The organism is Phycisphaerae bacterium, assembly GCA_012729815.1.
Taxonomy (GTDB): domain Bacteria; phylum Planctomycetota; class Phycisphaerae; order JAAYCJ01; family JAAYCJ01; genus JAAYCJ01.
On sequence record JAAYCJ010000242.1, the window covers coordinates 1 to 49698 of the forward strand.

Below are 49698 nucleotides of genomic sequence, written 5' to 3' on the forward strand. Positions count from 1 at the left end.
ACGATCACCGACCGCGACATCACGATTCGGGTGACCGCTGAGGGGTTGGACCCGACGACCACCAGCGTCAGCGAGGCGATGACCGAAGGCGTGGTTCACTGCCGCGAGGACGAGTCGATCGAGCGGGCGGCTGAGTTGATGGAAGAGCGGCAGATCCGGCGGCTCGTGGTGGTCGATGAGGACAACCGGCCGGTGGGCATCGTCTCGCTGGGCGACCTGGCGGTGCGGGTTCACGATGACCGGTTGACCGGCGAGGTGACCGAGCGGGTCTCCGAGCCGGCCAAGATACGCCGGTAAGACGCGTTGGAATGGATCAACCGTTGACCCCGCCACGGGTCGGCGCACGCTCACGACGGTACGCCCGCGCCCGGAGGGGATGGCGCCCCATCGCGGGCGAGAGGAGATATGGTCTACCGCTGGCTGCCGTGGAAATGGCTGGTCCGCCGTATGGCTCGGACTCACGGGTTCGTGGATCCGCTGCGTCTGCTCTCGCGGCTTGACCGGTTCGCCCAGCCGTCGGAGGTTCGCACGCCGATCGAGTTGTTGCGGGCGGGCGTGGCGTTTCACGCCCGCGGCCTGATGAACACCAAGGCGATCCAGCACAACCTCGACTGGGTCTGGCCGTGGTGGGTTCAGAAGCAGTACGACCCGAACGACGAGTCGTTTCTGCCCCGGGCGTTTTCGATCACGCACGTGAACCTGACGCACCGGAACTGGACGGCGGTGGGGTTGCCCGGCTGCCGGGCCTTTCCCATCGTCGATCCTCGCGGCTTGGTGACGCCGTTCTTCGACGGCTGGTCGATCGACGCGTGGATTGTCGCCGACGACGGCGGCGAATTGATTCCCGCCCGCCAGGACACGGTATCGCAGCGTCTGCTCCTTGACGGCGAGGCGCTTGCGGTTCGGACCGAGAGCGCGGGCCAGGCGGGCCGATTGCGGACCGACGTGGACGCGGTCGACGGCGAGACGGTCGAGTGCCGCATCGCCTGCCGCGCCGCCTGTCCGGACGGCGGATGGCTGGTGGTTTCGCTGCGGCCGTTCAACCCGGAGGGTGTCAGTTTCGTCCATCGCATCCGGTTCGACGACGAGGATCGCCAGTGGCGGATCGGCCGGCGCGGGCGGGTGCGATTCGACCGCTGGCCCGACCGCCACACCACCTCCACCTACGGCGAAGGCGACGTTCGCATCGGGTTGACGCAGCGTCCGCCGAGCGGCCAGTGCGAGTGCGACGTGGGGTTGGCCACCGCGGCGGCGATGTATCGCCTCGAACCCGGCTGCGAGTCCGCGGTCGAGCTTCGCGTTCCGCTGGTCTACGACAAGCGCTCCAAACCCATCCTGCCGACCGGACGCACCGAACCGTGGCCGGCGGCTTTGGACGGCGCCGCTGCGATGTCCGTGCCCGACGAGCGCTTCGCGTTCCTCTACGACGCCGCCGTGCGCTACCTGGTTCTGCTGTCGCCCGACGACGTCTATCCCGGCCCGTACACCTACAAGCGATTCTGGTTTCGCGACGCCGCGTTCATCCTCAACGCGATGCTGGCCACGGGCATGAGTCAGCGCGCCGCCCCGGTGCTCGAGCGCTTTGGCCCGCGCCAGCGGATCGACGGGTTTTTCCTGTCGCAGGCCGGCGAATGGGACTCCAACGGCGAGGCCCTCTGGGTCCTGCGCCGGTATCACGAGTTGACCGGACTGCCGCCGCATGCTTCGCTGCATCCGATGGTGATCTCCGGCGGCCAGTGGATCATCCGCAAGCGATGTGCCAGGGATATCGAGGCCCTTCACGCCGGGCTGCTGCCGGCTGGTTTCAGCGCCGAGCATCTGGGCAACAACGACTTTTACTACTGGGACGATTTCTGGGGCGTTGCCGGTCTTCGCGCCGCGGCTTGGCTGTGCCGGCGGTGGGACGACCGGACGCACGCCCAGATGTTCGCCAACGGGGCTGACGACCTGGCCGCCGCGATCGAGCGGAGCCTGGAGCGGTCGCGGGATATTCGCCGCTGCGACGCGCTGCCGGCCTCGGCCTATCGGCGGATGGACGCCGGGGCGGTCGGCTCGGTCGTGGCGTCGTACCCGCTGCGCCTGCTCGAATGGGACGATCCGCGGATGCGCCAGACGGTTGACTTCCTGTTGGAGCGGTGCCGCGTCCGCGGCGCGTTCTTCCAGGACCTGATCCACTCCGGGCTCAACGCGTACCTGACGCTGCACCTGGCCCAGGCCCTGCTGCGGATGGGCGATCCGCGGTTTTTCGAATTGGTGCGGACGGTGGCCGATCTGGCGTCACCCACCGGCCAGTGGCCCGAGGCGATCCATCCGCGGACCGGCGGCGGCTGCATGGGCGACGGCCAGCACCTGTGGGCCTCCGCTGAGTGGGTCATGATGATGCGGAACCTGTTCGTACGCGAGGAGGATGATCGACTCATTTTGGGCAGCGGCATTCCTGACGAGTGGGTCCGGCAGGGGTCACGGATTTCCTTCGGCCCGACGGCGACGCCGTGGGGCGCGATCGACGTCGAGATCGAAGGGTTCGACGATCGGGTCGAGGTGCGGTGGCGCGGGCAATGGCGAGACCACGCGCCGCCGGTCGAGGCGCGGCTGGGCGACCGGACGCCGATCATGATCGAAGGCGCGATCGGCCGGGCGGAGTTTGGCCGATCCGCCGCGAAGGTTCACAGCGTGCGCGACGAAAGCGAGAGACGATGAGAATTGCGATGTTCACCAACAGCTATCTGCCTCAGGTCGGCGGCGTGGCCCGCTCGGTCGAGCGGTTCACGTGCGCCTACCGGCGGCTGGGGCATCGCGTGCTGGTGGTGGCGCCGGAATACCGCGAACCGTCCGACGACGACCCGGACGTGGTCCGCGTGCCGGCGATCCAGCACTTCAACGGCAGCGACTTTTCCGTGACCCTGCCGGTCAGCCTCGGGCTCTCGGAGGTCATTGACGACTTCCAACCCGAGATCATCCACGCCCACCACCCATTTCTGATCGGCAACACGGCCCTTCGCGTCGCGGCGGAACGCGGCTTGCCGCTGGTGTTCACTCACCACACGATGTACGAGCACTACACGCACTATGTCCCGCTCCACCTGGAGGCCCTCCGGCGGTACGTGCTGGAGCTCTCGACCGGGTTTGCCAACCTCAGCGACCGGGTGATCGCCCCGAGCCGCAGCGTGGCTGAGATCCTGGAGCAGCGCGGCGTGCGCCGCCCGATCGCGGTCGTGCCGACCGGCGTCGAACTGGAGCAGTTCGAGCGGGGCGACGGCGCCGCGTTTCGACGACGTCACGAGATCGATTCGGACGCGTTTGTGATCGGGCACGTCGGCCGCTTGGCGCCGGAGAAGAACCTGGCGTTTCTCGCCCGCGCCGTCGCCGACGTGTTGGCCCGCCGGCCGCGGAGCGGGTTCGTGGTCATCGGGGCCGGCGTCTCGCGGCAGGCGATGCGGGACATCTTCGCCGGGGCGAACGTGCTGGAGCGGGTGCGTTTCGCCGGAATCTGCACCGGAAGCGATCTGGTGGACGCGTACCACGCGATGGACTTGTTCGCGTTCGCCTCGAAGACCGAGACGCAAGGCATGGTGCTGGTCGAGGCCCTCGCCGCCGGATGTCCCGTGGCCGCCCTCGACGCGCCCGGCGCTCGCGAGGTGGTCCGCGACGGCGAGAACGGCCGGCTGATCGTGTGCGAAGACGAAGCGGCGTTCGCCGAAGCGATCGACTGGGCGGCGAACTTACCGGCCGGCCGGCGCGAGCGGCTTCGCCGGCGGGCTCGGCAAAGCGCCGAGCCGTTCTCGACCGACCGCTGCGTCCGGAGCACGTTGGACATCTACAGCCAGGTGCTTGGCCAGGCGGGCGATCGTCCCGCCGCGGAGATCACCCGTTGGGCCTCCTTGCAGCGATCGCTTCAGCGGGAGTGGGACATCTGGGCCAATCGCGCCCGCGCCCTGGCTGAGTCGATCGGCACAGAACCGAACGGCAAGAGTTAGCCGCCGCTTCACGGCGCCCGCAGTTCGCCGGCTGGATGCACGCGGGCAAAGGCGCGGGCGTTTCCGTCGTAGCCGACCCATACGTACCACGGACGAGGCAGGCCGCGCGGATCGATGAGCCGCGACGGATGGACCGGTCGAAGCGCCAGCTCGAAGGAGGCCTCCTGCCCCGGCGCCAGCTCAAAGGCGACCTGGTCCGAGAGCGGTTCGGCCACACCGTCGACCCGCAACTGGATCATTCCCGCCGCCGTTTCCGGCAGGTGATTGACCAGCCTCGCCCGCACGGGCCCGCCGGCGGCGGACTGCTCCGCCCAGGCCAGCAGCGGCCCGGATTCGCCGACCGCCAGCAGGATCGTCGTGCCCTCCAGCAGCGGGATGGTCGTCGCAAGCTCCCGACCGTCGAGCGAGAAGGGCAATTCCATCAGCCGCTCGCGCACCGTATCGAGGCCGTACAGCTTCGCGACGCGATCGAACGGCAGCGTCATTCGCGCGGGCACGTTGTGCCGGCGGCGCGGACCCCAGTTGGTCACGCCCAGCATCGCCGTTCCTTCGTCGCCGCAGTACGAGAGGATCTGGAAGTGCATGTCGTCCACCTCCGGGTCCGCGTCGCGCAGGTCCACGTCGGCCGGCGGCGTCACGCCGTTCTCGCTGAGGAAGGCGCCGATCAGCTTGCGGATGACCGGGTCGCCCTGGTTGAGCAGTTCGCTGTCGCGGCAGACCGGATTGGGCGCCCGCGAGAGGGTGTAGAAGTAGTTGCGGTACGCGTTGAAGACCGCCGCCGCCACGTAGAGCGTGCGACCCTCGCCAAAGGTTCCATCCACCGCTGCGGGCAGGCCGCTGGGCGGGCCGGCCGACTGGGTCGCGGTTTCCTGCGGAGCGAGGAATGTCGGGACCTGGTCCAGCACATGGTCGACAACGTTTTGGCGGACCAGCTCATCGGGGAAGGTGGCCAACACGCGGGTGGCTTCGCCCCGCCGAATAATTCCCGCTCGGGCCATCGGCGCGCACGCCTCGCCGCTGTTCTCGATCGGCGACGGCGAGGTCAGGACCGTCGGCAGCTCGAAGTGGATCAATGCCGACAACCTCTGGGTGGCCTCCCATGGGAGCGGCGCGCTGACCATCGAGGAAGGGGGCGAGGTCTCCAACGCCACCGGGTATCTGGGCTACGGGTCCGGTTCGCAGGGGATGATCACCGTCACCGGAGGGGGGTCGAAATGGACCAATGCCGAGGACCTCTATGTGGGCTATGAGGGGACCGGATCGCTCGCGGTGATCGACGGAGGGGCGGTGGATGTCGGAAGGACGCTCTGGGCGTCGATGGGGGACCTGTCCGGGGACGGGACAATCACTGTGGGCAAGGGTGCCGTGTTGGATGCCGATCTGGTCTTCGACGCAGCCCACGGAAACCAGCAGACCCTGGCGTTTGGGACCGGCGGCCAATTGCACCTGACCATCGATGGCACAGAGTCGCTGGGCGTCGGGTACAAAAACGCCGGGACGTTGACGGTCGCTGAGGGGGCGGCCATCGACTCATCCATCGGGTATCTGGGCTACCACGCCGGTTCGCAAGGGACAGCCACCATCACCGGCAGGGGGTCGAGGTGGACTGTTTCCTCCGGGCTCCGTGTGGGCTGTGGTGGTAGCGGCACGCTGACCATTGAGGACGGAGGGGAAGTCTCCAGTTCCTATGGAGGGATCCTGGGCTTGGGTCCCGGTTCACAGGGGACAGTCGTCATCACCGGCGGCGGGTCGAGGTGGACCAATGCCAGTGCGCTCTACGTGGGCTACGACGGCGGGAGCGGCACACTGACTATCGAGGGCGGGGGTGAGGTCTCCAACACCGCCGGTTACCTGGGCCGCCAGTCCGGTTCGCACGGAACGACCACCGTCATCGGCCCGGGGTCGAGGTGGACCAATGCTGGCGAACTCTGGGTGGGCTACCCTGGACGTGGCGGCATACCGTCGGGGACCGGATCGCTGACGGTGGCCGATGGGGGGCAGGTGACGGCGGACAGCCTGAGCATCTACTATCAGTCCACTGTCGACCTCTCGGTCAGCGGCGATGACATGCTGGTGCTGGGAACCGCCTCGACGACCGGAAGCGTTACCAACAACGGACAGATCAACCTCCATGCCGACGCGTTCCTGCCTGCCGGGACCTACCGACCGATCTCCGAGTATGCCGGACGGACGATGACCTGGAGCGGCAGCGGTTCATACAGCGGCGTCGGCGGGACGTGGGACCAGACGGCCAAGACCTTCACCGTCATGGCTCCGACGGCCCAGGACGCCGGCGCGGCTGGCCCGGTTGTCGACGGCGGACGACTGGTGATCACCGACGCGATCAGCGGTCGGCGGGTGGGGGTCGGCTTCGGAGATGTGCCCGAGGGCGCCACCTTCGCCGCCGAGCCGCTGGGACCTGCCGAGTTGGCTGGGCTGACCGGGCTGCTGACCGCTGGCGAAGAGGTGCTTGCGGTCTGGGACTTCCAGACCACCCTGACCGGCATCCCGGTGCTTTTGTCGTTCGAGGTCGACCCGCAGGCGAGCGGCCTGGCGGTCTGGCACTTTGCGGACGAAACCTGGAGCCCCTGCGTCCCGGACTTCCTGGTGCGCAGCCAAGCCGGGGTCTTGAGCTTCACCGTCACCGACTTCAGCGCCTACGCGGTCACCGGCGTGCCCGAGCCAGCCACGCTGATCCTCCTGGCGGTTGGAGGCTTGGCCGGTCTGGGCCGTCGACGGGCGTAATGGCTACGGCCCAACTGCCGACGCGGCTTGGGCGAAGCTGGTCAGCAGGGCTTGGCTGTCGGCTTTGGCGATCAGGAATCGGGGTTCGCCGTCGTAGGGCAGGGCGGTTCCTTGTTCGTCGGTCTTGAGTTCGACCGGGTTGTCCATCAGGTCGACCAGCCGGGCCGGACCGGCGGGCAGCCGGACGTTGAGCTTGCCCGATTGTTCCGGGGTCTTGCCGTACCAGTAGGCCACCACGGTCTGGTCCGCATCCGTAAACGCCATCGCGTAGAGGCCCTCGTCGGTGACTACCTTGCCCGCGAAGGGCCGGCGGTCGAGCATCCAGGTCATCGTGTTGTACGCGCAGATGATCGGCTTGATGCCCTCCGGCCGGATCATGTTGTAGTGCCAGCGGTCGTTGTACGACTGGAACGTGAAGTACATGAAGTGCTCGACCCCCTCCGACAGCCCGAGCAGGTGGGCCCGCACGCAGTAGATGGCCTGGAGGCGTTCGGGCACGACGATCCTCCGCATCGGTTCCGGGGCGTCATCGGGATAGTGCGGGTTGTCGTGGTCGTTCGCCGACCACGCGAACTCGGTCCACCAGACCGGCATGCCCGGCCGGTACTTGTCGATTTCCTCCCGCACGGTCCGCTGGAACCCGACCATGCCGCCGTCCTCCGGCGAGGCTTTGCCGTCGTTGACGTACGGGTGGACGGCGATGGCGTCGGACGCCTCGGCCCCGCCGGCCTTCAGATACGCCTTCAGATAGTCCACCGCCCAGATCGAGCTGACGCACGCCAGCACAACGGTGTTCGGATCGACCTTGTGGGCCTCTTCCATCGCGATCCGATGGACCAGCACGCAGTTGTCCACGGGCATCTCGCCAATGTAGACCTCGTTGGAGACTTCCAGGGCGTTGGTCTGGCCGGCATACCGCTCGGCCTTCAGGCGGCTGAACGTCCGCCACGCCTCGAGGTCCTTGACCGGCGGCCGCCACCCTTCGCCCATCGATCCCGGCCACGCGGCGAACTCGCCCCACAGCATGTTGCCCATCTTCAGCTCGGCGGTGTACTTGAGCGCCTTGTCGGTGAATCGCCAGTCGTACTGGCCCTTGGCCGGCTCGCGATAGCGCCAGCCGCACTCGTCGCGCGACCACTGGACGCCCATCTTCTTGGCCAGCGTCAGGGCGCTGCCGTTGTCGTACGCCGCGCTGATGCCGAACAGGCCGAACCGGTCCGACGGCTCGAACGGCCGATCCAGCGGATGGCTGCGGATCACGCCAAACGTCAGCAGGCCTTCATAGTTGTGGCCGTAGCGGGACTCGACGGCCTCGACCGTCACCGTGTGGAACCCCTTCTTGCGGACGGCTGGCTGCAGCGTCACCGTCTGCGGTTCGCCCGCCGGCAGCACCTTCTCCGTCGTCGTCTCGTCGATGCATTCGCCGTAGAAGTCCACCACCTTCACCCGAAGGCTGATCGGCAGCGGATCGGCCAGCATATTGGCAAGCTTCAGCGAGATCTCGACCTTTTCGCTCTCGTCGAAGACGTTGCGGAACCGCTCGGTCGACAGCGCCACCTCGACGGCCGGCGAGGGCGCAGCCAGCGAGAAATCCAATGCGCCGTCGTCGCCCGCCCACAGGCTCAACAGCAGACAGCCGTCAGGCCCGCGTTCGATCCGCACCGCCGACGCCTTGTTGATGAGCACCTTGAGATTGCGGCTCGGATCCTGCGCCAGCTCGATCCGTTTGGGATTGGACGCGACGAAGGGCTTCTCGGCGATCAGCGATTCGAGCGCCGCTGCGACCTCATCCACCACGAATCGCTCCTTGGCGAATGCCGCCGCGGTTAGTCGCAGGACAAATCCCGTTTCACAGCCGCCGGCGTTCGGACCGATCATCACGCGGACGCTTTGCTCTTCCGCCTGCCAGGTCTGCTGGATGGCCGCCGTCCCGCCCGGCAACGTCGCCTGCCCGGTCAGGCTGATGACCTGGCCGGTCCTGGTCACTTCGAGCTGATCCAGCGAGGCGCCCTGACCCGCGGCCAAATCCCTGCCGATCGCCAGCCCGCCGCCGTCGGCCAGCACGTGGCCGAACCCCGTGATCCGCGAGACCTTCTGCGGATACTCCGGGTCCAGCGCCACCTGCAGGCGATCGTTGTAGAACGTCTTCTCCCGGATCTCGTTCCAAGGCGTCTTCTCCTGGACGACGAGTTTGATCTGACCCAGGGCCGTCCCGGCCGATAGACATACCAATACCGCCATGGTGCAGATTCGGATCATTGGAGCGATCTCCGGATTACCACGTGCCGTTTCTAGAAAGACCACGCACTGTTTCGAAAGAGGGTATCCGCCCCCAGGGTGTACCAAGGGGGGTTGTTGTAGTGATCGCAATGGATCATCTCGACGTGGCCGTCCACAAACAGCGTCTGTCGCAGCAGTTCGCTGTGCAGCGCGGCCGGCTGCTCGCTGTAGCTCGGCGCTATGCGGCAGTACCAGTACTCGCACAGCAGCAACAGTTCCGACGCCCGGTGACTTGGCGCTTGTTGCGGCGGGCAGTTCACTGTGGTCTCTGTGTTGCCCAGCCAGGGGTTCATCGAGTAGTTGCCGCCGTTGCCGAACTGACCGCAGGCCGATCCCTCCGGATCGGACGGGCACCGCAGCAGGTTCGGCGCCGCGGCGGCGGGCGAGGTGGCGGGATCGATTGCCGCATAGGCTGCAATCTTCTGCGGCCACGTGGTGTTCGTGGCCCGCTCGTACGCCAACGGCAGCCAATCGGAATAGTCGTCGACGTAATGATGAAAAGCCGTACCCAACTGCCGGAGGTTCGACCCGCACGTCACCCGCCGGGCTCCTTCGCGGGCGCTGGCCAGCGCCGGCAGCAGCATCGACACCAGCACCGCAATGATCGCCACCACCACCAAAAGCTCAATCAACGTAAATGATTTCGAATTCCGAATTTCGGATTTCGAATGGACAGGCGGTCGTCGTATTGGCGGGCAATCCATAGAAGTCAACACCATCTCCTTGCCAAGCTCAGGCATCAACGGCTAGTCTACTGGAACCGGGCGGCCGAGTCAAGGTGTTTTTTGTGATGTCACGTGAAATCAGCCGATTCAGGCGATTCCGCCCTTGACCGCGGCGGGCCGGACGGGGTATACTGGAGGCCATGTCGGACCAGAAACCCCCAGCCGCGATGACCATGGCCCAGATCGCCCGCCTCGCCGGGGTCTCCCGGACCGCGGTCTCAGCCGTCCTGAACAAACGCCAGGGAACCACCCGTCTGAAGCCCGAGACGCGTCAGCGGATCGAAACCCTCCTGCGCCAGACCCGCTACCGGCCCAACAGTGTGGGCAAAGCCCTGGTCTTGCGGCGAAGCCTGCTGGTCGGCGTCATGGCCCAGGAGGTCGGCTGGTCCTTCATGCCCCAGGCCCTCCAGGGCATCGAAGACTTCGCCGAAGACCGCGGCTGCGGCGTCCTGGTCATGACCGGCCGGCACGAGCCGCAGCGGGAGGAGCGGGTTCTCGAGTTCCTCCTCGAACGCCGCACCGACGGGATCATCCTCGCTCCGCTCTCCGGCATGTCCAGCCGCATGCGAGAGCTCCTGATCGAAAAGAAGACGCCCATCGTCTACCTCTTTCACGAGCCCGCCGACCCGCTGCCCGGCGCGCGAGCCGTCCGCGTCGATGAGGTTCGCCTCGGCCAACTCGCGGTTCAACATCTTCTCGAAAAGGGCCATCGTCACATCGCCTGCATCGGCATGCCGCCGGAGATCCGGCAGGGCATCGACCTGGCCGCCCAAGCCGTCGCCGACGCGGCCGTCGAGCACTGGGAGTGGGAAACGCCGCGCCCCGAGGCCCCGCCCGGCTTCCATCGCTGGCGCCAGGCCGACCCGCAGCCGACCGCGGTGTTCGTCCGCGGCGACGAACACGCCTGCGCATTTATGAACCTGGCCCTCCGCTTCGGCTTCAAGGTTCCCGACGACCTGGCGATCATCGGAGTCGACGACCTGCCCCCCGCCCGAGACGCCGTGGTGCCCATGACCACGATCAGCCAGCCGAAGTACGAACAGGGATTCCAAGCCGCGAAACTGCTCTTCGACCTGATGGACGGCAAACCGCGAAATAACGTCATCCTCAAGCCCGAACTGGTCCCGCGCCAGTCCACCTGAACATCGAGCTTCCCGCAGCGGCGAACCCTCACAGCGTCATGCCGTACGTCCGCGCGTCGAACAGCCGCTCGAAGCCCGCCCGCTCGTACATCTTCCTGGCGGCGGCGTGGCCGTCGTTGAGGCCCGTCTGCACCTCCGCGATCGTCATCCCGCGGCGGCGAAGCTCTTCCAGAACGAACGCAAGCTGCCGCGAGCCGACGCCGGTCCCCTGGACGTCCGGATGGACGCCGTTTTGCCCGACCTGCCCGATGCCGGTTGAACTGTCCGAGTGGGCGCTGCAAAAGCCGACCACCCGCCCCTCCGCCTCGGTGACAAACCAGTCGTCGAGCCCGCTGAAGGCTTCGGCCTTCAGCGCCTCGACCTTCCGCTGGTCCCACGGTTTGCCGCCGACCTGAATGCCATACCGCTGCTCGCGCAGGTAGTCCAAGCCGATGTTCCAGATCCGCCGCACGATCGCCTCGACCGCCGGCCAGTCCTCCGGGCGCATCGGCCGAATGTCCGCCGACTCTGACATGACGGCCTCCTTCCTCGCCGCCATTCTACCGACTCGCCGCACGCGAGGCCCCCGTCAATCCTTGACTTCCCCTCACCGCGGCCATAGAAGATGGCGCAAGTCATTCTGACGGAGACGCAACGATGGCTCAATTCTGGTACGCTCACGCCTATCGGCGGAACGTGGTGGACATGCACATCACCGACGACGATCCGCAATTCATGACCCGGATCGACCCGAAGCGCTACGCAGCCATGCTGAAGAAGTCCGGCGTCCAATCAGCCGTCGTCTACGCCCACTCCCACGTCGGCCACACCTACTATCCGACCAAGGTCGGCCATACGCACGGCAACCTCCAGGGACGCGATCTGTTCGGCGAACTGGTCGCCGAGTGCCACCGCGAAAAAATCGCCGTCCAGGCCTATTACAGCCTGATCTTCAACACCTGGGCCTACCGCGCCTTTCCCGACTGGCGGATCATCGACGTGAACGGGCGCGGCCACGGCGATAGCAGTCGCTATGGCGTCTGCTGTCCCAACTCGCCCTATCGCGACCACGTCGCCGCCCAGGTCGAAGAGCTGTGCACCGCGTACCCCTTCGAAGGGATTCGTTTCGACATGACCTTCTGGCCCGCCGTCTGCTACTGCCCGCATTGTGCGAGACGTTTCGCCGAGGAAGTCGGCGGCGAACTGCCGCGGACCATCGACTGGACCGACCGGCGATGGACGGCGTTCCAGCGGGCCCGCGAACGGTGGCTGGTGGACTTCGCCGCATTGGCCACCGCCACCGTGCGGCGGTTCCGGCCGGAGGTCTCGGTCGAACACCAGGCCTCAGCCTACCCGCTGACCTGGCAGTTCGGCGTCTCGGTCGATCTGGTCGAGCACAACGACTTCCTCCAGGGCGACTTCTACGGCGGAGCCCTGCAGGGCTCGTTCGTCTGCAAGCTGCTGGCCGACCTGACGCCCAATCAGCCGTTCGCCTTCGAGACGTCGATCGCCCTGGGCCTGGGCGACCACACCTCGATCAAGCCCGAGCACCTGCTTGAAGCCAAGGCCTGCCGGGCCATCTCCAACGGCGGGGGGTTCGTGTTCATCGACGCGATCGACCCGGTCGGCACACTGGACCGTCGCCGGTACGAGCGGATGGGCCGCGTCTTCGCCCGGACGAGTCGTTTCGACCCATACCTCGGCGGACGGATGGTCCACGACGTGGGCATCTACATGTCTACCGAGTCCAAGCACGACCCGGACGACACCGGCCGCAAACCGACCGAAGGTTCGCACAAAACTCCCCACGTCAGCGCCTGCCTCGGTGCCGCTGAGGCGATGATCGAGGCCAACATTCCCTATGGCGTGGTCACGCGAAAGGGCCTCGACCGGCTTTCGCGGTTTTCAATCCTTGTGCTGCCCAACGTGCTGATGATGAGCGAGCAGGAGGCCGAGGCGATCCGCCAATACGTGCGGCAAGGCGGCTGCGTGTATGCCAGCCGGTTTACCTCGCTGACCACACCGGACGGCGCGAGGCAGCGAGACTTCCTGCTGGCCGATGTCTTTGGTGCGACCTTCGACGGCGAAACGAAGGAGGCCTACACCTACATCGCTCCGACCGGAGCGGGCAAGCGAGTCCTCGACCAGTACGACGATCAGTATCCGCTGGGCATGGCGAACCGCCAGGTGATGATCCAGCCGCACGAGAGCGCCAAGGTGCTCGGCCGACTCGCTCTGCCCTACACCGATCCCGCCGATCCGCAGCGGTTCGCCTCGATCCATAGCAATCCGCCGGGCCGGCCGACCGACCGTCCGGCGATCGTGCTCCACCGCTTCGGCAAGGGCCGGGCCATCTACGCCGCAGCGGACCTCGAGAGCCTCGAAGACCGTCGCTGGGTCTTCGCCAACCTGATCCGCTCACTGGCCCCGCGACGCGGATTTGCCTTCGAAAGCGATGCCCCCAAACCGGTCGAGCTGACGCTGTTCGATCAGCCGGAGCGGTCGCGAATGATCCTGCACGTGCTGAACTTCCAGGAGCCGATGCCGAATATCCCGGTGAACGACATCCACGTGCGGGTCCGCCTCGATGACCGCGCGCTCAAGGCGGTGACCGAAGTCCCCAGCCGCAAGAAGGTCCGGTTCAAGATCAGCAAAGGCTTCGTCGAATTCGCGATCGACCGCCTCGAGACCTTCCGCATGTTCGAACTGCGCTGCCGCTGATCCAGTGGCCCGGAGATTGCCGCCGATCATCAAGGACGCCAGAGCCTTCCATCCAGCCGTTGCCGCACGAATTCATCGGTCGCATTGGAATGGGTCGGTGCGTTATAATTGGTGTGACCTGTTTCCAGCCGGTGGGGGATGTGTCGCGTGTGGTGGATGCCGATAGCGCTGGTCCTGATCGGGGGGACGATCATGGCTCAGGACGAATCCAGGGATGGTCGCGCGGATGCTCTGCGGCGAACGATGGGGCAACTCGAACCGCTGCACAAACCGCTGGGCCCGCCGCGGCCGGGCGACTGGCTGGCCGTCCACCGCGAGCCGGGCCAGAGCTTCGACCAGTACATCCGCTCCCGTCCCACCGTGCCCACCTCGCGGCGGCGGGTGATCTACATTCAGCCGCTGGGCGATTTCACCGACGGCCAGCGGCGGGTGGTTGCCCTGACCGCCGAGCTGACCGAGGACTACTTCGACCTGCCGACGAGGATGCTGGAGAGCCTGCCGCTCAGCGTGATTCCGGCGCGGGCCCGCCGCGTCCATCCCGTCTGGAAGGTTGATCAGGTCCTGACCACCTACGTGCTGGACGAACTGCTTCGCCCGAAGCTGCCGGACGACGCCTTCGCCTGCATCGCGTTTACCGCCAGCGACCTGTGGCCCGGACGCGGCTGGAACTTCGTCTTCGGCCAGGCCTCGCTCCGCGAACGGGTCGGTGTCTGGTCGCTGTTCCGCAACGGCGATCCGGACGCGGGCGACGACGAGTTCCGTGCGTGCCTGCGGCGGACGGCCAAGACCGGCGTCCACGAACTGGGCCACATGTTCTCGATACTCCACTGCGTCGCCTTCGAGTGCGGTATGAACGGCAGCAACAGCGAAGCCGAGAAGGACCGCCGGCCGCTGTGGCTGGGGCCGCAGTGCCTGGCCAAGGTCTGCTGGGCGACCGGGGCCGATCCGGTGCGGCGGTATCGCAGGCTCCTGGCGTTCTGCGACGCGCACGGCCTGGAGGAGGAAGCGGACTTCTACCGCCGCTCGCTGGCCGCCCTGGGCCATCCGGCCACTTTGCCGGCGACCGCGCCGGCGATCGGCGATTGAGCGCCGCCGCGCCGGCCGCTACAATCGCCCGCATGGATCACAGCCTGCGACAGCACTGCGCCGAGTTGGATCGCTGCAACCAGCGCGGTGGACGGATGCTCTCGATCTTCGACCTGCTCGACGCCGGATCGCTCGATCTGGACCTGGCGACGTACCTGATGGCCCGGATCAGCCGCGGCGCGTCGCTCATGGTCGGGGCCTCGCCCGGCGGGGCGGGCAAGACCACGGTCATGGCGGCGCTGCTGAATCTGGGTCCGGCGGACCGGCCGCTGGTGGCGGCGACGCCCGAGGCGGTGCACGCAGCGGCGCGGTCGCCGTCGCGCCCTGGCTGCTACATCTGCCATGAGATTGGATCAGGCGACTATTTCGCGTATCTCTGGGGCGAAACGCTGCGCGGGTACTGCGGCCTGGGACGCCGCGGGCACATGCTGGCGACCAACCTGCACGCGGACGATCCGGCTGAGGCCCGCGATCAGGTCTGCGGCGATAATGCGGTGCCGATCGAGGATTTCAACCGGTTCGAGCTGATGGTCTTCCTGCGGGTCGATGGCGGCTGGCATCCGCGCCGGCGGATCGAGAGGGTCTATGCCGGCGATGGAAGTAACGGGCATCGGCTGATCTTCGACGCCGCAGCCGGATTGACTCCGGACCTCAATTCATCCGATTGTACCGGCGACGTGGCGTATGCCCAACGCTGCCGGCGGTTTCTCGAACACACGCTGGCAACGCCAACGCGGACGATCGAGCAGACCCGCCGGGCGGTGCTGGAGTTCTTTCAGTCCAGCCAGACCTGATCGCCGTGACGGACGACGATCTTCCCGCCCGCGATCTGGATGACATCACAACCCATCGTGACCGTCAGACCATCCAACGAATCGTCCGCCTGAATGCCGGTGACCTTCGGGCCGTCTGAGCGACGCAGCGGCTCGATGCACGCGATGAACCGAACGTGCTGTCCGCAGCGGGACAGCACCATCAGCGGCACGCGATCGGCCACCGAGGTGAACGGCCCATCACCCAGCGTTAACTCCGTGCCGACCTGCCCGGCCGCCGTCACAGCCGTTGTCAGATCATCGTCCTCAAATCGGACGACCAGCATCCCGTCGCTTCGACCGCAGCGGACGCTGTGGATGTACTCGCCGCCCGCGAGCCTGTCCTTGAGGGCGGTTGGATCAAGCGGCAGGTCCGTCTCGACACAGCGGGCCCGGTGATGGTAGAGCCAGTCGAATCGCCGCGGACGGTCGGCCCGCAAATCATCGACCACCAGCAGATAGTCCGGCGTCAGGCACAGCGTGCGGCGATGGCAAACCCCTTCGTAGGCTGTATCGCAGGCCAGCACGGCGGCGGCGCAGAACTCGCTGGAGCGAAAGCACTCGAGTCGTCCGCCCGTCGACTGCTGGGCCTCGCCATCGACCACCACCGTGTTGTGGCCGATCGTTGCCTTGTACCACCCGTTGTGGATCGGCAGGCGGTAGGCCTGGCTGACCGCGCATCCCGGATCGACGGCCAGTTCGCAGCCGTGGCCGTACAGCACGAAACTGAGTTTGTCCAGATGGGCGTGAAACCCGCGGTACGGGCTGAACGTCGCCGCTACGACCAGATCCGCCTGGCCCGACGTCCGCAGGATCACGTGGCCGGTATCGGGCAGGCTCATGCTCCCATAGGTCAGCCGGCCAGCCGGTGCGGCTTGGCGACCCAACAGCACGGTTGCCCAGATCGGCTTTTCCGGCAGGCACACGGCCAGTTCATCCGAAGGACAAGCGTGATAGGCGTGTTCGTAGAGATCGGCAAATTGCGGCGCGGTGACGCGGCTGACGTCGCCGAACCGCGGCAGCGCCCCGTCCGGCATCGTGCAGCGGATCGGAAGCACAAACGCGTTGATCAGCCGAGGATGCGACCACAGATCGATGCCCATCCGCCTCGCGCCCTCGACGGCGGCGACGACCCCGGTCAAGGCATAGAAGTGATACCCCCAACTGTCCTCCGTCCACATCCCTTCGGCGCTGATGCAGCGGTCCAACTGGAAGGCCACGCCGTGCTCCGGATCGTTGAGGGCCTGCTCGACCCGCTCGCGGTCGCCGATGACCGCTCCGCCCAAAAGCAGGGCGGCGTTGTGCCACGTCTGCCAGTTGCTCGTGCCCTTCCGGTTCTTCGCGATGTTGGCCAGCATCGGCTCGATCAGGCCTTCGCGGATCGCCTCCTGCTGCCGATCGGAGAGAAACCCGCGGACCAGGTCGAACGCCGGAGCGATGAAGCTCGCCATTGCGTTGGCCTCGTCGAGCGTCTGCTCGAACAGGTGCCCGCCCGCCCGCTCCGTCCACCCCTCAGTCTGGCGCGTCGCGCCGTGGTAGGGGTACGCCCGGTAGCGCTCGGCGTAACCGCTCAGCACCGCGGCGGCGTGCTCGCCAAAACGCGGCTCGTCGGTGATCGCGAATGCCCACGCCGCGTCGAGGGCCGAGGCGAGGTTGTCGCGGTGCCGGGCCTTGAACAGCACGTCGTCAAACGGCTCGCCGGAATACACGCTGCCGCAGCGAGGACAGCGGTGATGCGTCGCGTCAACCGTCTCCAAACCCATCTGGCACGGCTCGCACTGATACCACCAGTTGTGCTGTGAGCCGCGGGGCGGAAAGGCCAGCGGTTTGGTCAGCGCCGCTTCGGCGCGGCCGATCGCCTCGGCCACCGGCGCTCGCTGCGGACCGTCGGACCGCCAGGCGGTTCGCAGCCGCGAGAGTTCCTCAGCGGTGCAGGCGATCACGGGGTAGGATGGCTGATTCGAAATTTCAGACATTGACAGTTCAGTCCTCACATCGGCGAATAAGGTCCAGGGACTTGCGGCGGGTCAGGTTCGTCGCCTCGCGGGCCAGGCAACTGCACCAGTAGGCGTAGCCGCCCATGTCGTACTGCTCGCTGGTGGTCTGGTAAGCGCAATAGCCGTTGACCTGGTCGACCGTGACCAGGCGCCGGCCGAGGCTCTGGGCCCGCAGCCACTGCGACGTCTCGGCCATGCTCTCGCCCGGCAGACCGGCCAGCACGAGATCGCCCAACCGCACAGCCTGGAGCTCGACCCGCATCGCCCGTCGCCGCAGTTCGTCCTCCGACAACCCCGCCCAACGGTCGATGATCCGGTCCATGCACAGCCAGTGCTGGTGCAGGTCGGCCAACTGCTTGACCTGCCAGGCGGGAGCGTTGCTGCGGATCGCCGCTTCGAACTCCTGATGGACCTGCCGGGACCGCGGCTCGGCGGCGGCAATCTCATCGCGGCAAGTGGGAACCGTATCGCGAAGCGGCAGATCGAGGTCCGCATACACGACAGGGCCCAGGTCGAGCGGCCGCCACCGCGGCTTGCTATGCCAAGCCTCCAGCAAAGCGTCCGCAATGCCGCAGCCGATCTCGCGCGACCGGCGGTCGCCGGCGTCCGAACCGGCGGCGTGGCGGTTCCTGGTCGACAGATCGCCGCACGGGCCGCAGAGCGTTACGCCCACCCCGCCAAGCGTCTCTTCCAGTCGCCGACGCAGATAGCCCGGCCAGTCGAAGTGGTACCACAGGTCCTTCGGGTCGCCTCGGCCGAGGTCCCACGTGCAGTTGGCAAACACGTCCGCATGGGCGGCGAAACGGGCCAGGGTGCCGAGGACCTTTCCGCCGTCGCGCTGCCGCAACACCACGATCACCCCTTGCGGATCGGCTGGGCGGTCGAAGTAGATCGGCTTCTCGAACGCGGGCAGCTCCGGCTTGTAGCCGCACATCAGCATCAGCCCGGCGTCCTGCGTGAACGGCCGGCCGGCTTCGTCGAACTCCAAGCCGTGCCAGACCGTCACCATGCCCAGTCCGGGAACGTACTGCTCGCGGTTGAGGTTGAACCGATCGCCCAGATCGATCACCGCGAAAGAGACCTCAGCCTCGCACGCCCCGGCGATCGCCTCTTGGATGGCGGGCAGGCACGCTTCGACCAGCCGGTCGACTGGCTCGCCGTCGAGCTCCAGCGCGATCGGCGCCGAGTGATTCTGCAGCTCGTGCACCCAGATGCACTCGACCGGAATGCCCGTGGCCTCCGCGATCGCTTCGCGCCACGCCCGGCTGCTGCGGCGGAACATGTACGAAAAATCGAACGCCGCGATCAGCCACCGCCGCTCGCCCTCCGCCACGTAGACGAACCGCCCCTCGATATCCGTCTTGAACGGCCGCGTCGCCGCCCAAACGCCGTTGACCGCCGCTTTCGCCAACCCGCAAACCGCCATCGCGCGACTCCTGCTTCCCAAATCCTCCAAACCGCGAGATTCTACCCCTACTCCCCATCCTGTCCAGCCTTACCCGAAAATTAAACTTTCAAGACCTGACCCCATGGGGTCAGGTCTTGAAAGTTTAATTTTCGGGCGGACCGGCGATCAGTTGGCGGGCGATGCGGGTTGCGTGGCGGCGGTTGGGGTGGTTAGTTGTTTCCGCGGTGGGCGGGCTTGTTTGAAGAGGCGTTTTTTCTGCTCAGCGGTCAGCAGGGCTGTCTCGCGGTGGTTGTCCTTGAAGGTGTACCAGACCCATTTGGGGAAGCGCGGGTCGTCCGCGTCGGCTTGGGCCATGTCGGCCTTGTCGAACCGCAGGAGCTGGTAGACCCAGAAGTTGTGGTCGCGGCCGTCGCGGGTCTTTTCGTCGCCGCTGTGGATCAGGCCGCTGTGGATGAAGTAGCATGGGCCGCCCTTCTTGAGGCGGATGAGGTCTTCGGGACTGAAATCGAAGGTGTAGTAGCTATGAGGCTCATAGCGCGTTTCGCGGGAGACAAGGAACGTCACGACCGAGCCGCAGCCCGCCAGGCCGCCTCCTCCCGACATGATGTTCACGAGGAAGTCAGGTCGCTTGTCCCGATTGAGGTCGGCGCTGTAGACGGTGTAGAGGCAGGTGGTCATCTCGTTGACGGTGGGGAGCGACAAGGCTGCTCCGTGGCGGTCGAGGACGGTGATCTCCCAGCCGCCGAGGTCGGGCTCATCGACGACGCGCAGCCTCACGACGGGCGATCCGCCGGTCCTGGATTCGGCAAGGAAGACGATGCTTGGGTATCCCTTCTTGTCGCCGGACAGATACCGGTCCGCGATAACGGGGCACCTGCGAAGCGGAACCTTGCGAGGCATCTCGCCCTGGTCGAACGGACCGTACTCAGCCGGGTAGCCGCAAACGCGCGTCGCAAAGGCGATCAATAAAACCAACGCCAAAAAGCATCGGCGCGCCGAATGACGTGCGTCTGCGTTCCGATCGGTCATCGGGAATTCTCCTTTGCGTTATTCCACCGGCGGAATCGACGTCGGACGCCCGAACATGCGATTCTGCGTGTCCAAACCGGCGGCATAGGCTGCGCTGAGAAACGCGTCGGTGTCCTGGTGCCTGGAGTGCTGCATCATGACCTCCATGAGCACCGGTCCGCGGTATTCGGCTTGCCTCAGTGCGTTGCACATTTCCGGCCAGTCGATGAAGCCTTCGCCGGGGATCACGTGGTCCACGTGCGGCCGGATGCGATCGGAGAGGTGGACCATGAAGATGCGCCCGGCGAACTCGTCGATCAGGTCGAACGGCCGCGGACCGTCGATCTGGTCGTGCGACGAGTCGTAGCAGAGGCCGAAGCGCGCCGGATCGAGTCGATGCAGGGCGCGTCGGGCCAGTTCCGTGGCCGGACCCGGCAGGACGTTTTCGATCGCCAGCCGCACACCGCAGCCGTCGAGAACGGGAGCCAGCGCGTGGCACGCGGCGAGGACGGCGTCGAGCCGACGATCGACATCGTCCGAACCGCAGGCAAACGGCCCGGCGTGGGCCACCACGAATCGGGCGCCGAAGTCCGCCGCCGCCTCGATCGCCGTTCGCACGTCGCGCGCCGCATCGGCGCCGTCAAGCGGCGGAGCGTGCAGACTGGCGACGCCCAACGAGCACTCCGCCAGTTGGCTTTTGATCCGCCTCCTCGCCGCGCGGTCCGGATAGCCGGAATGGCCAACCCTGCCGCCGAGGGACACGGACGAAAACCCGGCCTGGGCGACGCACGGGATCTGCCGGTCCAGCGGCATCTGGTATTGGAACGACGTGGCAATCGAAATGTCCGTTTGTCTGGTCACTGCTCATCCACCAAGTCACTTGGGTCTGTCGTTACGAGCACCCGCCTATTGTCACTGCGGAACCTCCTACCGTCCAGTGCGGGCGGGCAAGGCTATGGAGTTGTCAAGCGTCGAGGCGGGCCGACGCGCGGGGGTGGAGGTTCCCGCCTGTTAAAGAGGCCACAGGTTTTCGGGAAATGCAAACGCGATTTTTGGGGCGGGGGCAGGAGGGCGGACAGGGATTTGCTCAGGGATTTGCGGGGCGTGCAGGAGTGTCCTGGGAAGGCGTTGACGGCTGGGGCGGATACTCTACGGCGCGGCTGTGCGTGGGGACGGGATCGGCGGTGGGCCATTGGAGGTCGAGGGTGAGGCGTTCGGCTGAGGTGTCGGTCTCGGCGAGGTCGAGGCGGCCGCTGCAGAGTTTTTCGATGAGCCGGCGGGCAAGGAAGAGGCCGAGGGTCGGCCCCTGGATCCTGGCGGGGTGGAAGAGGCGTTCGCGGAGTTCGGCGGGCTCGGGCAGAGGGTGGCGGGCGAGGAAGGAAACGCGGAAACAGAGGGTTGGCGCGGGGTCGTGGTTCTGGGAGAAGATCGCGATTTGCAGGGGCGATCGGCCGTGGATCATGGCGTAGTGCACCAACTGGTAGAGGGCGAAACGGACGCCCACGGGTTCGTGGGACGGGCGAACGGCGGGCAGCGTGGGGATGGGTTGGTTGTCGGGCCGTTCGCAGCGGAATTCGCCGATGCGCCTGGACCACTGGGGGTCGTGCCGGCCGGGACGGGAGAGGAGGTGCTGTCGGACGTCGGCGAGGGCCTCGTCAATCCATCGCGGAAGGTCGCTGCATTCGACTGCAATGGGAGCGGAACCCGGTCGGGCGGCCCGAAGGGCCTCGAAGAACCGCTGGATTTCCCGGAGACGTGGGCTCCGCTGGGCGTAGCGGTCGATTTTTTCGGCGATGCGGTCAAGGGCGGGGTCGGGCCGACCGTCGCGCCAGGCCGCGGCGAGGAGGTCGACGTCGTCGGCGATGGCGGTCAGCGGGTGGGTCCAGCGCATCAGGACCTGCCCGATGACGAAGAGGATCGCGGCGGTCAGGGCCAGAAGCAGGATCGGGAGCGACGGGACGGTTCGGGGCAATCCGCCGGCAAGAAGCCCGTGGACGAGGATGATGAGGGCGGCGGCGGACCAGGCGAGTGCGACGCGGCCGAGTTCCTTAGCGGTGATTCGGGAGCGCGAGACGCTGCGCAGCGGGTGGGCAAGCCACGACAGGAGGTTCGACGAGGGAAGGACCTGTGGGACGGCCAGCGACCAGTTCAGATGCTCGTTTCCGAAGCGGTCGGCGAGGATCCGTTCCTCGTCGCGCAGGGCCGGTGCGTAGGCCCAGAAGAACAGGAAGGGGTAGAGAAAGACCAGGACGATGTTGCCGCTGAGCAGGCAGAGGGCGGCGTCGACGAGGAAGTTGGCCAGATAGTAGGGGTGTCGGACCAGGCTGTAGACGCCGTCGGTGCAGAGCACCTCGTTACGGACGAGGGTTGCCTTGGTCAGGATTCGCAGCAGGCTGGCGGCGGCGAGGACGATGAGGGCCGTTGCGATGAGCCAGGCCGGCGCGGGGAAGAACGGGGCCGAGCCCGCGGCCAGCAGGATGACCACGTCTCGCAGGTTGCCACGGTGCAGCGAGTTTTGTTTCACAGGCACAATCCATACGACAGCAAGCCGGTTGTTCGGAAGTCCGCAGATATCCAAGCCCCGCCTATCCGTTTTACGGCAATGCAGTTATTGTATCATGTTGCCGACCGATTGCACGTGATTTTTTCGCGGAGTCGCGGATGGAAGGGGGTGGCGCTGTGGTGGCGGAAAGGGCCCCACGCCCCGGCGGTCGCGGCTCTCTGAAGGCGATGGGCGGCAATGGGTTGTGGTTCAGCGGCGGTTTTTGTCGGCGACGTGTCGGATGATGTCGGCTGCGAGTTGGCAGTGGTCGGGGGTGTATTTTTCGCAGAAGGTGGCCCATCGGATGAAGGTGTCGAGGAATTTGGCGGCGGTCGGGCAGGTGTCGGGGCCGTAGTGGTAGCGTCGGGAGGCGGGCGGCATGGAGTAGGGATAGGTTTTCTCGGCTGCGGCTTTCTGAAGGAAGGTGAGGGCGGCGCGCATCAGGTAGTAGCGTCCGGTGCCGATGGCGGGGATGTCGGCGGCGCACTGTTCGGCGAACTGGTCGGTGGTGCAGGTGAAGGCGTGGGGGTCGATGGAGAAGCCGGCCATCCAGCAGGAGTAGACGTCGAGGTAGTCGGGGATCGGCAGGGGGGTGATGCCCGGGATCTCGGCGAGGAGGTTGGTGAGGAGGCGGATCATCTGGTCGCGCTGGGCGACGTTTTCGGGGGCGATTTCGAGCTGGGCCAGGCAGATGGCGGCGGTGCAGGCGGGCATGCGGTAGGCGTATCCGGCGGCGATGTGCTTTCGTCCGAAGCCCGGTTCGGCGGCGGCGCCGCGACTCTGGCCGATGAAGCGGATTCGTTCGGCGAGTTCGTCGTCGTTGGTGATCAGGCATCCTCCGACGTCGGAGCCCATGGTTTTTTCCGAGTCGAAGGAGAATCCGGCGGCGTGGGACATGGTTCCGGCGAGTCGGCCCTTGTAGCGGCCGAAGACGGATTGGCAGGCGTCTTCGTAGACGATCAGGCTGTGTTTGGCGGCCAGTTCGTTGATCGGGTCCATGTCGCAGATGATGCCGGTCTTGTGGACGACGAGGATGGCGCGGGTGCGGTTGGTGATGCAGGGTGCGATGGTTTCGGCGCTGAAGTTGACGGTGTTGGGCGCGGTGTCGGGGAAGACGGGGATCAGGTGCTCCTTGACCAGGCCCATGATGGTGCCGTAGTCGGTGACGGGCGAGACGATGACCTCGTCGCCGGGATCGAAGCCGAGGGCGGCGGCCAGGACGTGGAGGGCGGGTGTGCAGCCGGGGGTGGCGATGCAGTGTTTGACGCCCATCGCCTGGGCGAAGGCCTTTTCAAAGCGGCCCATCATATCGACGATCAGGCCGCTTTCGACGACTTCCTGGACGTATCTGGCGGCGTTTGGGCCCATGATGCGGGGGAAGGGGTTGGGCAGCGAGCCCTTGAGGCTGGTATAGGCGGCGGCGCCGTAGGCGGCACGGTCGAGCTTCTTGGCTGAGGTCATCGGGAGTTCCTTTCGTTGAGGATGTAACGGACGACTTCGTTGGGTTCGGCGAGCCAGACGTCATCGCCGCCGACCCGGCGGACGGTTTCGAATCGCTGATCGAGTTGTTCGGTGGTGCAGTCCTTGGCGGGATGGATGGGCTGGCCGGGGGTTGGGCAGTGGCAGTAGTCGATGATCCAGCCGCCGGCGTCGGCGGCTTGGTGGAGTCGCTTGTAGGGATCGAAGGCCGAGTGGAAGGGCGGGGGATACTGGGTGTGGAGGGGGCAACGGGCGAGGCGGAGCAGGTCGGTCTGAGCGGTGTTGATGTCGTCGTAGATGGTGAGGTTGGCGAGGTAGCCGGCGTCGGCGGCGTGTTGGTGGACGATGGGCTGGTGGCTGTTGTCGCCGGGCAGGCAGAAGGTGGTCACGGGCATGCCGAGTTGTTTCTCCAACAGCGTGCGGCTCTCGTAGAGTTCGAATTGGACGTTGTCTTGGGTGATCAGGGCGTGGGTCATGCCGTGGCAGGAGACGCCCCATCCCTCGTCGCGGAGCTGTCGGATTTGTTCGGCTGAGAGGATCATCATGCCGTTGTAGCTGCTGCCGGGGACGTTTCGCGGGACGCCGATCTGCGAGGCGACGAGGGCCACGTGGCCGGGAATGCCGTATCGCCGGTGAAGCGGGACGGCGTGCTTGAGCAGGTCGGCGCAGCCTTCATCGTAGGTGATCGAGTAGACCCACTGTTTTCCGTTTTTCCAGGTCATCGCTGGGATTCCATCCAGGGTTCGTTGAATTCGGTGCTATCTCCCATGTTATCCGTTGCCGAGGGTTTGTCGCTGGACAAAACGATGAAAGGCGTGCACAATCCTACGGTCGAGGCGGAGGGGTCGGCCGGTTCGGCGTGCCCGCCAACCGCGTCGAACGGGCGCTTTGGGGGCGATTGGCGCGGTTCGTCAGGGTCGCTCGGATCATGCACGATGGCCGTATCGGGAGGGGGGCAGTTTGCCGTTGTGGGGGCGGGGCGGATAGACGAGAATATCGGGCATAGGATTTATGGCGGCCGTGGAGGGTTCACGGGCGGCGAGCGACCTGAATCGGGAGATCACATGACGACGCTGGAACATGGCGGACCGGAGATACTGAAGCTCAAGAAGCTGGCGCAGGCGAAGCGATTCGACGAGCTGGAGGCGGCGTGGATTGCCGCGGCGGAGTCGGGCGATATGAGCACCGAGGACGTGATGATCGTGCTCGGGGTGCTGGTGCGTCAGAAGGAGACGGCGACGGCGGAGACGCTGGCGTGGTGCCTGCTGAGCGCCTGGAGCGAGCGGAAGGGGGCGCCGGCGACGCTGGTGGCGGCCAAGCGGATCGCGACGGCGTTGGAGGGCGGGAGCATTCGATCGGAGACGGCTGAGTTGTGCCGGAAGGTTTACGCCGAGCTTCCGAACCGCGATACGCTGATCGATATGACGGTGCTGCGGGAGGCGACGCCGCTGGCGGAGGCGTTGGCGGAGATGGAGCTGATGGCGGCGTTGCCGCCGGGGAGTTTCGTCCGCGACCGGAACCTCAGCGCGCCCGGCCAGGTGGTCGGGCTGGACCCGGAGCGCAAGGCGTTGATCGTGAATATCGGCGGTCAGGAGCGGCGGTACGAGGGTCAGTCGCTGGGCCGGCTCTCGGCGATGGCGGCGGACGATTTCAAGGCGCTGCTGATTTTCGACCGGCCGCGTCTGGCGGCGGTGGCGGCGGAGGACCCGGAGCGGTTCACGATGTTGATCCTTCGGGAGTTCGGGCCGGCGCTCAAGTTCCGGGAGCTCAAGGCCCACGTGGCGGAGATCATCGGGGAGTCGGCGTGGTCGTCGTGGTGGTCGGAGGCGAAGCTGCGGATCAGCCGTTCGCCCATGATCGACATGAGTTCGAGCAGCCAGCCGACGTTCGAGCTGCGGAACCGTCCGATCAGCCACGCCCAGTACATTCGCCACCAGCTCGACACGGCGGGCAATCTGGATGAAAAGTGTGCCCGGGTGTTCGATTACGCCCGTGAGCTGTCGGCGGGCGCGGAGGCGGACGGCGAGGTCGTGGCGTTTCTGGACACGGAACTGGCCCGGGCGGCTGGGGAGTCGAAGGAAGGGTACGTGAAGGTGGCGGTCGAGGCGGCCCGCGAAGAGCTGGCCCGCGCCGCCGGTCGTGAGTTGGCGGCGCCGGCGGTGAAGCTGGCGGAGGTGATCGCGGGGGAGTCTGACCTGTCGGTGATGATGACGCCGGCGACCAACGATGAGGTGGCGCGGTGCGCCCTGTCGTGGGCTCGCGGGCAGTTGGGGGAGAACTGGAAGCCGTTTTTCGCCGACATCTTGCCGGGCAGTCCGGCGGCGGTGTGCGAATGGCTTGCCCAGGAGTTGCTGGCGGCAGGGGAAGGGCACCGTCTGGCGGTGTCGGCGGAGGCGGTGGTGGGTTCGCCGGATCGTTACCCACGGGCGGCGCTGTGGTTGTGGAAAGCGGTGACGGGGAGCCCGAAGGCGGCGTTCGCGGAGCGGATTGACGGGGCGGCGGCGTTGAACGCGGTTTTGGCGGCGGCGGCGGTGGTGAAGCGCACCCCGCCGTTCGCCGACGGCGAGTACGTCAAGAAGGTGGCGGCGATGATCCGAGGGGCCCTTTCGGCGGGCAAGTTCGAGCCGGTTCGGGTGGTGCTGGAGGACACCAGCGCCGAGCGGGTCGGGTGTTTGCGGGAGGTGGTGCAGCGGAACCCGGGGCTGACGGAGATTCTGCGGAACGACCTTCTGCGGGTGTTCCACCACGCCCATCCGAAGCTGTTCGTCAAAGAAGTGCCGGCGTGGCAGGAGGATGCGATCTACACGACGGCGGAGGCGTTCGGGCGTCAGCAGGAGGCGTTCGCGCACCTGGTGAACGTCAAGATCGCGGAGAATGCCAAGGCGATCGGGGAGGCGGCGGCTCGGGGCGACCTGTCGGAGAACGCGGAGTTCACGGCGGCTTTGGAGGAGCGGGACCGGCTGACGGAGCGGGCGACCCGGATGCGTGAGGAGTTGACGAAGGCGAGGATTCTGGAGCCTGGATCGGTGCGGACGGACCACGTGACGATCGGGACGCGGGTGCGGGCGGAGAACGTCCAGAGCGGCCAGGTCGAGGATTTCACGTTTTTGGGTCCGTGGGACGCCGAGCCGGAGCGGCGGGTCTTTTCGTACCAAGCCCGGCTTTCGCAAGCATTTATGGGAAGGAAGGTCGGTGAGGTGGTGGAATTCTCGGCTGAGGGAACGAACCTGAACTGGAAGATCGCGGAGATCGAAGCCGTCGTGTGACCCCCCGGTCGGTCGGCTGCAGATCCAAAAAGAAAGGGAAGCCGTCCTGCGACGGCTTCCCTTTTTCAAGTTTTTGCGGAAACGAGTGGTCTAGTAGCGTCCACCGCGACCGCCACGGCCGCCGCCGCCGCCGTACCCACCGCGGCCGCCGCCACCGCTGCCGCCACGGGGACGGTCTTCGCGGGGCCTGGCCTCATTGACGGTGAGGGTCCGGCCGTTGACTTCCTTGCCGTTGAGGGCGTCGATCGCGGCCTGGGCTTCGTCATCGTTGCCCATTTCGACGAATCCGAAACCCTTGCTGCGGCCGGTGCTGCGGTCGATGATGACCTGAGCGCTTTCGACGGTGCCGTAGGCGCCGAAGAGTTCTTCCAGCGACGAGTCATTCGTGTCGTAGCTCATGTTGCCCACATACAGTTTCTTGCCCATAGCATTCTCCAATGACTAGGCGGTTCCGACCTGAGTTTTACTTTCCAGGTCAATACGAAAGGGGTCATAATTCCGACCCGGGAAGGCGGTTAGGCGACTGGCGGTTTTTGATGGGATCATGAAAGTAATCTGTCAATGCCCTGCTTCATTCGACTGACCAACCGATGATATGATAGCATGACCCTGGATATTTATCAAACGTAAAAAGAGCAAGGAAATTCGTTTTTATTTGTCGGTCGTTTTCTGACCAACAGCGAGTGATGGGCGACACCGGAATACATTCTTCTATAACTGTATATTATATAATAATTACTGTAATGTTAACTCTATGGCGCCACGGGCATCAGCAAGGGCGATTCGGTCACTCCCTGGTCACCTGGAACGCAAAAATTTTCATATTCTTCATTTCGAACCGCAGGTAGACTGCTTTGCCCGTCAAAACCGAAAGATCGCCGTTGCCGCGCCAGGTGACGGGAGCGTCGGTGCGGTTGGCGGTGACGGGGTCGGCGTTTTCGAGGCGGAAACCGGGGATGCCGGGCATGGCGCCGAAGTGGCCGCCGAGCGGCGGGTGTTCGGTCAGTTCGACCTTGATGTAGGCGTCGGCGGCGCCGCCTTCCTTGCGGCTGCAGTTGATGCGGAGGCGATTGCCTTCGAGGAGGAATTCGCGGGTCAGGAGGAAGCCGGTCTGGTCGCCGGCCTCCTGGGCGGCGAAGCGGTCGCGGCGGATCATGGCGACGCCCATGCCGCCGGCCATATTTTCATCGTATTGCGGGGCGACGGTGCCGGTGAAGTAGATCAGGAGGTGGTCGCCGTGGGGGACGGGGGGGCAACTGACGGTGATTTGTCCGCCGTCCCAGTCGCCTTCGCGGCCGCGGGCCAGGAAGGGCTGACGCGACCAGAACCGCTGCCAGTGCAGGCCGTCGCGGCTGACGGCCAGGCGGGTCTCGTTGGCCCCGCGGTCGTCGCCTTCCATGGCGTGGTAGAGCATGAGGAACTGGCCGGCGTAGCGGAAGACCAAGCAGGCGTCGTAGTCGGGCGTGTCGCGTTCGTCGGGGACCATGACGGTGCGCGGGTAGGACCAGTGGACGAAGTCGTCACTGGTCATGGCGGCGACGCGGCGGCGCATGTGGCGGTGGGCGATCTTGCGGCCGGCTCCGTACATGTGGATGGGCCGGCAGTAGAGGATCCAACGCTTCCGCTCCGGGTCGTACACGACGTGGTTTTCGCAGTCGCTGTGGTAGTCGAGGATGTGGTTCTCGCCGGTGAGCTTCCAGCGGAGGCCATCGGGCGAGACGGCGAGGTTCACGCCGCTTTGGAGTTCGCCGGCGAGCGGCCGGGCCTCGAGGCAGATCATCTTGTAGCGTCTGGCCTGGTCGGTTTCGGCTTCGTCTCGCCAGACCTGTACGCCCTGGACCCGCTGGCGGTGCGTGCCGCAGTAGACGATGTTGGTTTTTTTGAAACCGGGAAAGTCGCAGACGTCGAGCAGGGGTTTTTGCCAGTTGAAGCCGTCGTCGCTCTCGGCGTAGCCGATGTAGTAGACCGGTCCGGCGGCGCCGTAGTAGTTCATCATGGAGATGCACTGGTACCACATGCGGTACTTGCCGACGGTTTGGTCGTAGATGACGTGCGGCCGGTAGGCCAGGTCGCCTTCCCAGGGTTTGTCGCGGACGAGGATGGGATTGCGGATGAACTTTTCGGGCCGTTCCAGGACGCGGGCGAGCCGCCAGCGGTCTTCGACGATGTGGTCGTCAAGCAACAGGTGCGTGCCGCAGCCGATTTGCAACGGCTGGCCGGCGAAGTAGTCGTGCTCGGTCATGTCGAGTCTCCCAGTCGGACGCCATCATCGACGCGGAACGTACCGCTACGGACCATTGTATCATGCCAACGGCGGTTATGAACCGCTATCGTGCGTACGCAAAGTCGAAGGCGAAGAGGGTGGCGTTGGTCAGTTCGATCCGGACGTGGAGGGACCGGTTTTCGGGTACGGTCGGCCAGCGGCTGATGTTGTTCCAGCGGAGGGGCGCAGCGAGATGGTCGCCGGCGATGGGCTGGCACTGGTCGAAACCGTATCCGGGGATCGGCTCGCCGTTTTCGTAGGTCAGCGCGGCCCGGAGGCATCCGTTGGGCTCGGTGACGGCGTTGAGGGTCAGGCCTTCGACGCGTCTGGTGCCGGGAGTCAGGATGATCCGGTTCGACAGGTACGAGCGGTAGCCCATGATCCGGTCGCGGGTCCACTTGGCCAGACCGATCCTGGCGAAGCCGCGAAGTTCCTTGAGGGTCTTGACCCACTGGGCGTAGTCGATGCCGTGGCCGCAGTGGCCGTGACGGTCGATCGTGCCGGTGAAGTACAGCCGCGTTTCGTCGCCGACGTGGATGGGGTTCGAGGCGGTATAGAGCGCGCCGCGGGCCCAGGCGGGCGCGTCGTCGGCGCAGAGCCAGTCGGGCCGGCCGGGCAGGTGATGCCAGCAGCCGCCGCGTTCGAGTTGGTAGACGATGGAGATATCCACCCGGCCCATCACGCCGATGCACTGGACGGGCAGTTGGTGGCGGAAGGTCCAGAGGAACCCGACGGTGGGGCCGTCGGTGGGCATCAGGCCCGCGCCGTAGTAGTCGGCGGAGGCGAAGCCGCGAAGCCTGGCGTGGTGGTCGTCGTACTCGTCGGGTATCAGGGCGCTGACGGGCTGGGAGGGTTGGCCGTCGATCCACTCAGCGAGAGCCAGCGGGCGAACTGGCGGAGATTTGGCATGTTGGGCATTGCGGTTTTCACGGCCTCCGGCGGATGACACGCTGGGTTTCCAGTATGGCTGGGGGATTTGGTCCGTCAAGTTTTTCTCTTGCGCGGGATCGGGTGTATGTCTGACGGGGGTTCAGGGATGTTCCGCGGCGGGATTCAGGGGTTTGGCCGATTGTGGCGGATGGGCGTTTCGCATAGGTTGGACGTGCCAACTGTATGGGGGGCCGAAGGCGGATGCACGGAGGGTTCCGGGCCAGCCGCGGCGCGCTCCCGTTCTGGAACCGTATAAGGAGGTATCCGATGGCCATTGCCGACGTGGTAAAAGTGACGAGCCTGACCAACGTGGACGTGTACAACCTTCAGGACGAGAAGGTGGGGACGATCCAGAACCTGATGATCGACGCGGAGCGCGGCTGCATCGCCTACGCGGTGCTGTCGCACGGCGGGTTCCTGGGGATCGGGGACAAGCTGTTCGCGATTCCGTGGTCCTCGCTGGGTCTGGACACCGACCGCGGGATCTACACCATGGACGTGTCGCGGGAACGGTTGGAGAACGCACCGGGGTTCGACAAGGACAACTGGCCGAACATGGCCAACGAGGAGTGGGGCCGTCGCGTGCACGAGTACTACGACGCTGAGCCGTACTGGCTGCACGTCTAAAGTCCGACAGGCAGACCAACCGGCAAGGTGGGCCGTTTCGGCTCGCCTTGTCCTGCGCGCGGAGATTCCGCCCGGACCCTGCGCAGCGGGCTATTTGGTCATGGCCAGTGACAGGGCGACCAGTCCGGCGACCCCGAGGGTGCAGGCGAGGCAGGCGGTTCGGCTGAGGCGCTCGCGGTAGAGAACCCGGGCCAGCAAGAGCATGATGACGGCGGGCCCGGCGATCACGAACGGGAAGACCAGTTCGGGTCCAAGGCGGGGCAGGACGGTCAGCACGGCGAAGGCGATGGCCACCTGGAGGGCCCCGTTGACTGATCCGAAGATCAGTTCGTTCCCGCGGAGTTGCGTTTGGCCGAGGCGCAGAATCGCCGCGGCGAGGATCGCCGCAGAGATGCAGTTGAACGCGCAGATCAGGGCCAGGGGCTTGGCCGGGTCGTGAATGCTGGCCACCAGTTGGCCGGTCATGCAGAGCCCCGACAGAACCCAGCAGAGGACCGCCCAGATCAGCCATCGAAGCGAGACGCTCCTGGTGTTGGCGGGGTTGCCATCGGTGGGGCGGTTGAAGGCGAAAGCGATCAACGAACCCAGCACCAGGACCAGGCCCGCTCCCAACTCGTTGGTGAACGGCCGGGGCTGAAGCCACAACGCCCCCAGCGCCACCGGCCAGACCAGGCCCATGTTGTTCATCGCGACGGTCGGCCCGGCCGGGCCGATCCGCAGGCAGTGCATGGCGATCAGACAATAGCCGACGCCGTAGCCGAGGGCGACCAGGGCCCCAAGGCCCCAGACGACCGGGTCGTCGAGCGGCTGACCGAGGGCCAGGGCCAGGATCCCGGAGATGACCGCCCCGCTGAGGGCGACCCAGAAGCCGAAGGCGACGGCGCGGCCGCCGCCGTCGAGGATGCGGCGATTGCCCAGCCAGATCAACGTTCCACAGATCACGCCGAGGGCGACAAGCAGTGCATCCATGTGAATGGGCCTCAATCGGATGAGGTGGCGGCGCGGGCCATGGCCTCGACGTTTTGCGGCGGGACGTTGGGCAGCAGGGCCTCGTGGCTGGGGCTGACAATCAGGCATGGGCCAAGGAGCTTTTTGACCCGCCGGACCTCGGCTTCGATCTGGTCGGGCGAGCCGTGGACCAGGAGCTGCTGGGTGTCGATGCCGCCCATGAAGGCGATGCGGCCCTTAAAGTCCCGGGCGAGGGTTTCGGCGTCCATGTTGGCGGCCAGAGCCTGGAGCGGGTGAAGGCACTCGACGCCGGCGTCGATGAGCCGGTCGATGACCTTGTGGATGGCCCCGCAGGAGTGGAGAATGACCTGGTAGCCGTGACGGTGGGCCTGGTCGGTGAACTTGCGGAACCAGGGCATAATGAACCGGTCGAATTGGGTCAGGCCGCAGATCAGGTCGAGCTGGGTGCCGAAGTCGTTGCCGAAGAAAAAGCCGTCGATCTCGTCGCGGGCGGCCTCGAAGAGCCGCTCGTTGGCTTCGTAGTAGAACCCGCAGACGCGGTCGGTGACGGCCAGGACCAGTTCGGGGTTGTCGTACATGTTCATCATGTAGCTTTCCATGCCGAACAGGTCCATGACGTTGTGGTAGAAGGGGGTCCAGAAGCCGCTGGCCCGGTAGACGTCGCCGGCGTTGCGGAGGGCGGCGACGCAGTCGTCGAGGTGGAGGTAGTCGGGATTGGGCCAGGGGAACTGCTCGACGGCGGAAAGGTCGGTTGCGTCGGCGAAGGGTCCGGGCTCGCCGTGGCGTTTCTTGGAGAGCCCGAGATCGAACATGCCGCGGCCGTCGGGCGACCGGTAGGTGCTGGCAAACTCGTGCGGGCCGATCCAGCGGAAATCGTCGTCGAGTTTGCGGCGGAGTTGCTCCGGCGTTTGTGTGCCGAAGTAGCGGTGGTACAACGGCCAGGTCTCGCCGTGGGGGTTGCCGATCCAGAATCCGCAGCGGTCGGCGGCTTGGCCGGAGATAATGGTGCGGATGCGTTGACGATGAGTCATCGTGGACCTCCTTTAGTTGGGGCTGCCGTGCATCAGTTGGCTCAAGGGTTTATCGTCATGGCAAGGGGCGGTCAAGGGAAATGTGAACTGACTGGACTCCGGCATCCGTCCGGCTAGAATGTTGCCCAAGAATGCGGCAAGGGCCGCGACCGACAATCTGCAAAGGACCGCATCGGACGGCAGAAAGGACCACGACATGCCCGGCTTGATGCTCAACGAGGACGACAGCCACTTTTATGCGTGCCGACCGCCGGAGAAGATCAACCGCGACGGCGTCTACGAGCTGGTGGACCACTACATCAGTCCGCCGATGAAGGAACTGATCTTCAACGTCAACGCCATGCGGGCGAATTTCCCGAGCCGCGTCTGGCCCCGGGTCTGGGACGGGTTCGATCCGGGCCAGGGGCTCGATCAGCCGAAGCTGCGGGCCGTGCCGGCGGAGCATCGGCAGCGCGTCTGGGAGATGTACCGCAATCTTTCCTCGCTGGACATTCCGCGGTGCTGGATCGAGCGCGTTCGGCATCATGGGCGATCGGCTTGGCTTTCGGTCCGAATGAACGACGTCCACGACGTGGACAACCTCGATCTTCCCGGGCACAGCCCGTTCTGGCGGGATCATCCGGAATACTGGCGGGTTCCGGATCCGCAGCGATTCACGACGTGGACGGACCGGGCGTTCGATTACGGTCACCAGCCGGTCGGCGAGTACTTCGTGAGCCTGATCGAAGAGGTGTTCGATCGCTATGACGTCGACGGCTTGGAACTGGACTGGATGCGGTTTCCCCTGCATTTCCGTCCGGGATTCGAGGACGAGGGGCGGGAGATTCTGATCGACTTTCACCGGCGGGTCCGGGCCCTGGCGGATTCTCACGCGGGGCGGCGCGGCCATCCGATCAGGATCGGCGTGCGGGTGCCGTCGCGCCCGCAGACCGCATGGGCGATGGGGCTGGACGCGGTCGCCTGGGTCAAGGAGAAGCTGGTCGACCTGGTCGTGATCACGCCGTTCTGGCCAACCATCGAGTTCGACATGCCGATCGAGCTGTGGCGGGAGCTGCTGGCGGGCAGCGGCGCGACGCTGGCGGCGGGCTTGGAGATCTGCGTGCGGCCGTCGCCGAAGGTCTGGCCGAAGCACGACGATCTGGTGCTGAACACAGCGGAGACCGCGCTGGGGGCGGCGGCGTCGCTGCTGGATCGGGGAGCGGACCGGATTTACCTGTTCAACTACATGGACAGCGGCACGACGGTGCAGGATCCCGACGACTACCGATCCATCCTGAACCGGGCGGGCGACCCCTCGACGATTGTGGATCAGCCGCGGCGCCACGTCGTGACGTACAGCGACACGGTGGCGCCCGGAGAACCGGAGGCCCTGGCCCTTCCGTCGCTGTGCCGCGCCGGTCAGCCGTCGCGTTTCCGCCTTCACATCGGCCCCAAGCCCGAACGCGGCACGGCCCGCGTTTTTGTCGGATGCGGCGAGAACGGCAACCAGGACACTTCGCCGCTTGAGGTCCATGTCAATGGAACTCGGTGTACGCCTGGGGAGTATCCCTTGCCCAGACCGATCCATCCTGTGGTTCGCCAGGTTCGCGGGTTCGCGATTCCGGAAGGTATCCTGCACCGAGGCTACAACTGCGTGGAGGTTTCGAGCGCCAGTCCCGATCCGCACGAGGTCTTCTGGATCGAGATCAGGATCGAGCCGGCGTAGGGCTGGCGGCCGATTCGGCTGCCTATTGGGGGGACGGTGGTCTGTCGCGTTGCGGGTCGGCGAGGGCGGCCAGTTGGACGAAGAGCTTCTGGCGGGCGGTCAGTCGCGGGTCGTTGTGGGCCACGGGCTTGCCGTCGATTCGGTAGGCTTCAAGCCAATCGGCGTTGTCGGTTCGGCGGTCGGTCATGATGGATCTCTGGATCAGGAGGCCAGGGCCCAGAGGTGGCTGGTGTCGGCGTTGGCCCGCAAGGCGTTGAGGACCTTCTGGTACTCGTTGGGGCCCTGGGGGCGGAGTTGCGGTCGCGTGGCGTCGGTGTTCTCGGTGTTGCGTCCGGTCGAGAGCCAAGGCTGCGTGTGCTGTCGTGTCTTGAACATTCGTGATCTCCCCTTTGTGGTTGCGACAGACAAGGAATGCAAACCGCGTGCCGAAGGAGGAAGGATTCTTTTTGGGTTTAGGAGGCGGTTGCGCGGCGGGAGCGGTGGGGGATTTGCCCCGATTGGGTCATTAGTGGGGGAAATTCCGCAGCGGTGATGGGTTATCGGTCGTGGCGTCGGATGGGAGATTGGCCCGATGGGTGGTGGGAGTTTTGCTCACCCGGGATTCAGGTGCGTCACTGATTGCGGTTGAGGCTGCGCGGCTGTAGCTTGATTGGCACAGCCGGGCAGGGCGTTGAGGTGCTTATCGTTACGGCGGGAGAACAGCCGCCAGTTGTGGATCGGACGAAAGGGGGCGCCGATGGCGATCGGGAGAATCTACAAGGGGTCGAGCCTGCTGGACGTGAACGTCTACAACCGCCAGGACGAGAATCTGGGAACGATCACCGAGGTGATGGTGGACGTGGATGTCGGCTGCATCGCCTACGCGGTGCTGTCGCACGGCGGGTTTCTGGGGATCGGCGAGCAGTTGTTCGCGGTTCCGTGGGCGGCTTTGGAGTTGGACGATCAGCGTGAGGCGTACGTACTGGACGTGACGCCGGCGCAACTGGAGCAGGCGCCGGGGTTCCAGCGTGACGAGTGGCCGGACATGACGGATGAGGCATGGGGCCGGCGGGTACATGAATTCTACCATATCGAGCCGTATTGGCAGCACGTCTGAGCTATATGAATGGAAGGTGATCGACGCCGATCCTTGTTCGCTGACGAGAGCCGATGCGAAGGGGAAGCCTCGGCCGGAGGCTGGAGATGGATCGGCGTTGCGACCAGAGATACAGCAGGGGATGTGGCGAGAGGCGGGCGTCCCGCAGAGGGCGGTGGGATGCCCGCCCGACTCTTGGCCGCTGGGTGCGGGGTTGGAGTCGCCTGGGAGGAACGGGAGGATCGTCATGACTGGCACACTGAGACAATGGTGGTGGGCGGGATTGATCATGGCGGCGGTGGTCGCGGCGTGGGGTTGCGAGCATTCGCCGTGGCGGTGGGAGCAGCGGGACAAGGTTTCGTACCTGCGCGGGCCGTACAACTATGACTTCTGGAACCGGCACAATGAGTCGTACCGGTTCGGCTCGACAATTCACTTTGCCCATGGGATTCAGCACGACATCCTTGAGACCACGCCGCTGGCCGAGCACGTGAAGTGGGACGAGTGGACCAACGGCCGGTACGTGGACAAGTCGTATGACAAGATGCGGCTCGAGCCGCACATGATGTACTGGGGGCCGTACGTTTTCCAGGGAGCGTGGAAGCTGTACTGGTCAATTGACTGGACGCACATGCACCACGAGCAGACGTATGACGTGCTCAGCTCGCCGCAGATCGCCTGGCCGGACAAGGACCCCTGGACGGTGCGGTCGGTGGGCTACTACCTGGAGATGTCCGAATGGGCGCGGAGCCCGGCCCCGCTGGACCTGACGATGCGGCGGGCGGGCACCATGATGAAGCCGTACTTCACGTACTTTCGCAACTACTATCCCAAGTCATCCAATTACTTCTTCGTGGCTCACTGGTGGCACCCGGTGATCTACGAGGCGATGATGATCGCGGGCAACGACGACGAGCAGAGCGTCTCGGTTCAGCAGGCCCAGAACCTGCTGCCGGTGGCGCTGGAGGACCGGCCGCTGCGAATGCTGCTGTCGCGTGAGATGATGCCGCGGTATTCGCGCATGTCGCCGGCCTCGGCCAACATCTTCGACAACCTGCACATGCTGCACGGGATCGCCTACGACATCCTGGCCTACGAGGGCTGGACGATGGACCAGAAGCGTGCGGAGCTCTACCGGGTGCTGAAGGCGATGAGCTACCAGGAGGGTGACGAGCAGTACGTCCGGACGTTCCCGCTGCCGCACCCGGAGATGGACCCGCGGGTCTACTACGAGTGGATGAAGCCGGTGGAGGGCTCGATGAACGAGATCATGTTCACCATGCTCCAGGAGATGTGGCCGATGATGAGCCCGGATGGGAGCGGCGAACTGCCGCCGGAGGTGGTCGACCAGTTCTGGAAGAAGATGACCCCGGGCCTGCAGGAGGGCGAGGTCGAAGGGTCGCTGCACGATGCGATTATGGCGGTGGCCCCGAACATCAAGATGATGCCGGAGGCCAGCGAACCGGGCGTTCCGGCGCAGAAGATGATTGACGCGATGGTGGAGGCATGGACGAGCCGGTTGCCGGAGATTCCGGAGGTCGAGCCGTACCCGATGGCCGAAGACCCGGTTTTGCCGCCGCTGGAGAAACCAGCCGACGGGGTGATCGCGCCGTTGGACCCCAACGACGTGCAACAGGCGAAGCGCGGATGGTGCCTGACGTGGTAGACGTGCGGAGGAGGAAGAACGATGAACGCGACGATGGCCCGAATGTTGGGCTGTGCGGTGCTGATTGCGGGGCTGATCGGTATTGGGGACATGGCGCAGGCGGCGGACCACAAGAATCTCGAGGAGAACCTGCCGCTGACGGTCGAGGACGCCTACCCGATCGGCTATCTCGGCCGGGAGTTTCAGCTCATCACCCGTTACGAGCGCGGCGAGAAGGGCGAGGACCGGTACCTGGTCGAGCCGGTGCTGGAGTTCGGGTTCCCGAGGAACGGGGAACTGTCGATTTCGGGACCATTCTTGTGGGGCGAGGGCGAACCGGACGGCTGCGACGATGTGACGCTCGAGCAGTTGTACCTGCTGAACCAAGAGACGCGGGTGCTGCCGGCGTTCGCGGTGATCGGCAAGGTGCATGCCCCGACGGGACCAGAGAGCGAAGGGGTGGACTGGACGCTGAAGATGGCGGCGACCAAGACGCTGAGCCGGTCGTGGTATCTGCATCAGCTCCACGCGAATTTCGCCTGGACGTTCAACGAGAAGGAGCGGCCGGGCGAGCGGGACGGGTTCTACGAAGCCGTGCTGGGCTACAGCGCCCGGATCAACAACGAGACGATGTTCCTGGCCGACTTCGTGCGCGACGAGGACATCGAGAGGGGGATCGAGAGCAATATTTTCGAAGCCGGCGTGCGGTACATGCTCACGCCGTACGCGGTGCTCTCGGGCGGTGTGGGCTTCGGGGTGGGCGACGACTCGCCGGACATCCGGGCCACGCTGGGCATCCAGATCTCGCTGTTCGGCAAGTACGCGATGTGGCGTCCCGCGCCGAGGAAGGACTAGACCTGTGCCAGGCGACTTAGGAATACCGTTCCAAGCCCGAAGGCATAGGTGAATGGGGAGGCAAACCGGTGACGGCCAATCAGGACCACCAACACGAGCACGGCCATCACGGGCACGATCAGCCCGAATCGCGGGCGGCGCGAGGATCCCAGGAGCAGGCGATGGTCCAGCGGGGGGCGCACGCGGGGCACGAGTCCCATCACGCCCACATGGTGGCCGATTTTCGCCGGCGGTTCTGGGTCTCGCTGGTCCTGACCGTGCCCGTGCTGATCCTGGACCCGATGATCCAGGAACTCCTGGGTCTGCGGGAGACGCTCCACTTTCCCGGTGACAGTTACCTCCAGTGGGTCCTGGCGACGATCATCTTTATCTACGGCGGACGGCCATTCCTCGAGGGGCTGCGGGATGAACTGGGCGATCGGAGCCCGGGCATGATGACGCTGATCGGCCTGGCGATCAGCGTCGCCTACCTCTACAGTTCGGCGGTGGTCTTCGGCCTGACCGGCAAGACCTTGTTCTGGGAACTGGCCACGCTGATCGACGTGATGCTTCTGGGGCACTGGATCGAGATGAAGTCGGTCATGGGGGCCTCGAAGGCTCTCGAGTCGCTGGTGCAACTGATGCCGTCGGAAGCCCACCGGGTCACCGAGTCGGGCGGCACGGTGGACGTGCCGATCGCTGAACTGAAGCCCGGCGACCGCGTGGTGGTCAAGCCGGGCGAGAAGGTCCCGATCGACGGGCAGATCGTTGAGGGCCGCACGAGCATCAACGAAGCCATGCTGACCGGCGAGAGCCGCCCGATCGAGAAGGCCGAGGGCGACCAGGCCATCGGCGGGTCGGTCAACGGCGAAGCCGCCTTCACCATGGAGGTTCAGAAGACCGGTGATCAGACGTACCTGGCCCAGGTGATCGAGATGGTTCGCAAGGCCCAGGAGTCCCGCTCGCGCACCCAGGATATCGCCAACCGAGCGGCGCTGTGGCTGACGATTATCGCCTTGAGCGTCGGTGGGGCGACACTGGTGGTCTGGCTGGCGTTGGGGGCGGCGTTTGAGTTTTCGCTGGAGCGGATGGTGACGGTGATGGTGATCACGTGTCCGCATGCCTTGGGCCTGGCTGTGCCGCTGGTGGTGGCAGTCTCGACGGCCATCTCCGCCGGCAGCGGGCTGCTGATCCGCGACCGCAGCGCCTTTGAGCGGGCCCGCGACGTGGACGCCATCCTGTTCGACAAGACCGGCACGCTGACCGAAGGGCGGTTTGGCGTCTCCGACGTGATTCCGCTGGCGGATCAGGACGAGCGGGAGCTTCTGCGGCTGGCGGCCGGCCTGGAGAGTCAGTCGGAACATCCGATCGCCCAAGGCATCGTTGACGGGGCCAGGGAGCGGAACGTTGAGTTCCCAGCGCCGCGGGAATTCAGAGCCATTCCCGGCCGTGGCGCTCGGGCGATTGTGGACAATCGGGACGTCAAGGTGGTCAGCCCCGGATATCTGAAGGACAACGATCTGACCGCTGACGATGCGAAGGTTGGAGCGATGGCGGCGGAGGGCAAGACGGTAGTCTACGTGCTGGTCGAGGACCGGGTGGTCGGGGCGATCGGCCTGGCCGACATCATTCGGCCCGAGTCGCGCGAGGCCCTCGGGCGGCTCAAGGCGATGGGCATTCAGACGATGATGGTCACCGGCGACGCGGAGGCGGTCGCCAGGTGGGTGGCCCGGGAACTGGGCTTGGACGACTATTTCGCGGAGGTGTTGCCGGACAAGAAAGCTGAGAAGGTCCGCGAGGTCCAGCAGCGCGGGCTGGTGGTGGCGATGGTCGGCGACGGCGTCAACGACGCTCCGGCCCTGACCGCCTCCGACGTGGGCATTGCGATCGGGGCGGGAACCGACGTGGCCATCCAGTCGGCCGACATCGTTCTGGTTCGCAGCGACCCGCGAGACGCGACGGCGATGATGAAACTGGCGCGGGCGACCTATCGGAAGATGGTCCAGAACCTCTTGTGGGCCACCGGCTACAACGTGGTCGCCATTCCGCTGGCGGCCGGCGTTCTGTACTCGCTGGGCATTGTGTTGAGTCCGGCGGCCGGGGCGGCCCTGATGGCCCTCTCGACGGTGATCGTGGCGATCAACGCGCGGTTCCTTCACGTCGAACGGGAAGGCGAACGGGCTGCATGACAGGCCGATGGGCTGGCGAAACCAATTGGGGCTTGGATGGGGGCTGACGGTCGAGTATAATTCAGCACAGACCACGGGGGTCTTCCAAGCAGTGCATATCGAACCGAAGTGACAGGTTGAAAGGGGGTCAGAGATGATTCAGGATGCCGTCAAGTCGAAAGAGCTGCAGGCCATCAAGGATGACATTGATTCGCTGCGGTCGGATCTGCGGTCGTTGATGAAGACGGCCAAGGGCGAGGGCCGCGGGCGTCTCGAGGACATTCGCGACCGTCTGATGGAGGCGTCACGGGACCTGGAGGCCCGCGCCGAGGAGCAGTTGCGCCAGGCGATGGGCGTGGCCCGCGAGCGGGGCGAGGAGGCGGTCGAGCGGAGCCGCGAGGAGATCAGCAAACGCCCGCTGACGATGGTGCTGTCCTCGATGGCGATCGGGTTGGTGCTCGGGGCGCTGCTGCGACGGAGTTGAGACGGTGAGCGTCTACAGCATCTTGCTGCGTGATATCGCTGCGTTGGTCAAGGCCGAGGTGAGCGCGGTTCTGGCCGACGTGCTGGTGCGGATCGCGGACCTGCTGGAGACCGAGGCGGAAAAACTCCGTCGGGCGATCCTGCGGGTCGCGGCCGCGCTGGTGGTCGTGCTGGTGAGCGTGGCCTTTTTGTTGATCGGGTTCGCGTTCATGATCGGCGGGGTGTACCTGATGCTGCTGCCGGAGATCGGGCCGGCCAGCGCGGCATTTATCACGGGGGGAATCTCACTGCTGCTGGCGGGCATCCTGGTGCTGATTGCCAAGTTGATTGGGGGGTAGGAACCTGGGCGACGGCGTCGCGGAGGTGCTGCGCGCGGAACCAGGGATGACCAAAAGGAGGTTCGGCATGGGGCCAAGGCGTAGAGAAGAGCGGGCGGAAGGTCGGGTGGCGGAGAGCACTTCCGAGCGGGTCAACCGCCGGATCGAGCGCGACATCGAGGCGCACGTGATGTACTATTCTCAGCGGCTCGACGAGATCGAGGAGCGGCTGACGGAGCTGGACCGCGAGTGGGACATCGAACGGACGCTGGAGACGAACGCCGCAGCGCTTTCGCTTCTGGGTCTGATCCTGGGATCGGTGTCGCGCAAGTGGCGGGCGTTGCCGATGGTGGTGGCGGGATTCCTGCTGCAGCACGGCATCCAGGGTTGGTGTCCGCCGTTGCCGCTGTTCCGCCGGTTGGGGATTCGGACGCGGGACGAGATTCTGCGGGAACGGACGGCCTTGCGGGCGCTGCGAGGGGACTTCGATCGGATGGCGCCGTCGAAGGGCAAGGAGCCGTGCGATCGTGCGCAGGATGTGCTGGAGGCGATCAGCGGTTCGGGTCGCGACGGGTAAACACCAACGCCGAAGGTGTGGCGGCGGCAAGGGGAGGCATGGGGGAGAGCGTGTCGAGGGGGAACATCGTACGGCAGGCGTGGTTGACGGCAATCTTTGCCGGGGCGGTGACGATCTGTGCGGTGCGTGGGCAAACGGGGTTGGTTCAACAGTCACCCGCGCCAGACGCACAGGACGCCGCGACGGCTGAAGAACCTGGCGTGACGGCGGCGGCCCCGGCAACAGAGATCGCGGTGGAAGGCGAAGTGACCGATAAGCAGTTGCGGGCGACCCTGGAACGATTGCTGGCCAGGTATCCGGGGGTGCGCGAGGCGCGGGTGTCGGTGAGCGAAGGGGTGGTCGAGCTGGAGGGGCACGTCAGCACGGAGGAAATCCATGACGGCGTCACGCAGTTCGTCCGGCGGGTGCAGGGGACGCGGCTGGTGCTCAATCGGATGAGGACGGACCAGCAGGTGCTTTCGGCGTGGCAGCTTCTCCGGCAGACGGTCGGTTCGTACGCCCAGACGATCGGACGGTCGTGGATGCTGGTGGTGCTGGCGATTGTGATCGTGGTGCTGACGCTGGCGTTGATCCGGGTGCTCTCGCCGATTTGGGATTTTCTGTTTTCCTTCGTGGTGGAGCGCGACTTCGTCCGGGCGGTGATCGGTCTGTTCCTCAACACGCTGATCCTTTTGGGCGGCCTGATGCTGGCCCTGTCGGTGCTGGGGTTGACGCGGGCGGTGCTCTCGGTCATCGGGGTGGCGGGGATCATTGGTCTGACCCTGGGGTTTGCGTTCCGGGACATCGCCGAGAACTTCATCGCGTCGCTGTTGCTGGGGGTCCGCCGGCCGTTTCGGGCGGGCGACCTGATCGAGGTGGCGGGCCGGCTGGGCGTGGTGCGGGCGATGAACATGCGGGCGACGGTGCTGGTGACGTTTGAGGGGGACTACGTGCGGATTCCCAATTCGACGATCTATAAGGAGGTCCTGGTCAACCACTCAGCGGGTCCGCAGGTGCGGGGCGATTTCGAGATCGTGGTGGGCTACGACCTGTCACTCAAGGATGTGGTCGAAGGACTGTGCGAAGCGGTTTCAGGCCATCCGCTGGTCAGACACGAGCCTGTTCCGCAGGTGCTGATCGACCAGTTCGGCACGGGTGGCATTCATCTGCGAGTCTATTACTGGTACGATCCGAAGGCAGCCGTTCCGGTCAATATCCGCGGGGAGGTGATGCTGCGGGCTCGGGTGGCCCTGACGAAGATGGAGATCACGCCGCCTCCGACCATCATCTCGCTGCAAGGAACGCAGGGAGGCATTCAGCGGCTGGCGATCACGGAGAAGGGCAGGAAAGGGACGCCGGAGACGAAGCGGGAACAGATCGCGGAGGAAGAGCAACTGGTGGCCGAGTCGCAGGGGACGGAGAGCCCCGGCGCAGCCGAGGCGATGTCGGCGCCGGTGGAGGCGGTCAGCGAGGAAGGCAGCGACCTGTTACGGTCGCCGTCGGACAGGGATTCGAACAAGGGCTGATTTCGAAAAAGGAGTTCGATCATGAAAGCGGTTGTGTTTCACGACGTGGGCGACATACGGGTGGATGAGGTTCCCGAACCGAAGATCGAGCAGTCGCACGACGCGATCGTCCGGCTGACCGTCAGCGCGATCTGCGGGACGGATCTGCACATGGTGCGCGGGACGATGGCGGACATGAAGCCGGGCACGATCCTTGGCCACGAGGGCGTGGGGATCGTCGAGCAGGCGGGCCCGCAGGTGCGCAACGTCAAGGAGGGCGACCGGGTGGTGATCTGCTCGACCATCGCGTGCGGATACTGCTCGTACTGCCGTGCGGGCTACTACGCCCAGTGCGACAACGCCAATCCCAACGGGGCGCGGGCGGGCACGTGTTTTTTCGGCGGGCCCAAGAGCACCGGTCCGATCGACGGGTTGCAGGCGGAAAAAGCGCGGGTGCCGTTCGCGAACGTCGGACTGGTCAAGGTGCCCGACGAGATCAGCGACGACCAGGCGATCCTGCTGTCGGACATCTTTCCGACGGGGTACTTCGGCGCGGACCTGGCGGAGATCAAGTCGGGCGACACGGTGGCGGTCTTCGGCTGCGGGCCGGTCGGCCAGTTCGCGATCCTCAGCGCGGAGCTGCTGGGCGCGGGGCGGATTCTGGCGGTGGACCGGATCGAGTCGCGGCTGGCGACGGCCAGGGACTTGGGCGCCGAGGTGATCAACTTTGAGGCGGAGGATCCGGTCGAGGAGATCATGGCGCTGACCGGCGGGATCGGCGTGGACCGCGCGATCGACGCGGTGGGTATCGAGGCCGAGCACGCCGAGAGCGGTCCGGCGGCCCAGGAAGCCTCGGGCGAGAAGGCGGCGCGGTTCGCCCGGCAGCGCGAGCAGGTGGCGCCGAAGACCGCCCCGTCGGGAGATCTGTGGCAGCCGGGAAGCGCGCCGTCGCAGGCGGTCGAGTGGTGTGTTCGGTCGCTGGCCAAGGCGGGCACGCTGTCGGTGATCGGGGTCTATCCGCCGACGGTGAACTTCTTCCCGTTCGGGAAGGCGATGAACATGAACCTGACGATCAACATGGGCAACTGCAACCACCGCAAGTACGTCTCGCTGCTGATGGAGCTGGTGCTCAGCGGGGCGGTGCATCCGGAGAAGGTGCTGACGGAGGCCGAGACGCTGACCTATGCCATCGACGCCTACGAGCATTTCGACCGCCGCGAGTCCGGCTGGCTCAAAACGGCGCTGCTGCCGGTGGAGGCGGCGGTGTAGGAAAGTCGTGGCGGACAGGGAAATGCCGAAGGCGCGCGTGTCGAGGGCGCCGCGCGAGGTCGATTTCCACGGAGAAGGTTGCATCGGGGTAGATGATGCTGTATAATGCAACCTTAACGTCCGGGGGGTAAACCGGCGCGTACGAGCTGTCGCCGCCAAGTGAAAGGAGGATCACGGGTGATCAATGCCGGAGGATTCTCTTAGCTGCGTGGAGGCGTAGACGTTGCGCGCGGGATGGATGTGGATACCATCGCTGAGACGTGCGGTGCGGCTCGGCGGGCCAGGGAATGGTGTTACTCACAAGGAGAGAGCGATGGAGAGCAAGTGGATCATGTTGCTGTTCGCGGGGCTGTTCGCCGTGAGCGTGATGGGCATGCCGGCGACGGTTCTGGCTGACGATTGGGGCGAAGACGACGGATGGTTCAACGGGGAGGACGAATGGGATAACGGCTGGGGCGATACCGGCTGGGGCGAAGAGGAGTACGGCGAGGACGACTGGTGGGATGATGATTACGGCGACGACTGGTACGACTGGGACAGCGACTACTATACCGAGGACTGGTACAACGAGGATGAAGGCTGGTTCAACGACTGGTGGTGATCGTCGGTCGTAAAAGACGTTCGCGCGGATCAGGTTGCAAGCCACTACATTCAACCAACCGAACAAGGGGGTCTACGATGAGGACGAGAGTATTGGGATTGATGATGATTGGTCTGGCGCTGGCGGTGTTTGTGGGCGTTTTGCCGGCGAACGCCGACCAGCAGGACCAGTACGGCCAGCAGGATGAATACGGCCAGCAGGGACAACAGGATCGCGGCCAATCGCAGGACAACGGGGACTGGCAGCAGCGAAGCCGGCAGGACGAGTACGATCAGCAGGACGATTACGGACAGGACGATCAGGACCAGGGTCAAGGCCAGGACCCGAACCAGCGCTGGAGGCAGGATCGCGGCCAGGGTCAACAGCAAGGCGATCAGTGGCAAGGCGATCAGGGCCGTGCCCAGCGGATCCAGTGGCAACAGGGCGGCCAGCAGGACCAGTGGCAGGAGAACGGCTGGGGCCAGCAGGGCGGCCAGGACTGGCAGCAGCGAAATCAACAACAGCGCAGTCAGCAGGGCAGCCAGACTCAGCGTCAGAGCCGCTGGCAACTCCAGCCCCAGGGCTGGGTGCTGGTCGGATACGATTGGGACCAGGATGGGACGTTTGACGCCTATGAGTACCTCTCGATGGACGATCTACAGCGGGCCCGCCGCCAGAGCCGGCAGCGGATGCAGCAGGGCCAGGCCCAGGGCGGCCAGCAGTTCCGTTCCGGCCTTCAAGCTGCGCAGCAGGGCCGCCAGATGAGGCAGGCGCAGCAGCGCCGGCAGACTCGCATCACCGGCCAGATCCAGGACATCACCCGCAAGTCGCTGATGGGCCTGGAGGGCCGGCAGGTGTTTGCCAAGATCCAGACGCAGCAGGGCCGGACGGTCCGCACGCTGCTAGGGCCGCAGCAGAATCTGCAACAGTTGGATCTCCAGGAGGGCGACCAGGTGACGGTGATCGGCCGTCGCGGAACCATCAACGACCGCTCGGTCCTGATCGCCCAGCGGATCCAGTCCAACGGTCAGTCGGTGCAGGTCCAGTCGCAGGCCCTGCGGCAGGCCCAGCTCAAGCGCTACTCGGGCACGATCCAGCAGACGCGGACGATTTCGATCCAGGGCCAGGACCAGTCGTTCCTGGTGGCCAAGGTCCAGCTTGACCAGCAGGGTCAGACCGTTCCGGTGATCTTCGGTCCGCGACAGGAACTGGGAACCTCGCTGAACCAGGGCCAGCAGATTTCGATCCTGGCCAGCACCGGTCAACTGAACAACAAGCGGGTGCTGGTGGCCAACCAGTTCAGCAAGAACGGCCAGAAGTTCGACACCACGTTCAGCGACATGGGAAGCCGGCGGTTCAATTTCCAGACCTCCGGCGGCCAGCAGTTCCGCCAGAGCGCCCAGCAGGGCGGGAGCGGCCAGGGCTCTGAGTCTCAGCAGCAATCCGGTCGGAGTTGGAGCCAGCAGGATTCTCAGTCGCAGCAACGCTCGAGCCAACAGGACTGGGGCCAACAGGGCTCACCGTCTCAGCAGCGATCGCAGCAACCGCAGCGTTCGGGACAGCAGAGGGGGCAAGACGATTACTGAGCCCAGGGGCTTGGATCGGTTGACCTGACAGGCATCCGGGAAGTCGAGACCGGGCCTATGAAGCCCGGTCTCGGCCGCACCGGACCTTTGTTTGAGCGGGACGAACGGATCGGTGACGCAAGTATGGGAGAGGGCAAGGCCTATCGGCTGGGAGAGCCTGGATGTGGACGAAGCTGGGAAATTTCTGGGACACGCTTCGGACGAGCTACTGGTTCGTGCCGACGGGGATGGCCGTGGGAACCGTCGTGCTCTGGGTTGTGATGATCAGGATCGATCGCAATGTGCCACCGGGGTACACGGGAACCGCGTGGTGGGTCTACGGCGGAGGCATGGAGGGCGCGCGGGAAGTGCTCTCAACGGTAGCCGGATCGATGATCACCGTGGCGGGCGTTGTCTTTTCGATCACGATGGTGGCCCTGACGATGGCGGCCCAGCAGTTCGGTCCGCGGCTATTGCGGAGCTTCATGCGGGATCGGGGCAATCAGGTAGTGCTGGGCACGTTCGTTTCAACATTCCTCTACTGCCTGCTGGTGCTCCGGACCGTCAGGGAAGGGCGCGACGGCGAATTCGTGCCGCAGATCGCGGTGACGGTGGCGGTGGGGTTGGCGATTCTGAGCATCGCGGTGCTGATCTACTTCATCCACCACGCCTCGATGTCGCTGCAGTCGACCAGCGTGGTGCTGGCGGTGAGCCGGGACGCGGACCAGGTGATCGAACGGGTGTACCCGAAGGAGCTTTCGCCGCAGGAACGGGAACAGGATCAGCAACCGACCGACGGTGAGGCGGAGTCGACGCAGGCCGAATCGTCATCGGTGCGGGCCAACGTCAGCGGCTATCTGCAGGTGGTGGACGAGAGTTCGCTGATCGGATTGGCTCAGGAGCGGGACCTGGTGGTCACGCTGTCGCATCGGCCGGGGGATTTCGTGGTGCGTGACGCCGAAGTGGCGAAGGTCTGGCCCGCCGACCGGCTGGACCAGGAGGTTGAAGACGCGGTGCGTGACGCCCTGGTCATCGGCAAACATCGGACCTCGGCGCGGGATATCGCGTTCGTCATCAGCCAGTTTTCGGAGGTGGCGGTGCGTTCGCTGTCGTCATCGATCAACGATCCGTACACGGCGACGGAGTGCGTGGACCGGCTGGGGGCGGCGCTGTCGAAACTGGCCGGCCGTTCGATGCCTCAGCGATACTCCCACGACGAGCGGGGCAGGCTCCGGCTGATTCACAAGCCCAACACCTTCATGACGATCGCCAACGAGACGATCGGAGATATCCGGCCGCATTGCCGTCACTCCAAGATGGTGACGCTGCGGCTGCTGGAGATGATCGAGGAGGTCGCCCGGCATGTCCACCGAAACGAGGACTGCGACGTGCTGCGGCGGCAGGCGGTGATGATCGAGCGCGGCAGCCGTGAAGGAATTGAAGAGGAGTGGGACCGCCAGGAGGTCCGCGAGCGCTATGACCGGGCGATGCAATCGCTGGAATGGCAGGGCCGGCACGAGGAGCCGGTCGTGGTATAGACGTCGGGAAGTGATAGGGGGACGCCGATGCGTGACGTGGACGTCATTGTGATTGGCAGCGGGCAGGGAGGCGTGCCGTTCGCGGTGAAGATGTCGTATCGCGGCAAGCGGACGGCGTTGATCGAGCGGAGCGACCTGGGCGGGAGCTGCGTGAATTTCGGCTGCACCCCGTCCAAGGCGTTTCTGGGATCGGCCCAGGCCATCGGCCGGGCGCGTCACGCAGCGGGACTGGGCGCGGAATGCCGGGTCAAGGCGCATTTCGGCGGCGTGATGGCGCGGGTGCGGGACATCCGCGACCGGTGGCGCCAGAGCGTGCGCGAGTACGTCGAGGACTCGGCGGTGGAGCTGGTGCGGGCCGAGGCGCGGTTCGTCGGCGAGCGGACGGTGGAGGCGGGCGGCGAGCAATACCGGGCGCCGCTGGTGCTGATCGACACGGGCCGTCGGTCGCGGATTCCGCCGATCGAAGGGCTGCAGGACGGTCCGTACCTGTCGGCGGAGAACTTCTTTGAGTTGACGGAGATGCCGGATCGCACCGCGGTGCTGGGCGCGGGCTACGTCGGCTTGGAGTTGGGTCAGGGACTGGCGCGGCTGGGCAGTCGGGTGACGATCATCGATCGTGCGGATCACGCGCTGGTACTGGAAGAGCCGCAGGTGGGAGAGGCGGTGGCCCAGAGTCTCAAGCGGGACGGGATCGATCTGCGGCTGAAAACGACGATCGAGCGGGTACGGCGCGACCGCGGGAAAGTGCAGATGACCCTTTCGACGGGCGGCACGCTGGAGGCCGATGCGATCCTGGTGGCGGCGGGACGGGCGCCGAATACCGAAGCCCTTGACCTGGCCAGGACCGGCGTGGAGACAGACGAGGATGGCTGCGTGCGGGTCAACCAGCATCTGGAGACGGCGTGCGAAGGCGTCTATGCGATCGGCGACGTGGCGGGCCAACCGCCGTTCACGCACGTTTCGTGGGAGGATCACCGCCGCGTGCTGGGCGTGCTGGACGGCGAGTCGCGGCGGCGCGACGATCGCGCCGTGGGCTACGCCGTGTTCACAGATCCGCAGGTCGGACGGGCGGGACTGACGCTCGATCAGGCCAGGCGGCGGGGCCTGGCGGTGCGCGAGGTGTCGATGCCGGTGGCGGAGACGGCGCGGGGAATCGAATGGGGCCAGACGATCGGGTTCTATCGCGTGGTGGTGGAAGAGCCCAGCGGCCGGATCATCGGCGCGACGCTGGTCGGCGACGAGGCGGGCGAACTGGTCAGCATCTTTCTGGTGATGATGGAAGGCGGCGACGACTGGCGGGTGATGGAGCGGACGATGAACATCCATCCGACGTACGCGGAGGGGATACCCATCCTTAAACAAGAACCCGCACAACGAGAGCTCCATCATCTGCTTTTCTTCCGCTCGGGGTGGCCGCACCGCCAATGCACTTGATTAACGCCAAACATTCTCCCCCCACTCCGCCTCAAGC

40 protein-coding genes and 2 pseudogenes are annotated in these 49698 nt (G+C 65.7%); 24 read left to right on the forward strand and 18 right to left on the reverse strand.

Annotated features, from left to right (window positions below):
- The 3 genes from GXY33_15745 to GXY33_15755 form a co-directional block, all read left to right on the forward strand.
- Positions 1-297, forward strand: a 297-nt coding sequence (locus GXY33_15745; protein NLX06591.1) for a CBS domain-containing protein, incomplete at its 5' end; no start/stop codon positions are given.
- Between the two features lie 108 nt (positions 298-405).
- Positions 406-2700 carry a hypothetical protein gene (locus tag GXY33_15750; protein NLX06592.1) on the forward strand — a complete coding sequence of 765 codons (2295 nt, stop codon included), beginning with the start codon at positions 406-408 and terminating at the stop codon, positions 2698-2700.
- A complete protein-coding gene (locus GXY33_15755; protein NLX06593.1) occupies positions 2697-3977 on the forward strand; it encodes a glycosyltransferase family 4 protein in 1281 nt (426 codons plus the stop codon). The genes GXY33_15750 and GXY33_15755 overlap by 4 nt, the downstream gene beginning before the upstream one ends.
- A gap of 8 nt (positions 3978-3985) precedes the next feature.
- Here GXY33_15755 and GXY33_15760 read toward each other — a convergent pair whose 3' ends face one another.
- Positions 3986-5059, reverse strand: a complete 1074-nt coding sequence (locus GXY33_15760; protein NLX06594.1) for a hypothetical protein — start codon at positions 5057-5059, stop codon at positions 3986-3988.
- A 7-nt stretch (positions 5060-5066) separates the two neighbouring features.
- Between GXY33_15760 and GXY33_15765 the strand changes: the two genes are divergently transcribed.
- A complete protein-coding gene (locus GXY33_15765; GenBank protein NLX06595.1) occupies positions 5067-6722 on the forward strand; it encodes a PEP-CTERM sorting domain-containing protein in 1656 nt (551 codons plus the stop codon).
- A gap of 3 nt (positions 6723-6725) precedes the next feature.
- Here GXY33_15765 and GXY33_15770 read toward each other — a convergent pair whose 3' ends face one another.
- Positions 6726-8981 (reverse strand): hypothetical protein, encoded by a 2256-nt coding sequence (locus GXY33_15770; protein NLX06596.1) that lies wholly within the window; start codon positions 8979-8981, stop codon positions 6726-6728.
- 32 nt (positions 8982-9013) lie between these two features.
- The gene (locus GXY33_15775; GenBank protein NLX06597.1) at positions 9014-9706 is read right to left on the reverse strand and encodes a DUF1559 domain-containing protein; all 693 of its coding nucleotides are present in this window, start codon (positions 9704-9706) and stop codon (positions 9014-9016) included.
- 161 nt (positions 9707-9867) lie between these two features.
- Between GXY33_15775 and GXY33_15780 the strand changes: the two genes are divergently transcribed.
- Complete coding sequence (locus GXY33_15780; protein ID NLX06598.1) at positions 9868-10869, forward strand: LacI family transcriptional regulator; 1002 nt, start codon at positions 9868-9870, stop codon at positions 10867-10869.
- Positions 10870-10897: 28 nt separating this feature from the next.
- On the opposite strand, the gene GXY33_15785 is transcribed toward GXY33_15780, so the two are convergent.
- Positions 10898-11383: a GNAT family N-acetyltransferase gene (locus GXY33_15785; GenBank protein NLX06599.1), complete on the reverse strand. Its 486-nt coding sequence runs from the start codon at positions 11381-11383 to the stop codon at positions 10898-10900.
- Positions 11384-11505: 122 nt separating this feature from the next.
- On the opposite strand from GXY33_15785, the gene GXY33_15790 reads away from it, so the two are divergent.
- The 3 genes from GXY33_15790 to GXY33_15800 all read left to right on the forward strand — a co-directional run bounded on the left by GXY33_15790 (position 11506) and on the right by GXY33_15800 (position 15449).
- Positions 11506-13569: a hypothetical protein gene (locus tag GXY33_15790; protein NLX06600.1), complete on the forward strand. Its 2064-nt coding sequence runs from the start codon at positions 11506-11508 to the stop codon at positions 13567-13569.
- A gap of 156 nt (positions 13570-13725) precedes the next feature.
- Positions 13726-14655, forward strand: a complete 930-nt coding sequence (locus GXY33_15795; protein NLX06601.1) for a hypothetical protein — start codon at positions 13726-13728, stop codon at positions 14653-14655.
- A 32-nt stretch (positions 14656-14687) separates the two neighbouring features.
- Entirely contained in the window at positions 14688-15449 is a 762-nt protein-coding gene (locus GXY33_15800) for a hypothetical protein (GenBank protein NLX06602.1), read from the forward strand.
- Here GXY33_15800 and GXY33_15805 read toward each other — a convergent pair.
- From GXY33_15805 to GXY33_15835, 7 genes are all read right to left on the reverse strand, one after another.
- Entirely contained in the window at positions 15431-17443 is a 2013-nt protein-coding gene (locus GXY33_15805) for an alginate lyase family protein (protein NLX06603.1), read from the reverse strand. The two genes, GXY33_15800 and GXY33_15805, sit on opposite strands and share 19 nt — an antisense overlap.
- Before the next feature lie 7 nt (positions 17444-17450).
- A complete protein-coding gene (locus tag GXY33_15810; GenBank protein ID NLX06604.1) occupies positions 17451-18890 on the reverse strand; it encodes a hypothetical protein in 1440 nt (479 codons plus the stop codon).
- Positions 18891-19037: 147 nt separating this feature from the next.
- Entirely contained in the window at positions 19038-19901 is an 864-nt protein-coding gene (locus tag GXY33_15815; GenBank protein NLX06605.1) for a hypothetical protein, read from the reverse strand.
- A gap of 18 nt (positions 19902-19919) precedes the next feature.
- Positions 19920-20741, reverse strand: a complete 822-nt coding sequence (locus GXY33_15820) for a sugar phosphate isomerase/epimerase (GenBank protein ID NLX06606.1) — start codon at positions 20739-20741, stop codon at positions 19920-19922.
- A 226-nt stretch (positions 20742-20967) separates the two neighbouring features.
- Entirely contained in the window at positions 20968-22404 is a 1437-nt protein-coding gene (locus tag GXY33_15825) for an isoprenylcysteine carboxylmethyltransferase family protein (protein ID NLX06607.1), read from the reverse strand.
- A gap of 228 nt (positions 22405-22632) precedes the next feature.
- Positions 22633-23883, reverse strand: coding sequence for a hypothetical protein (locus GXY33_15830; GenBank protein NLX06608.1), 1251 nt, complete (start codon positions 23881-23883; stop codon positions 22633-22635).
- On the reverse strand, positions 23880-24623 hold the full coding sequence (locus GXY33_15835) for a polysaccharide deacetylase family protein (GenBank protein NLX06609.1): 744 nt from the start codon (positions 24621-24623) through the stop codon (positions 23880-23882). The genes GXY33_15830 and GXY33_15835 overlap by 4 nt, the downstream gene beginning before the upstream one ends.
- Positions 24624-24965: 342 nt before the next feature.
- Here GXY33_15835 and GXY33_15840 point away from each other — a divergent pair, with 342 nt between their 5' ends.
- On the forward strand, positions 24966-27167 hold the full coding sequence (locus tag GXY33_15840; protein ID NLX06610.1) for a hypothetical protein: 2202 nt from the start codon (positions 24966-24968) through the stop codon (positions 27165-27167).
- Between the two features lie 90 nt (positions 27168-27257).
- Here the strand turns inward: GXY33_15840 and GXY33_15845 are convergent, their stop codons facing one another.
- The 3 genes from GXY33_15845 to GXY33_15855 all read right to left on the reverse strand — a co-directional run bounded on the left by GXY33_15845 (position 27258) and on the right by GXY33_15855 (position 30379).
- A complete protein-coding gene (locus GXY33_15845; protein NLX06611.1) occupies positions 27258-27593 on the reverse strand; it encodes an RNA-binding protein in 336 nt (111 codons plus the stop codon).
- Positions 27594-27954: 361 nt separating this feature from the next.
- On the reverse strand, positions 27955-29409 hold the full coding sequence (locus GXY33_15850) for a hypothetical protein (protein ID NLX06612.1): 1455 nt from the start codon (positions 29407-29409) through the stop codon (positions 27955-27957).
- Between the two features lie 85 nt (positions 29410-29494).
- Positions 29495-30379 (reverse strand): hypothetical protein, encoded by an 885-nt coding sequence (locus GXY33_15855; protein NLX06613.1) that lies wholly within the window; start codon positions 30377-30379, stop codon positions 29495-29497.
- Positions 30380-30543: 164 nt separating this feature from the next.
- On the opposite strand from GXY33_15855, the gene GXY33_15860 reads away from it, so the two are divergent.
- On the forward strand, positions 30544-30987 hold the full coding sequence (locus tag GXY33_15860; protein ID NLX06614.1) for a PRC-barrel domain containing protein: 444 nt from the start codon (positions 30544-30546) through the stop codon (positions 30985-30987).
- 90 nt (positions 30988-31077) lie between these two features.
- Here the strand turns inward: GXY33_15860 and GXY33_15865 are convergent, their stop codons facing one another.
- Both GXY33_15865 and GXY33_15870 read right to left on the reverse strand, forming a co-directional pair.
- Entirely contained in the window at positions 31078-31956 is an 879-nt protein-coding gene (locus GXY33_15865; protein ID NLX06615.1) for a hypothetical protein, read from the reverse strand.
- Between the two features lie 11 nt (positions 31957-31967).
- Complete coding sequence (locus GXY33_15870) at positions 31968-32987, reverse strand: hypothetical protein (GenBank protein ID NLX06616.1); 1020 nt, start codon at positions 32985-32987, stop codon at positions 31968-31970.
- Positions 32988-33183: 196 nt separating this feature from the next.
- Here GXY33_15870 and GXY33_15875 point away from each other — a divergent pair, with 196 nt between their 5' ends.
- A complete protein-coding gene (locus GXY33_15875; GenBank protein NLX06617.1) occupies positions 33184-34692 on the forward strand; it encodes a hypothetical protein in 1509 nt (502 codons plus the stop codon).
- A gap of 22 nt (positions 34693-34714) precedes the next feature.
- Here the strand turns inward: GXY33_15875 and GXY33_15880 are convergent, their stop codons facing one another.
- A complete protein-coding gene (locus tag GXY33_15880) occupies positions 34715-34879 on the reverse strand; it encodes a hypothetical protein (protein ID NLX06618.1) in 165 nt (54 codons plus the stop codon).
- A gap of 14 nt (positions 34880-34893) precedes the next feature.
- Positions 34894-35067 (reverse strand): hypothetical protein, encoded by a 174-nt coding sequence (locus tag GXY33_15885; protein ID NLX06619.1) that lies wholly within the window; start codon positions 35065-35067, stop codon positions 34894-34896.
- A gap of 361 nt (positions 35068-35428) precedes the next feature.
- Here GXY33_15885 and GXY33_15890 point away from each other — a divergent pair, with 361 nt between their 5' ends.
- The 13 genes and pseudogenes from GXY33_15890 to GXY33_15950 all read left to right on the forward strand — a co-directional run bounded on the left by GXY33_15890 (position 35429) and on the right by GXY33_15950 (position 49661).
- Positions 35429-35788 (forward strand): PRC-barrel domain containing protein, encoded by a 360-nt coding sequence (locus GXY33_15890; protein NLX06620.1) that lies wholly within the window; start codon positions 35429-35431, stop codon positions 35786-35788.
- A 457-nt stretch (positions 35789-36245) separates the two neighbouring features.
- A pseudogene (locus GXY33_15895) lies at positions 36246-37355 on the forward strand (hypothetical protein).
- A gap of 99 nt (positions 37356-37454) precedes the next feature.
- The gene (locus GXY33_15900) at positions 37455-38267 is read left to right on the forward strand and encodes a transporter (GenBank protein ID NLX06621.1); all 813 of its coding nucleotides are present in this window, start codon (positions 37455-37457) and stop codon (positions 38265-38267) included.
- 209 nt (positions 38268-38476) lie between these two features.
- Complete coding sequence (locus GXY33_15905; protein ID NLX06622.1) at positions 38477-40435, forward strand: heavy metal translocating P-type ATPase; 1959 nt, start codon at positions 38477-38479, stop codon at positions 40433-40435.
- Between the two features lie 133 nt (positions 40436-40568).
- Positions 40569-40898 carry a DUF883 family protein gene (locus GXY33_15910; GenBank protein ID NLX06623.1) on the forward strand — a complete coding sequence of 110 codons (330 nt, stop codon included), beginning with the start codon at positions 40569-40571 and terminating at the stop codon, positions 40896-40898.
- Between the two features lie 4 nt (positions 40899-40902).
- The gene (locus tag GXY33_15915; protein ID NLX06624.1) at positions 40903-41235 is read left to right on the forward strand and encodes a hypothetical protein; all 333 of its coding nucleotides are present in this window, start codon (positions 40903-40905) and stop codon (positions 41233-41235) included.
- A gap of 67 nt (positions 41236-41302) precedes the next feature.
- Positions 41303-41713: pseudogene (locus GXY33_15920) on the forward strand (hypothetical protein).
- A 128-nt stretch (positions 41714-41841) separates the two neighbouring features.
- Positions 41842-43296 carry a mechanosensitive ion channel gene (locus tag GXY33_15925; GenBank protein NLX06625.1) on the forward strand — a complete coding sequence of 485 codons (1455 nt, stop codon included), beginning with the start codon at positions 41842-41844 and terminating at the stop codon, positions 43294-43296.
- Between the two features lie 21 nt (positions 43297-43317).
- Positions 43318-44544, forward strand: a complete 1227-nt coding sequence (locus GXY33_15930) for a glutathione-dependent formaldehyde dehydrogenase (GenBank protein ID NLX06626.1) — start codon at positions 43318-43320, stop codon at positions 44542-44544.
- A 313-nt stretch (positions 44545-44857) separates the two neighbouring features.
- A complete protein-coding gene (locus GXY33_15935) occupies positions 44858-45145 on the forward strand; it encodes a hypothetical protein (protein ID NLX06627.1) in 288 nt (95 codons plus the stop codon).
- A 77-nt stretch (positions 45146-45222) separates the two neighbouring features.
- Positions 45223-46710: a hypothetical protein gene (locus GXY33_15940; protein ID NLX06628.1), complete on the forward strand. Its 1488-nt coding sequence runs from the start codon at positions 45223-45225 to the stop codon at positions 46708-46710.
- Between the two features lie 161 nt (positions 46711-46871).
- A complete protein-coding gene (locus GXY33_15945; protein NLX06629.1) occupies positions 46872-48227 on the forward strand; it encodes a DUF2254 domain-containing protein in 1356 nt (451 codons plus the stop codon).
- Between the two features lie 27 nt (positions 48228-48254).
- Positions 48255-49661, forward strand: a complete 1407-nt coding sequence (locus GXY33_15950) for an FAD-dependent oxidoreductase (protein ID NLX06630.1) — start codon at positions 48255-48257, stop codon at positions 49659-49661.
- Positions 49662-49698 lie beyond the last annotated feature (37 nt).

What these genes read in the sequence shown, in the direction of transcription:
- GXY33_15750 (NLX06592.1), top strand. Translation starts at nt 406, where the DNA reads ATGGTCTACCGCTGGCTGCCGTGGAAATGGCTGGTCCGCCGTATGGCT.
- GXY33_15755 (NLX06593.1), top strand. Translation starts at nt 2,697, where the DNA reads ATGAGAATTGCGATGTTCACCAACAGCTATCTGCCTCAGGTCGGCGGC.
- GXY33_15770 (NLX06596.1), bottom strand. Translation starts at nt 8,981, where the DNA reads ATGATCCGAATCTGCACCATGGCGGTATTGGTATGTCTATCGGCCGGG.
- GXY33_15775 (NLX06597.1), bottom strand. Translation starts at nt 9,706, where the DNA reads ATGGATTGCCCGCCAATACGACGACCGCCTGTCCATTCGAAATCCGAA.
- GXY33_15780 (NLX06598.1), top strand. Translation starts at nt 9,868, where the DNA reads ATGTCGGACCAGAAACCCCCAGCCGCGATGACCATGGCCCAGATCGCC.
- GXY33_15785 (NLX06599.1), bottom strand. Translation starts at nt 11,383, where the DNA reads ATGTCAGAGTCGGCGGACATTCGGCCGATGCGCCCGGAGGACTGGCCG.
- GXY33_15790 (NLX06600.1), top strand. Translation starts at nt 11,506, where the DNA reads ATGGCTCAATTCTGGTACGCTCACGCCTATCGGCGGAACGTGGTGGAC.
- GXY33_15795 (NLX06601.1), top strand. Translation starts at nt 13,726, where the DNA reads ATGCCGATAGCGCTGGTCCTGATCGGGGGGACGATCATGGCTCAGGAC.
- GXY33_15800 (NLX06602.1), top strand. Translation starts at nt 14,688, where the DNA reads ATGGATCACAGCCTGCGACAGCACTGCGCCGAGTTGGATCGCTGCAAC.
- GXY33_15805 (NLX06603.1), bottom strand. Translation starts at nt 17,443, where the DNA reads ATGTCTGAAATTTCGAATCAGCCATCCTACCCCGTGATCGCCTGCACC.
- GXY33_15810 (NLX06604.1), bottom strand. Translation starts at nt 18,890, where the DNA reads ATGGCGGTTTGCGGGTTGGCGAAAGCGGCGGTCAACGGCGTTTGGGCG.
- GXY33_15815 (NLX06605.1), bottom strand. Translation starts at nt 19,901, where the DNA reads ATGACCGATCGGAACGCAGACGCACGTCATTCGGCGCGCCGATGCTTT.
- GXY33_15830 (NLX06608.1), bottom strand. Translation starts at nt 23,883, where the DNA reads ATGACCTCAGCCAAGAAGCTCGACCGTGCCGCCTACGGCGCCGCCGCC.
- GXY33_15835 (NLX06609.1), bottom strand. Translation starts at nt 24,623, where the DNA reads ATGACCTGGAAAAACGGAAAACAGTGGGTCTACTCGATCACCTACGAT.
- GXY33_15840 (NLX06610.1), top strand. Translation starts at nt 24,966, where the DNA reads ATGACGACGCTGGAACATGGCGGACCGGAGATACTGAAGCTCAAGAAG.
- GXY33_15845 (NLX06611.1), bottom strand. Translation starts at nt 27,593, where the DNA reads ATGGGCAAGAAACTGTATGTGGGCAACATGAGCTACGACACGAATGAC.
- GXY33_15850 (NLX06612.1), bottom strand. Translation starts at nt 29,409, where the DNA reads ATGACCGAGCACGACTACTTCGCCGGCCAGCCGTTGCAAATCGGCTGC.
- GXY33_15860 (NLX06614.1), top strand. Translation starts at nt 30,544, where the DNA reads ATGGGGGGCCGAAGGCGGATGCACGGAGGGTTCCGGGCCAGCCGCGGC.
- GXY33_15865 (NLX06615.1), bottom strand. Translation starts at nt 31,956, where the DNA reads ATGGATGCACTGCTTGTCGCCCTCGGCGTGATCTGTGGAACGTTGATC.
- GXY33_15870 (NLX06616.1), bottom strand. Translation starts at nt 32,987, where the DNA reads ATGACTCATCGTCAACGCATCCGCACCATTATCTCCGGCCAAGCCGCC.
- GXY33_15875 (NLX06617.1), top strand. Translation starts at nt 33,184, where the DNA reads ATGCCCGGCTTGATGCTCAACGAGGACGACAGCCACTTTTATGCGTGC.
- GXY33_15880 (NLX06618.1), bottom strand. Translation starts at nt 34,879, where the DNA reads ATGACCGACCGCCGAACCGACAACGCCGATTGGCTTGAAGCCTACCGA.
- GXY33_15885 (NLX06619.1), bottom strand. Translation starts at nt 35,067, where the DNA reads ATGTTCAAGACACGACAGCACACGCAGCCTTGGCTCTCGACCGGACGC.
- GXY33_15890 (NLX06620.1), top strand. Translation starts at nt 35,429, where the DNA reads ATGGCGATCGGGAGAATCTACAAGGGGTCGAGCCTGCTGGACGTGAAC.
- GXY33_15900 (NLX06621.1), top strand. Translation starts at nt 37,455, where the DNA reads ATGAACGCGACGATGGCCCGAATGTTGGGCTGTGCGGTGCTGATTGCG.
- GXY33_15905 (NLX06622.1), top strand. Translation starts at nt 38,477, where the DNA reads ATGGTGGCCGATTTTCGCCGGCGGTTCTGGGTCTCGCTGGTCCTGACC.
- GXY33_15910 (NLX06623.1), top strand. Translation starts at nt 40,569, where the DNA reads ATGATTCAGGATGCCGTCAAGTCGAAAGAGCTGCAGGCCATCAAGGAT.
- GXY33_15930 (NLX06626.1), top strand. Translation starts at nt 43,318, where the DNA reads ATGAAAGCGGTTGTGTTTCACGACGTGGGCGACATACGGGTGGATGAG.
- GXY33_15935 (NLX06627.1), top strand. Translation starts at nt 44,858, where the DNA reads ATGGAGAGCAAGTGGATCATGTTGCTGTTCGCGGGGCTGTTCGCCGTG.
- GXY33_15940 (NLX06628.1), top strand. Translation starts at nt 45,223, where the DNA reads ATGAGGACGAGAGTATTGGGATTGATGATGATTGGTCTGGCGCTGGCG.
- GXY33_15945 (NLX06629.1), top strand. Translation starts at nt 46,872, where the DNA reads ATGTGGACGAAGCTGGGAAATTTCTGGGACACGCTTCGGACGAGCTAC.
- GXY33_15950 (NLX06630.1), top strand. Translation starts at nt 48,255, where the DNA reads ATGCGTGACGTGGACGTCATTGTGATTGGCAGCGGGCAGGGAGGCGTG.